Source organism: Janthinobacterium sp. FT14W (assembly GCF_009208755.1).
Lineage (GTDB): Bacteria > Pseudomonadota > Gammaproteobacteria > Burkholderiales > Burkholderiaceae_D > Janthinobacterium > Janthinobacterium violaceinigrum.
In genome coordinates, this window is record NZ_WFLL01000013.1 from 1 (window position 1) to 55,447 (window position 55,447).

Below are 55,447 nucleotides of genomic sequence, written 5' to 3' on the forward strand. Positions count from 1 at the left end.
CGTCGCTGGCAGGCGCCGTCCACTGGGGCGTCTCGCTCGACGCCAGTTCCGTCGGCGGCGGCGGGGGCGGCGGCCTGGGCACGGGCCGCAGTTCGGGCGGCGGTGGCGGCGGTGGCGGCACCACGGGCAGGGGCTTGGGCGGCTCGGCGATCAGGGCCATGCTGACCACCTGCGCATGCTCCGGCTTCAGCGGCACCACGCTCGCATGCGAAGTCAGCCATTCCAGCGCCACGTAATGCAGTGCGCCGATGACCGCGACAAAGATGACGGTACGGCGGCGCGGTGGCGAAAAGAATGGGTCAGGCATCATAGGCTGTAGTGTAACGCTTTCGCCCCGTTTCCTGCTTCTTGCCCGTGCTCAACTCTTGATGTTTTATGTAAGAAAATGTTGGCGACTTTGCGTCAGTTGCCAACGGATATCTGCTACGCTAAGCCTATCCATCTACCAGGAGATTTCGCATGGCAAACCCGCATATGCCCCAAATACCGGGCGCAGCAGTTGTGACCGATACGCTCGACTTCGTCAAAAACCTGTGGGGCAGCATGAGCGTGCCCGGCATGGGCATGCCCGGCATCACGGCGCCCACCATGTCGGTGGAAGAACTGGACAAGAAAATCAACGACCTGAAGGCCGTCGAAGCGTGGCTGAACCTCAATACCAGCATGCTGCGCGGCAGTATCCAGGCGCTGGAAGTGCAGCGCGGCACCATCGCCACCCTGAAATCGATGGGCGCCTCGCTGGCGGCAGCCATCACCCAGCCGGGCGCCAGCGACTCGTCGCTGTTCGAATCCGTGCCCTACGCTTCCGCGTTTTTCCAGCAAGCGGCACCTGCGCCGGAAGCAAAACCGGCCCCCGCACCTGCGCCAACGCCCGCGCCCACGCCAGCTCCCGCTGCGGCGGCGCCCGGCGATGCCGGCAGCCAGGCGGCAGCCCAGCTGGCCAACCCAAGTGCCTGGTGGAATTTGTTACAAGATCAGTTCAAGCAAGCCGTCTCGACGGCGATGTCGCCCGACGCTGCCAGTGCGGCAGCGGCCAGTTTTGGCCAGGACAGCAAGGCCAAGCCGGCCGCTGGCAAGCCTGCGGACGCAGGCAAGGCAGCCAAGGCCAAGGCCCCGCTGCGCAAGGCGCCCGCGAAACGCGCAGCGCCCAAGGCCAGGACGGCAGGCAAGGCCTGACGTCCTCGTGGCGGCGATATGATCAGGCGATACGATGAATGCGGATTGCCTCGATCATGTTGTCGGCCTGGCGTTTTACGTCACCGATCGTGATCAGGCCTTCGTCGGCCAGCGCCTTGGCGTGCTCGTACGAAGACTGGAATGTTTCCAGCGTGTCTCCCTTGGCGGTGACCGGGCGTACCCAGGCAACGGCGCCGACTTTCATTTTTTTGTATACTTCATTGACCACATCACGCATAGTTTCTTCCTTATTGTTGTAAAGCAACTCAAGCACGGGCGAACCCACGCTGGCCCCTAGTTTATCATCCGGCACGCTCACGCACGGCTTTTCCCCCTTTTTCCGGTGCCGGCGGCGCATTTTCCGGCTCCGCGGCGGCCTCTTCCGGCCCCGGCGGCGGCGTCAGCTGCACCAGCTGCTCCATCAGTTGCGCGAAGCGCTGCTGCCCTGGTGCAATTTTGTCTACATACAACAACACTTCCATGGCTTCGGCCGCCAAGTCCGCCTGGTAGCCCCGCTGCTGCAGGAACGAGACGATGATTTGCGCCGAGTTGAACAGGATGCGCAGGTTGTTCGGCAGCTTTTCGCGCGCCGCGCGCATCCAGGCGACCGCTTCGTTGAGCTTGTCCGTCTTCCACAGCAGCACGCCCTTGTTCATCAAGTCCGACGCTTCCTTGCGCGAGGCGATGATCAGGCTGGTGCCCTCGTCGCCCATCTTGGCCTTGTCGAAGATCTTTTGCACCTCGTCCTGCACCACCTGGTTGTCGTGGTTGTTCTTCACCACGTAGCACAGCAGGCCGGCCGGCGCATCCTTGACGCCGACGGCAAACAGCAGGGTCGCCAGCTCCATGCAGATGTTTTTCTCGGGCCGCACCGGGTCCTCGGCCAGCATGGCTTCGAGCTCGTCGCCGCACTTGCGCGCGCGCCGGTAGTCGCCCGTTTCGTGGTGCACCATGCCTTCCGTGATCTTCGCGCGCAAGCCGATCTGCTCGGGCGCGAATTCGCGCTGCGCCAGCAGCAGCCACTGCAGCGCTTCCTTGGCATCCTTCTTCAGGCCGCACACGCGCGCCAGGCCCAGGTAGGCGTCGGGCGTTTTCATGACGGAAAACTCGCCGATGGAAATACACTTGCGGAAGGCCTTTTCCGCCATGCTGACATTGCCGATTTTCAAAGCCGCCAGCCCCAGGTTGCGCTGGCGCGGCACGGAATTGGGCGACAGGCGCGCCGCCTTTTCCAGCACGCCGCACGCTTCCTCGTGCTGGCCCATCAGCTGGTAGGCAACGGCCATCTGGTCGTAGGCGTCGATGTAATACTTGTTTTCCACGATCACGCCCTGGAAGATCTGCCGCGCCGCCTCGTGCTCGCCGTTGTTCATGCGGATCTTGCCCAGGCCCGCCCTGGCCCAGCTGTAATCGCGGTCGGCCAGCACTTTTTCATACACGGCGCGGGCCTTTTCCGGCTCGCCGCTCTTCAGCAGCAAGGATGCCTTCATGCGCAGCAGTTCCAGCTCGTGCAGCTTGTTGAGCTCGATCTGCGCGTCGCACAGTTTGGCCGCGCGCAGATAATCCTTTTCCATGCAGGCCTGGTCGATTTCGCGGAATACCTGCTTCTTGTGCCACACGCGGTTCAGGCGCGTCAGCAGCACGCCTTCCGTGATGGGCTTGATCAGGTAGGCGTCGGGCTGGTGCTCGGCCGCGCCCATCACCGATTCCACGCTTTTCTCGGCCGACACCATCAGCCACACGCTCGACGGCGCCGTCAGGTTGCGCACGCGCGTCTCTTCCAGCACTTGCTGGCCATTCTTGCCTTCGCCCAGGTTGTAGTCGCACAGCACCACGTCGTAGCGCGTCTTGGCCAGCAGCTTCATGGCTTCGCCGCCGCTGGCCGCCTGGTCGATATGGCGCGCGCCCAGGTTGCGCAGGGATTCGCGCAGCAGGATGCGGATGCCGATGAAATCGTCGACCAGCAGATAATGTTTGTCGGCCCAGTCGGTGCTGCCCGCTTCGGCGGCCGTGGCGTGGCTGTCTGTCGTCATGGATTCCTCGTTCAGGGCAGGCGCAGGATGAAACAGCCGCCGCCCAGGGCGCCGCCGTTTTCCAGGGCGATGCTGCCGCTGCTGCCCCGGTGCTTGTGCATCTTCGCCACTTCGCTGGAAAAATACAGGCCCAGTCCCGTGCTGTTGGTGGAAAAATTCACGCCGGCCGCCATGCCATCCATGGCCGCGCTGCCCGCGTCGAGCAAGGCCTGCGTATAGCCGTCGCCATTGTCTTCCACGCGCAGCTCCAGCACCTCGCCCGCCTGGCGCACCGACAGGCGGATCGTGTCGCGCGTGTAGCGGATGGCGTTGTTGATGGCATGCGCGAGCACGCCGATGACCAGGTCTTCATCCAGGGTCCAGATCAGTTCCGGCGGGCAGGCCGTCTCCAGGCGGATGCCTTTCGAGGCCAGCAGGATCTTTTCCTGGTCCACCACCTGGTCGATCACCTGGCCCACCAGCTGCGGCTGCACGTCGAACGGATAGCCGGGCTTGCCCACTTCCTTGTACAGGGCCAGCAGCTGGATCAGGTTATCGTTGAGACGCTTGGTCTGGTACAGCATCTGCGCCATCTGCAGGTAGGCCGGGTCCGCCTGCGGGACGTCTTTTGCCTGCTCGGCCGCCAGCAGGGATTCCAGCGTACCGCTGAGTACGCTGATCGAATTTTTCATGTCGTGCACGGTCGACGCCAGGAACAGGAAAAGCTCGGGCGAGCTGTGTTGATCTTCCACCGGATATCTCCTTGGGCCGCAGCTTGAATATTGCCAAGGATAAATTATACCGCCAGCATGCGGGCGCCAGCCAGCCGCGCGCAAAGTCCGTGACATGACGCAACAATGCCGCCCCCGCTGGCACAGGGGCGGCATTGGACGGCCAGGCCGGCAGGGTCAGCGCCGCGCGCCCGCCAGGCGGCGCACCACCGCGACCAGGCGGTCGATCTCCTCATACGTGTTGTAGAACGCGAACGAGGGCCGCACGGTCGCTTCCACGCCGAAGCGGCGCAGGATCGGCTGGGCACAGTGGTGGCCCGAGCGCACGGCGATGCCTTCGTCGTTCAGGGCCCGCCCCACTTCCGCCGGCTCGTAGCCGGCCAGCACGAACGACGCCACGCTGGCCTTTTCGAACGCCGTGCCGATCAGGCGCACGCCAGCGATGCCCTGCAACTGGTGCGTCGCGTATTCCAGCAGCGCGTGCTCGTAGGCGGCGATGTTTTCCAGGCCGATGCGCTGCACATAGTCGATGGCCGCGCCCAGGCCCACGGCATCGGCGATATTGCCCGTGCCCGCCTCGAAACGGTTCGGCACGCCCTGGTAGACGGTGCGCTCGAACGTGACGTCGGCGATCATGTTGCCGCCGCCCTGCCAGGGCGGCATCTGCTCCAGCAAGTCCGCCTTGCCATACACGGCGCCGATGCCCGTCGGACCGAACACCTTGTGCCCCGAGAACACGTAGAAATCCGCATCCAGCGCCTGCACGTCCACGCGCAGGTGCGACACGGCCTGCGCGCCGTCGACCAGCACGCGCACGCCGGCCGCATGCGCCAGCGCGATGATCTGCGCCACGGGCGTCACCGTTCCCAGCGCATTCGACACCTGCGTCACGGACACCAGCCTGGTGCGCCCGTTGAGCAGCTTGCGGAATTCATCGAGGAGGATCTGCCCGCTGTCGTCGACGGGAATCACGCGCAGGGTCGCGCCCTTTTCCGCCGCCAGTTGCTGCCACGGCACGATATTGGCGTGGTGCTCGAGCTGCGAGACGATGATTTCGTCGCCGCTGCCGATGTATTTCCGGCCGAAGGTATTGGCGATCAGGTTGATGCCTTCCGTGGCGCCCCGCACGAAGATGATTTCATTGGCCGAGGCGGCGCCCAGGAAACTCGCCACCTTGGCGCGCGCGGCTTCGTACGCATCGCTGGCGCGCGCCGCCAGCGCATGGGCCGCGCGGTGGATGTTCGAATTTTCGTGCGCATAGAAATACGACACGCGGTCGATCACCGACTGCGGCTTGTGCGTGGTGGCCGCATTGTCGAACCAGGCCAGCGGCTTGCCGTTGACCCGCTCGGCCAGCACGGGAAAGTCGCGCCGCACGGCATGCACGTCGAACGGTGCGGGCGCCTGGCGCGGGCCAGGCGCCGCCGCCGAGGGCAGCTCGGTCTGGAAATAGAACGCGGGCTGGCCGTGTGACGGCGCCACCGGCAGCTGGCGCGCGGGCGCGCGCTGCGGCGCGGCAAACAGGCCCCGCAGATCATCGGGCGCCGCCTGTCCCAGCCCCTGCCGCGCCAGGCCATCGAGCTTGCCGTGCGAGACGGGATAGCCATGCGCGCCGCCGACAAAATAATACGGCGACGGCGCACCGATGCCCGACGCGCGCGGCGTGGGGATCGAGGCCGGCGACGGCGCCAGCGGCGACTCCGGCGGCGCCGTCACGGGCGGCACCTGCGCCGTCGCCACGCCGGGAACGATGGCGGCAAACGATGGACCGGGCTGCGGCGGCGGACGGTTGGCATAGCGGGGCGCCGCATCGAGCACGCTGCCGGAACCACCGAGGCTGGGAGATTTATCCAAGCCCGGCAGACGCGCAAAGAATTCACCGGCCAGGCGGTTCAGGGTCGCCTCGTCGGGCAGGAGGGACGACGGCGCCAGGGCCGCCGCACCATCACTTGTAGGTGTCTGGGTAGTCATGGTATTTACCGATCTCCACGTCTTCCAGTACGGCCAGCGCATCGTCCGTCAGCACGGCCAGCGAGCAATACAGCGAAATCAGGTAGGACGAAATCGCGTGGCGGTTGATGCCCATGAAGCGCACGGACAGGCCCGGGCTCTGCTCGCCCGCCAGGCCAGGCTGGAACAGGCCGATCACGCCCTGGCGCTGCTCGCCCGCGCGCAGCAGGATGATCTTCGTCTTGCCGTCTTCGATGGGCAGCTTGTCGGACGGTACCAGCGGCACGCCGCGCCACGTGAGGAACTGCGAGCCGAACAGGCTGACGGTGGGCGGCGGCACGCCGCGGCGCGTGCATTCGCGGCCAAAGGCGGCAATGGCCAGCGGGTGGGCGAGGAAGAAGCCCGGCTCCTTCCACACTTTGGTCAGCAGTTCGTCGAGGTCGTCCGGCGTGGGCGCGCCCGTCAGGGTAAAGATGCGCTGGTCGTCGTGCACGCTGGCCAGCAGGCCGTAGTCGGGATTGTTGATCAATTCGCTTTCCTGGCGCTCCTTGATCGTCTCGATGGTCAGGCGCAGCTGCTCCTTGATCTGGTCGTGCGGGCTGCTGTACAGGTCCGACACGCGCGTGTGCACGTCGAGCACCGTGCTGACGGCATTGAGGAAATATTCGCGCGGCTGGTCGTCGTAGTCGACAAAGGTTTGCGGCAGTTCCGATTCGTCGCGCTGCGAACAGGCCACGCGCACGTCCTTCGGATTCTTCACGCGGTTCAGGCGGTAGATACCCGCTTCCACGGGCAGCCATTGCAGCAGGTGCACGAGCCAGCGCGGCGTGATCGTGGACAGCTGGGGGACGCTCTTGCTTGCATTGGCCAGCTGGCGCGCGGCGTTATCGCCCAGCGCGAACTGGCTATCGGGGGTTGCTTCGGCCATCAACGACTCCTCATGAGAAAAGTGAATATGCTTATCTGAAAAACAAATAAAGTATCGATTACCCCTCTCACTTCCTCAACATGCTATCGCCACCAATGCAGCGTTTAATCCACCCGCTTTAATCGACCCGCTTTAATCGACCAATTCCGGCTCGCAGCGCGCCATCAGGCCCGCCAGGCCGACGCCCAGCGCGACGGCCAGTTTTTCCACCGTCAGCAGCGACGGCGTGGCGGCGCCCCGTTCGATCTCGCCGATGAACGAGCGGTTCAAGTCGGCCGCTTCGGCCAGGCGCTCCTGCGACCAGCCGTGCCCTTCGCGCAACTGGCGCACGGCCAGTCCAAACTGTTTGATCAACATGCTGTCCTCATGGGTGATGGGCAATGGCGGAATGCGGTGCAACGGTAGCGGCGAGGGCCGGCAATTCGGCTGCCTCCTGCTGGCTGTGCGCTTGCGTGACATGGCTGCCTGGCGCCACGCTGCGGGTCAGCCAGACATTGCCGCCGATGACGGAGCCCTGGCCGATGGTCACCCGTCCCAGGATCGTCGCGCCCGCATAGATGACCACGTCGTCCTGCACGATGGGATGGCGCGCCAGCCCTTTTTTCAACACGCCGTCGGCGCCGGCGGGAAAGCGCTTGGCGCCCAGGGTGACGGCCTGATAAATGCGCACCCGTTCGCCGATGATGGCCGTCTCGCCGATCACCACGCCCGTGCCATGATCGATGAAAAAGCTGCTGCCGATGATGGCGCCCGGGTGGATGTCGATGCCCGTCTGCGAATGGGCCACTTCGGCGATGATGCGCGCCACCAGCGGCGCGCCCAGCGCATACAAGGCATGCGCGAGGCGGTAATGGATGATGGCCAGGATGCCCGGATAGCACAGCAGCACCTCATCGACGCTGTGCGCGGCCGGGTCGCCATGGAAGGCGGCCGCCACGTCCGTGTCGAGCTGGGCGCGGATGCGCGGCAGCGCGCGGGCGAAGCGCTGCACGATGGCCAGCGCCTGCTGCTCGATGGAGACCGTCTGCTGCAGGCCGTGCTGGCGCGCGTGATAACTGAGTTCGCGCCGCACCTGTTCGTGCAAGCCCGTCAGGGTCGTGTCGAGCGTGTGGCCGACAAAGAAATCCTCGCTCTCCTGCTGCAGGTCGAGGGGCCCCAGGCGCATGGGGAACAGGGCCGCGCACAGGGCGCCCACGATATCGCGCAAATGCTGGCGCGACGGGAATTCGCGCGCGCCGCACTCCTGGCTGCTGGCCAGTCCTTCGCGCCACTGCTCGCGCACGGCGCGCAATTCATCGACGATCTGGCGCAGTTCCCATTGCGGCTGCGCGGCAAGGGAAGCAGGGGGAGTGGCTCGCTGGTTCATGGTGGTCCTGAAGGGAGATTTAATCTTGCAGCCAAGGCAAACTGTGCCAGCGCCAGCCGCCGCTGTGGCCCCGCTGCTGCTGTTCATCGAGGTCGCCCTCGAAGCCTTGCGCGATATTGAAGACGTGCGTAAAACCAGCCTTGGCCGCCGCTTCGGCCGCCAGCGCCGAGCGCTTGCCGCTGCGGCACAGCAGCACCACGACGGCCTCCTTGCCGCCCGCCTTGGCTTCCAGTTCGCGCGTAAAGCGGGGATTGCGGTTCATGGACGTGCCGGTAGCCCAGGCCACGTGCAGCGAGGCGGGCACATAGCCGACGAACGTGCGCTCCTCGTTCGTGCGCACGTCGACCAGCACGGCTTTGCCGGCCTGCACCAGCTGCCACGCATCCTGCGCGCTGACGATGCCCGCATACGGCAAGCCCTGCGCCTGCGCCTGGGCGCGCGCATGCTTGAGCACTTCCTCGAACGCCCCTGCGCCATGCGCGGCGCGGGGATCGAACACCAGTTCTGCAGCAGCCATCTTTCCACCTCTTCATTCCGTCGTCAAAAACATGCACAAGCCCACTGTAGCGAACTTATGTTGTTCGGAAAACAAATTAAAAAGAGTTTGGAAAGCTGAAAAACGTATATGGAGCCGTGGAGGGGGGCGGACCCGCACACGCGTTGGCGCCAGGCTTGGCGTCAGCGGTGTCGGGGGTCCGCCCCCAGCCCTCGCCTGCTCTGCGCCAACGCTCAACCAGCCCGGCGGCGCTCGCGCAGTAAAAATCGCGCGGGATCGAGCGCCTCCGCCAGCTGGCGCTCCAGCGGCAGCGGCTCGCCCTCGAGCTGGCAGGCCAGCAGTTCGGCCGCCAGCGGCGCCCAGATCAGGCCGCGCGACGCGTAGCCGAGCAAGCCAAACAGGCCGGGCCAGCGGGGCACGTCGCGCAGGCGCTCGCAGCGGCCCGGCACGCCGGGATCGGGCAAGGCGCCCGCCAGCGGCAGGCGGTCCGGCGCCACGCAGCGAAAACCCGTGCGTCCGGCCAGCGGCGCATCGAACACGGGAACGTCGAGGATATCGGCGATCTTGCGGATATTCTCGTGCTGGCTGGTCGCGCGCACCGTGGCATCCGCCTCGGCGTCGTAGGTGGCGCCGACGCACACAAGGCCCTCATGCGCCGGCGTCATGTAGGCTTCGCGGCAGGCGACAAACGGCAGCGATGGCAGGCTGCCTGCGGCCAGGTGCGTGACCTGGCCGCGCACGGCGTCCAGCGGCAGGTCCGCCGCCTGCGCAAAATCGACCGCCCCCGTGCCGGCCGCCAGGATGACGGTGGGCGCCGCTGCGATCAGGCCGCCGTCGGCATCGCGCACCAGCCATTCCTCGTCGCCGCGCTCCAGGCGCAAGGCGCTGCTGGAAAAGCGCCGCGTCAGCAAGGCGCCGCAGGCATCCAGCATGGCCGCGCAGACGGAAGACGGGCGCGCCCAGCCGCCCTGTTCGAACCACCAGGCGCCATCGGGTGCCGGCGCGCCCAGCATGGCGCTCGCCTCGGACGCGTCCAGCCAGCGGGCGAACTGGCGCGGATACAGGCCGCTGGCGGCGATCTGCCGCTGCACCTGCGCATGCGCGCCGTCGCGCGCCAGCTGCAGCACGCCGCATTGCGCGCCATCGAAGGCGGCGCCGATGCCGCCCAGGTCTTTCCAGTAGCGCAGCGAGTACAGGTAGGCGGCGCGCACCAGGCGGGTGGCGATATTGTCGTCCTTCGACAGCTGCGGCATGAAGATGCCCGCCAGGTTGCCCGACGCTTCGCTGGCCGGCTGCGCGTGGCGCTCGACCAGGGTCACTTTCCAGCCCCGGGCGGCCAGCCGTTCGCAGGCGGCCGCGCCGGCCACGCCCGCGCCGATGACGATGGCGCGCCGCTCGGGCGCCACGGCAGCCACGTGCTCGCCACGCCGCGCATAAAACACGGCGCGCAAACGGCTCTCGTCGAAGACAAAACCGTTCTTTTGCAGCGCCGCGCGCTGCGCCTCGTCGAGATGCACGGCCTGCAGGCGGGCGCCGTCCACCAGCAGGCGCGCCAGCAGCGTCACAGCGGCAGGCACCCACGCCAGCAGCACTTCGTCGATGCGCGCCGCTACCTGCGCCAGGCATACCTCCGGCTCGCCGATCAGCACGTCGAGGGTCAGCAAGCCATCGCGCGAAACCATGCGGTGCAGGCCAGGCACGCAGGGCGGCCATTGCATGCGCCATTCCTCTGGCAGGTGGCTGGCGTCGACGGGACGCGGCGCCAGCGCGATGTAATGCAGGCGGCGCCCGCCATGCGCGGCACAGGCGGCGCGCAGGCGCGCACCGTCAAAATCCGTGTCGAGCAGGACCAGCGCGCGGCGCATCAACGGCCCGCGCGGCAAAAACAGGCAGGCGCATGGTCGTCGACCATGCCGATACCCTGCATGTAGGCGTAGACGATGGTCGAGCCGACAAACTTGAAGCCCCGCTTGAGCAAGTCTTTCGACAATTTGTCGGACAAATCCGTCCTGGCGGGACGCTCGCCGGGCTGCCAGCTGTTGACGATGGGCTGGCCATCGACATACGCCCACAGGAAGCCGTCCAGGGTCTGCCCTTGCGCGCGCAGGCGCAGATAGGCTTGCGCATTCGTGATGGCCGCCGCCACCTTCAAGCGGTTGCGCACGATGCCGGGGTCCGCCAGCAGCTGCGCCACCTTGTCCGGGCCATACGCGGCGATTTTTTCCGCATCCCAGCCGTCGAAGGCCGCACGGTAGGTGTCGCGCTTGTTGAGGATGGTTTCCCAGCTCAGGCCCGCCTGCGCGCCTTCCAGGTTCAGCATTTCGAACAGCCGGCGCTCGTCGTGGCAGGGCACGCCCCACTCCGTGTCGTGATACGCAAGGTAGCGGGGATTGGCCGGATTGGCCCAGGAGCAGCGGGTCGTATTCATGGTCATGGTGTCTTCGTGTGCAGGCAAGTGCCAGTATAGTTTATCGGCCGCGCAGGATGCGCCCCAGTTCCTGCAGGCCGTGCGCCATCTCGGCAGGGGGAATCGCGGCAAAGCCCAGCAGCAGCCCTGGCGGCGTGGCGCAGGCGGGGCCGGCGTCGGGGTCCGCATAATGGCCCAGCGGGCGCAGTTCGATGCCCCGTTCCAGTCCCGCGCGCGACACCGTTTCTTCGTCGTGCCCGCCGCGAAAATACGCGCACAGTTCCAGGCCGCTGTCGGCCGGACCGCACATGAGCTGGTCGTCCAGTTCGCGCGCAATGCCGCGCACCAGCTGGTCGCGCCGTTCGGCATTGCTGTCGCGCGTGCGGCGGATGTGCCGGCCGAAGTGGCCTTCGGCGATGAAGTCGGCCAGCGCCATCTGCGGCACGATGGCCGTGTGCCGGTCCATCACGGCCTTGGCCTGCACCAGCGCCTCGGCCAGCGCGGGCGGCGCCACCATATAGCCCAGGCGCAGCCCGGGAAACAACACCTTCGAGAGGGTGCCCACGTACACCACGCAGCCGGCCCGGTCCAGGCTTTGCAGGGAGGCCAGCGGCGCGCCCGTGTAGCGGTATTCGCTGTCGTAATCGTCTTCCACCACCCACGCCTTGTGCTGCGCCGCCCAGGCCAGCAGGGCCAGGCGGCGAGGCAAGCTCATGCTCACGCCCAGCGGCAGCTGGTGCGATGGCGTCACGTAGGCCAGCTTGGCCTGCGGACAGTGCGCCACGCCATACGCCACGTCCAGCCCCTGCGCATCGACGGGGACGGGAAACACGCGGGCGCCGGCCGCGCGCAGCGGGCCGCTGGCGCCACGGTAACCTGGCGACTCCATCCAGGCCGCGTCGCCGGGCGCCAGCAGGATGGTCGACAGCATGAACAGCGCCTGCTGCGAACCCGAGGTGATGACGATCTGCTGCGGCGTGCACTGGACCCCGCGCGACGCCTTCAGGTACACGCACAGCAGTTCGCGCAGCGGCAGGTAGCCGGCCGGATCGCTGTAGCCGAACTGGTGGTCGGGGCGGCGCCAGCGCCGCGCCTCCAGGCGGTTCCACACGTCGAACGGGAAATGGTCGATGCGCGGCATGCCGACGCGAAAAGCCCGCAGCGGGCCACGGTGTATCGCCACCTGGCGCATGGCTGCCACCACGCCCTGTCCGCGCACCGACAGGGGCCGCAGCAGGCCGGGCGCGTCCATCTTGCCGGCCGGCGCGGCCATGGACACGGGCAGCGGAACGTCGCGGCTGACAAAGGTGCCGCGCCCCACGGCGCCATCGAGATAGCCTTCCGCCACCAGCAGCGCATACGCATTGAGCACGGTCTGGCGCGACACGGCCAGCAGGCGGCAAAAGTCGCGCGTGGGCGGCAGCTGCATGCCGGGACTCATGCGGCCATCGAGGATGGCGGCCTTGATGGCCGCATACAGCTGGCGAAACAGGGGCTCGATGGCGCCGCGCCGCAGCGGCAAGGAGGCGATGATCTGGTTCAGGTGCGTGGCGGGCATGGAGATCCTCAAATTGGTAGCTTCAAGATAGCACTTATTGGCTGTTTTAAATAGCCAAGACTGGCGCTAAGATGGCGTATCCCCCTGACTCCCGTGGAGCATCCATGCATCAGTTTTTCGCCACCGTGGCCTGGCAGCGCGACGGCCAGGATTTCGCCGGCCAGCGCTACAGCCGCGGCCATGAATGGCAGTTCGACGGCGGCCTGACGGTCCCCGCCTCGTCCTCGCCCCTGTCCGTGCCGCTGCCCATGTCGGTGGCGGAAAATATCGATCCGGAAGAAGCGCTGGTGGCCGCCACGTCGAGCTGCCACATGCTGTTCTTCCTGTCGCTGGCGGCGCAGCGCGGCTACGTCATCGACGACTACCGCGACGATGCCGTCGGCGAGCTGGGAAAAAATGCCGCCGGGCGCCTGGCCATGACGCGCATCGTGCTGCGTCCGCGTATCGTCTTCGCGGGTGAGGCGCCTTCGCCCGAGGCGCTGGCCGCCCTGCACCACGACGCGCACGAGCGCTGCTACATCGCCAATTCGCTGACGGCCGAGGTGGTGGTGGAAGGAGTCCACTAGATGTACACGCCCGCCAGCTTCCGCGAAGAGCGCCTCGACGTGCTGCATGGCCTGATGGCCGCCCATCCCCTGGGCGCGCTGGTGCGCCACGGCGAAGACGGTTTATGCGCCGACCACCTGCCGTTCGAGATCGCCGCGCCCACGCGCGAGGCCCCGTTCGGCATCCTGCGCGCCCACGTGGCGCGCGCCAACCCGCTGTGGCGCGCCGCCGGCGGCAGCGCTGACTGCATGGTGATCTTCCAGGGGCCGCACGCCTACATCACGCCCGCCTGGTATGCGGAAAAGCAGCGCAGCGGCAAGGAAGTCCCCACGTACAACTACGCAGTCGTGCATGCCCACGGTCCCCTGCGCGCCATCGATGACGCGGCGTGGCTGCTGGGATTGGTGGAACGGCTGACGGCGCGCCACGAGGCAGCTCAAGCCGCGCCGTGGCAAGTGGGCGATGCGCCGGCCGGCTATATCGACAAGCTGCTGAAGGCCATCGTCGGCATCGAAATCCCCCTCGCGCGCCTGGAGGGGAAATGGAAGCTGGGGCAGAACCGCAGCATGCAGGACCAGGCCAGCATGGCGCACGGCCTGGCGCAGGACCCCGAGCCGGGAGCGGCGCAGGCCCTGGGCGCGCTGATCGCCGCCAACGTCAAGTCAGCCAGCTGACGGCCGCCGAAAACGTCAGGAACGACAGCGCCGTCGATACCAGAATGATGCGGGCGATGCGCGCCGTGTTCGCCCCAAAGCGTTCCGACAGCAGCGCGACATTGCTGGCGCTGGGCAGGCACGCCACCAGCACCATGCAGGTGAGCGCAAACGGATCGAGCGGCGCGCCCAGCGCGATGGCCGCATGGCCGGCGCCCCACACCAGCAGCGGATGCAGCAGCAGTTTTTTCAGCGCCACCGGCACGTACTCTTTCATCGGCGCCGGGTCGGCCGTGCTCATCTGCGAACGGGCCAGCACGGCGCCGATGGTAAACAGGGCCACCGGCGAGGCGGCATCGGCCAGCAAGCCCACCGTCTGCATCAACGGCTTGGGCATGGCCAGTTCCAGCCACGACGACAAGGCGCCCAGCACGATGGCCCACGGCATGGGATTGCCCGCCATGCCCTTCAAGGCATTCATGACGGCCGCGCGGCTGCCGTGCGCGCCGCCGCTGCCGATGCGCGACAGGGCGATGCACAGCGAGCTGGTGATGAGCATGTCGACCACGATGGTGACGATGACGGGGCCCGAGGAACGGGGGCCGAGCAGGGTCAATAGCAGGGGCACGCCCATGAAACCCGTGTTCGGGAACGCCGCCACCAGCGCGCCGAAGGCGGCATTGTTCCAGTCGATGCGGTGGCTCAGGGTCATGGCCGCGGTGACACCCACCATGATCAGGGCGCACAGCAGATAGACGCCGAAGACGCTGGCGTCGAGCAGCTGGGCGATGGGCGTGGCGGCGCCGAAGCGGTACAGCATGCACGGCAGCGCGAAGTACAGCACAAAACTGTTCAAGCCGCCGATGGCGGCCAGCGGCAGCAAGGCGCGCCGCACGGCCAGGTAGCCGCACAGCACCAGCGCGAAGAAGGGAAAGGTGATGGCAAGGATGGTCAGCATGGAGCGCCATTGTAGCGCGCCCCCGCGCGGCATCCGCTGGCGCAAAAAAAGGCCGCTCGCGCGGCCCAAGGAGGTTTTCGGAAAAACGCGGGCGGCCCGCTAGGGCTTGAGCTGGGCGCGGATCTCGCCGGCCGGGTAGGCGGCGCTATGCACGTTCACGTACAGGTTGCCGGCCTGGTAGCTCGCATACTGGGGCGGCGTGAGCATGCTGCCGGCCGGCACGGCAAACATGCCGGCGCCAGTCTGCACCAGGGGCACGATGACGGGGCCGTTGGCGCCGACGGGCGCTTCATGGATGTGCGCGACGGTGGCCACCATGCCCGTGTAGCGCACGCCGCCGCTGACGCTGCGGTCGTGGGCGACGCGGATATTGCTGCTGCCGCTGGCCGTGCTGGTATTGGCCGGCACTTCCTGCGCGCCCGTCAAGGTAACGTCATGGCCGCCCGGCTGGTGCGGGCCATGGGAACAGGCGCCCAGCAGGGTTGCCAGCGCCAGCACGGTGGCGGCGCGGCGCGCGTGTTGTTGCAATGTGCTCATCGCAGTACTCCTTCAACGGACATCGGCTCACGGATGGCGCCCTGCCCCGCACAGCCGGGCCTACGCCGCACTTGCACTACCTGGTGCGAGAGTACTCCCAGGCCGCGCCGCCCGCTTTGCTTTTCGCCAAACTTGCCGCGCGTGCCGGCCAATTCCCGGCAACATCGCGCGGCGATCAGGCCAGATGCCCTTCCGCCACCCAGCCCCGGTTGGCGGCGGGCGCCTTCGGCTTGGGTGCGATGCCGCTGCTTTTTTCCGCGTCGAGGATGATGCTGCGCATGCTGTCGCTGGCCGCCGGTCCTGGCGCGAACGCATAGTACTCGTCATTGATGGGCAGGCCCGTCATGGCGTCGACCAGCACCGGATCGGCGGCCAGGCCCGTGTCGCGGCTGGCGATGACGAGGCTGGCGCCTTCGGGTGCGAAGTTCTCGTTACCCCAGGCAATAAACGCCAGCAGGACGGGCTTGAAGGCGCGCCCGGACTTGGTCAGCACATAGTCGTAGCGGGGCGGCTTGGCGCAGTACAGGCGGCGCGTCATCAAGCCCCCTTCGACCAGGTCGGCCAGGCGGCGCGTCAGGATGGTGGGCGCAATCTTGAGGCTTTTTTCAAATTCGTCGAAACGCGTCTTGCCGTAAAACGCTTCGCGCAGGATGAGGATGCTCCACCATTCGCCCACCTTGCCCAGGCTGCGTGCGATCGGGCAGGGCAAATTATTAAAGTTGGTATGTTTCATGACCATCTCCTCACGTTGATTCAACACAACAATCAAAAAAGTATTTCAGTTGCAGTACAGAAACTTAGTTACTATCATCTTGAAAGCTTCGTTCACCCCATGATGGCGGCCTGAAAATACGCACAAACTCACACTTTTCTTGTTCCAGTACAATCATGGCTCGTTCTGCTCCCCTCAACCCGGTACGAAAAATGGTGTCGGCCTCGCCATGCGGCGTCGCTGACCACGCCCGTTTTTCGCCAGATGCATCCAAGATGACTCCTTTGAAGCTTGCCGTACTGCCAGCCCTGTTCGCCCTTGCCGTTTGCCAGACCACCACCGCAGGTACCGTCTCCTCCGCATCGTTCCAGGCCAGCCTCGTCATCCACGAGGTCTGCACCGTCAGCACCCAGCGCGCACCGGCGCAGGTGCACTGCCGCCACAACACGCCCTACCAGCTGCACCGGCAAGCCGCGCCGTCGGGCGGCGGCCTCATCACCGTCACGTTCTAGAAATAAATCGTCGCCGTCACCGTGTCCTTGTAGTCGCCGGGACGCGGCGATACCTGCGCCGGCACGCGGCCGTAAATCGTCAGCGGCACGCTGGCGCCCGTCCCCGTGCCCGTCACCATGCTGGTGCCAGCCGTGCCATCGCCCCATGGCGCGCCATCGAGGGTGGCGGACAGCAGGTAGCTGATCTTGTCTGTCGTTAAGAGATTCTTCATCTGGCGGTTGGCCACGTTGCCGGCCACGCTGCCGCCGTTCAGGGCAATCTGGTACGCATTGTTATTCACGCAACGCACCGACAAGGTGCTGGTACTGCGCAAATTGCCCGTCAGAATGGAGGCATTGGCAAACGCCATCGGCGTGGCCGTGATCGTGCAATCATTGACGGCCGTGGCATTCACCGTGAAGCCGAAGCTGCCGCTGTTGACCGTGCAGCCAGACAGGTTGACGAGGCCATACGTGGTGTAGGTGTAGGTGCCCTGGCCGGCAAAGCTCGACGTATAGACGGTATTTGCGTTGGCGACCGTCGGCACGGCGGCCAGGGCCGCCCCGGCAGGGATCTTCGCATACACCGTGAACGTCATGGAATAGGTGCCGGGCGGGGCCAGCAAGCCGGCCGACAGGATCATGCCGAAGGTCGACGGCGCGCCTGCCACGCCGGCGCCGCCCCAGATCTTCGCCGTGGCATATGAACTGTCCACGTACACGTTGTATTCCATGCGGTTGCTGCCATTGCCCAGCTTGCGCGGCAGGGCCGAGGTGGAGTTCGTGCCCAGCCCCAGCGAGATGCACACTTGTGCATTGGGCGTGAGCAACTGCCCCAGGTTCAGCGACGAAAATACGCAGCTGAAGGTCCCTGTTGCCTGCGCCACGTAATCGGTGCCGGAAATCGGGCTGACGCTGCCGAAATCGATATTCGTCATGCTCACTGTGCAGCTATCGGCCTGCGCCGCGCCGCCCCAGGCACAGCCCAGCAGCAAAGTCAGCCATAGCAGCAGGCGGCGCATCAGCGGTCTGCCCCGGCGCTGGCGGCAGCGCAACGCAGCGGCCCGATCACGGGCAAGCCGCCCGCTGCCGGACGCACATAGGAAAAACCTACCGTGCAAGCGCCGTCTCCCTCGCCCACTTGCAGCTGATTTTGCTCGAGCAGATCGTCGACGAAAATGATGCCGTCAAATCCCACGACCGTCTGTTTGCCGCTTTGCACATGCAGCACGGGCAAGCCCGTGGCCAGCGGCTTGCCATCGGCGCCCTGGACGACGACGGTTGCCGCGCTGTAGCGCTCGATGGGAAAGGCTGCCAGCACGCCGGCCAGATGTTGCGGCACGACATTGATGTTGGTCACGGGGACGCGCGCATCAGCGTCGAGCTCATCCGTGGCGATGCTGATCTGGTTATTGCCATAGGGATTCAAATTCGGCACCAGCAGATAGCCGTCCTGCCCCGTCACGCCGATCTGGCGGTTTTCATGCAACACAGGAATATCTGCCACGCCCCCCGTGGACACCAGCGCAAAACCATTGCCTACCTGGCGCGCCGCCTCGACATGGCGATCCATCAGCACCAGCGCGCCGGCCGCGCCCAGCGAGGAAGCAGTGCCCATGCTGCTGCTTTGCGTGCGCGCGCTCACGCGGCCATAGTTGCCCAGGTATTCCAGTTGCGCCTGCCGGTAGACATTGCTGCCCGCGGTACCAGCCTGCACCCCCCAGCCAAAACCGCCGCCAAAGTCCGCTGCGCGCTGCGCGCTGACGTTACGGCCGCTCTCGCCATTTTGCCGGCTGCTGCTCGTGCTGATGGCCAGATTGTTGTCAAACGCCATGCTCAGGCCAAAATAGAAGCCCCGCTTCTCGCGTTGCCGCAAGTCCTGAAACAGGCTGACATTCAAGAACAGGCCGTGGAACAGGGTGGCCGAATAGCCCATGGTGGCAAGCTTCGATGGCGGTGCGCCAGGCGTGCGGTAACTGATATAGCTGCTGCTGATGCTACTTCCTGCCGGCAAGGGCAGACTGACGGTAAGACGGTCTGCCGCGCGCACCACGGGACTGCCGTCGCGCGAGGCCAGGTCGCCAAAGCCGGTGCTGGCGCGCACGCCCTGCACGTCGACGCTGAAGCGCGGCCCCATGTACTGGTAACCGGCGCCCAGCTGCGCGCCGCGGTACCGGCCGGCGCTGGCCGACAGCGAGCCATTGAGGACACCCGCCTGCCCCAGCCGCACCAGCGCGCCCGCCCCCGCCTGATACAGGCCGGCGGCCAGTTCCGCATGGCCTTCGATGGTGAAGCTGTCATTGACGCCATGGCGGCCGGACGCGCTGGCAACCAGTTGCCGCTCGTAGCCGAACAGGCGGCGGCCGTAATCGCGCCGCACGGCGCCCGCCTCGACCGAATAATCGCTCAAGCCGCTGGCCAGCATGCGCGTATCGACATACAGGGGCAGCACGGTCGTCACGCTGCGCCCCAGCGCATCGCGCGTGACGATGGTGGCTTGCCCGGCGCCGTTGATGCCGGCTACCTGGTTCAGCACGAATGGACCGCTGGGTACGCTGGCAGCATATTGCTGCACGCCATTGACGTACAGGCTCAGCGACGAAGGCACGAGCGCCGAGCCATCGACGGAAGCGACGGGGAACGTCAGCAGGTCGGGGCGCAGCTGGAAATTCTTGCGCCACTGCACACCGCCCACGCGCACGGCGCGGCTCCAGCTGAGCGAAGAGGAAATCAGGTCGCCCACCTGCCACGTTTGCAGGGTCTCGGGGTCGGCATGGCTCCAGAAGGTGTCGAAGCGCATGTACTTGCGCTGGTCCGCCCCCAGATTCAAGGTGCCGGTATTGCTGAAAACGCCGTTATCATTGAAATAGCGCAAATCGTTGAAGATGGCGACACGCCGCGTCTGGCCCAGTTCCCCATAGGCTTCGTAATTGAGCACGGCGCCGGGCGTGACGCGCGACGGCGGCGGCGCCGCCGCCAGGCGCGCGTTGATGCGGTACGGCGAGCGCAAGTCGTCCGCCACCTGCAGCGACACGCTTTGGCGCGCCGCATCATAGTCATAGCCGAGTCCGGGAATCGCATCGAGCGCCACTTCGGTCTGCGCGGGCACGCCCAGCCGCGCCGGGTCCAGCCCAAGCTGCTGCAAGTTGGCCACACTGCTGCGCAAGGTTTTGCCCACTTGGGTAAAACGCAAGATCAGCCCGGTTGATACAGCATTCACACTCACCTCCAGATACAGTTCATTCGGTGCCATCGGATCGCTGGGCAGGCTGGCCGGTCCGGGATCGGCGCCCGTCACGACGGCCGAGCCATCGGCCCTGGCCAATGACGCCATGGCCAGCAGCAGCAAGGTCCAGCAGGTCCGCCAGGTCGGTGCGCGTCTCATGGTTTAAGCCGCTTGCGCCCGTGCCGAAGGCGTGCGGCAAGCTCGCCCGCCATGGCGGCCATGTTCAAGGTGTCGAATTCGTGGCAACGAGCGCCTTTGCATTCACATTCACCGCAATACTCAACGGTCCATCCAGTTCAGCTTCCCTGGCGACGGGCAGGCGCCATACGCGCATGCGTGCCGCCAGAACATAACCAAACAGCCCCTTGCTGATGACAAACTCCTTGCCCCCCTGGTTCGTGAACGTCATCGCCCCAATCTGCGCATGGACATTGCCACTGTTCTTGATACGCAACATCCACTCGCCCTGCTCGCGGAAAACTTGCCAGTCGAGCATTTCCCGGCCCGGCGCACCGGCCGGCAGCACAAACACGGGCACCGAATAGCGCAGGCGAATATCGACGCCGCTGCGGCCAGAGTCATCGTCGCGGCTGACTTCGTCGATGAGCACGCGATATGTCTGCTCCTGCGCGACGGCGCCGGCCTGGGCACGCACGAGGCGGATGGTCTGCCGGCTGTTGGCGGCGATTTCAACGATCGGTGGACTGGCCACCAGTTCCTGCGTGGGCGCCAGCACTTCCTCGCCATCGCGCTGGTCCCAGGCGAACACGCGCACTTGCCCATAGATGGGCTGGTCGCCCAGATTTTGCAGGTTGATGCCAGCGGCACTCTGTGCGGCGCGCAGATTGAGCGTCACCGGCGAAATCTGCAGATTGGCGCCGTGCACGCCCGCGGCACAGCAGGCCAGCAGCGCCAGCACGCTTTTCATCAGGAAAATCAAACCGCCCTTCACGCAGCGCCTGGCTTAAAAGTAAACGGTGGCCGTGATGGTCGACTTGTAGGTATCGGGGGCCGGTGTCGCCTGCGGCGGAATATTGCCGTACACCGTGATCGGCTGCGATGAGCCGTTGCCGGTGCCGCCGACGGTATTCGTACCCTGCGTATCGCCCCACAAGGTGCTGCCGGCCGTCTGGTACAAATTGAATTGCACCGTCCCCAGGTTGCCGCCGGTACCGCTCAGGTAGCGCGTAGTGCCGGTCGAACCGGTCCCCGTGCCCGCCGTCAGACCCACGTTATACGGCGTGGTATTGGTGCAGGTGACATTCACGGTCGTATTGACGTTAACGGCAGTAGCCAGTACACCCTGACTTTGTCCGAAGTCGAGATTAGCCGCCGCAATGGTGCAATTGGCGATGATTTTCAGAGTCACGTCAAAAGTCGCGGTGTTGCTGCCGTTCAAATAAACGGCGGCAGCGGCCTGGCCAGGCACGAATGCCGTGCTGGCAATGGCGACACTGGCGGCAGCGATCAAACGGGGATAAATAACTCGCAACATGATACCTCCTGATGATGGAACATCATTAATGGGCCCGTCGAGACGACGGGCTTCGAGGATAGTCACGGTATAGGCGGCGTTTTCTTGGCACGCAAACCAGGACGACACAATACTTGTGCCGAGAGTCAGGAATCCGGGGACTCCGGCATTTTTTGCAGCATTTGCAAAACAGATTTTTTGGCAAGCGACATTGCTTTTAATCAATGTACGACTGGATTATTAGCGATCTAAAAAATCGCCGCTTCTTCTTGCGGAGAAACATCTTTTGAAACACGAGAAAAGCAGAAAAAAAAGAAAAAGCAGGGCATAATAAACCACAACTTGCTTTTTGGTTAAGTCATCCATGCCATGCCATTGACCAGCGAAACCATCAAAAAGAACATCTTGATCGTGGACGATTCCGCGTTCGAGCAGCGCATGCTGATGGAACTGCTCAGCGAGCAGCCCTACCGTTTCAGCATCGCGTTCAACGGCTACCAGGGCTACCAGCTGGCGCTGGCCACGCATCCCGACCTGATCCTGCTCGACGTGCGCATGCCCGAAATGGATGGCTACACGGCATGCCGTTTGCTCAAGGCGAATCCCGAAACGGAACAGATCCCCGTGATCTTTCTCAGCGGCGCCGATGCGGCCAAAGAGCGCATCATGGGCTTGCAGGTGGGCGGCGTCGACTACATTTCCAAGCCGTTCACGCCGGAAGAGCTGGCCGTGCGCATCCATATCCACCTGGGTTTGATGCGTAAAAGCAACAGTGACTTGCCGGCAACGACGCCGGTCAGCGACAAGCTCCAGCATCCCGACCTGGTGTTCGTCAATGCCGTCAAACAACTCATTCTCGACAACCTGGGCAGCCTGCCCAACCTGTCCGAAATCGCCCGCAGCGTGGGCACGTACCGCGAAAAACTGACCCTGATGTTCCGCGAGCAGACGGGCATGACCGTGTTTGCCTTCATCCGCGAAGCGCGCATTGCGCGCGGCGTGGAATTGCTGCAGCAGACGGACATCGACGTGCAGGATATCGCCCTGCTGATCGGTTTTCACAACGCGGGCAACTTCGCCACCGCCTTTCGCGAACGCATGGGCGTCACGCCCAGCGCCTACCGCCAGCGCCTGCAGGAGCAGACGGGACAGCGGCAGGCGGCAGGCGGCGGGCGGACGCTAGCGCCGCCTGTGCGGCGCGCTCAGAACTTGTAGTTCAGCTTGAGGGACGCAAAGCGGCCACGGGGATCGGCCTGCGTATAGTCGAAGCCCGACGCCGAGTAATCCCACGGCGCGCGCTTGTTGGCCAGGTTCTGCACGATGAAGGTGACGTTCGCCGCAGGCGTCACCTGCCAGCTGGTGGTCACGTCGAACGTGCTGAAGGCGGCCACCGATTCATCGAGATGCGTGTTTTGCGCATAGCTGCCCACGTAATTCCAGGTCAGGGTCGACGCCCATTTGCCCTGCTCCCAGGTGGCCGAGGTGACGCCGCGCCATTTCGGGATGGAACCGAAGTAATTGGTGCCGGCACCATCGGTGAGCGGCGCGCCATCGGACAGCGGCTCGGCAAAGCGCAGCACGCGGCTCAGCTGGCCGGCCAGGGTCAGCTTGCCCCAGTCCTTGTCGACGAAGCGCTGGCGCAGGTCCAGGTCGATGCCGGACACTTCGCGCTGGCCCTGGTTGCGGTACTGGCGGTACAGGGTGGTGATGCGGCCATCGGCATCGCGCGTGATCTTTTGCGGCGCCGACGCTTCATTGGCGATGGTGGTGGTGGCGCTTTCCGTGCCGATCACGCCATCCTGCCTGATGCGGTAGTAATCGAGGCCGATGCTCGAACTGCTGGTGGGCGAGACCACCACGCCCAGGTTCAGGTTGTTCGAACGCTCGGGACGCAGCGCCGTATTGGCGATGGTAATGGCCGTCACGCCGCGCGTCTGCGTGGGCGTGACCGGGTCGCGCGGATCGAGCACGCTGACATAGCTGACGGCCGTGCTTTGCGTGATTTCCGGCAAGGATGGCGCGCGGAAGCCGCGCGACACGGTGCCGCGCACCAGCAGCCACGGCGCCGCCTGGTAGCGGGCGCTGGCTTTCGGCGAAAACGCATTGCCGAAGTCGCTGTAATGGTCGGCGCGGCCCGCCAGGTTGACGGACAGGTCTTTGACGACGGGCACGTTGAATTCGGCAAACAGGGCCGACACGCTGCGCGAACCGTTGATGATGTTGATGGCCGGACGCAGCTCGGTGCCCGACAGCACGGCCGTCGAGGTTTGCGAATCCATCTTTTCGCGGCGCCACTGGGCACCGGCGGCAAAGCCCAGCGGACCGGCCGGCAAGTTCCAGATGTCCTTGGCCGCCGAGAAATCGACGGTATCGAGCGTCGATTCGGCCGGACGCAGGGTCGACAGGCGCAGGCGGTTGCGCACGGCTTCGCTGTTTTGCGACTGGTCGAAGAAATTGTAGCTGCCGTCGGCCAGCACCTTCTGGAATTCATAGCGGTTGACGAAGTTCTGCACCGTTTCTTCCAGCTTGCTGCTGGAGTGGCCCACGGCCGCATCCCAGTCCCAGCCTGCCAGAGTGCCTTTGAGGCCCGCCAGCGCGCGGTAGAACGTGACCCGGTCCTGTTTCAGGCGCGGCCCCAGGTCGAACAGGGTGGCCGTAAACGGCAGGGGCGTCGCGCCCGGGTTGTTCGGATGGCCCACGGGCAGCACCACGGGGATGGTGTCGAGCGCCTGCGTGGCATTGTTCCACACGCGCGTGGCGTTGTTCACCGTCAACGGCGCGCTGAACGTCTGGTCGGCACGCGAATAGCTGTGCAGCAAGTCGACATACGCTTCCGTATCCGCGTTCAGCTTGAAGGTGGCGCGCGCAGCCGTATGCACGCGCTGGATGCCGGGGATCAGGGTTTTATACGGCGACGGATTGTAGGCCAGCACTTGTCCCGTCTTGCCGGACGTGATGTCGCCATAATTGACCAGCTGCAATGGTCCCCGCACGCCGCCCAGGGTCTTGGTGGGATCGGTGCCCGCGTAGTTGGTGATGGCCCAGCCCAGGCTGCCCCGCTGCTGGTTGCGGAAATCCGCGTCGCGCATCCAGTCCACGTCGCTCTGCTGCAGCTTGTCGCGCTGCTGCGCGTCGATCGAGAAGACCAGGCTGTAGCCGTCTTCCTCGAGCTTGCCGAAGCCCGTCTGCAGGGCCGCGCTCTTTTCGTGCTGGCCCGTGCCTTCCGTCGAGCCGCCCCATTGCGCCGTGACGTCCGTGCCCGTGAATTCCTTGTACAGGATGATGTTGACCACGCCGGCCACGGCGTCGGAACCGTAGACGGACGAAGCGCCATCCTTGAGCACCTCGATGCGCTGCACGGCCGCCATCGGCAGGCTGTTCAGGTCGACAAAGGTTTCCTGCAGGTTTTGCGCCGTGGCATAGCTGGCCACGCGCTTGCCGTTGACGAGGATCAAGGTATTTTTCTGGCCGATGCCGCGCAGCGACAGGCCCGAGGTGCCGGCCGAAAAGCTGCCCGTGTATTGTTCGTTGTAGCTGTTGCCGCTGTTGGCGGAGATGGCGCGCAGCACATCCGAGACGCTGGTCTTGCCGCTGGCTTTCAATTCCTTGGCGGTGATGACCTGCACGGCGCTGGCGCCCTCCTTTTCGCTGACGCGGATATTCGAACCGGTGACGTTGACGCGCAGCATCTCCTCCTGGGCATGGACGAAGGCGGGAAAGGCGGCGGCGATGGCAAGACTGATGGCGAGTGGTTTGAACATGGTTTCCTCTTATTGGGATTGCAGCCTTTTTCCGATAAAAAAGGCCGAGCAGGGGCACGCGGACCGGGTGGACCAGCGGGCAAACGACAACGAAACGGATGGGAGTGACTTACGGGATGCGTGGACGGCCACGCATCGGCATCCACTGCGCCATGCATTGCATGGTCAGCTGATGACGAGTGGCGTAAAAACTGGCAGAAGGGGGAGAACGCAACATAAAAGACACCGGTAAGCGGGGAATGGCCACTATATCGCGGCGCCTTTATGGCGTGAACGAATTAAAAATTGAATGTATATACGATTTGGATCTAAGCACTTGTCGTTTGACAACATTCAGGCATCGGCGATGGCCGCGGACGGGCCAGCGGGCGCCTGCGCCGCGCGGCGCGCCTGCACGCGCCACCAGTACCAGGAAATCAGGGCATTGACCCAATAGGCCGCATACAGCACGGCCGTCAGGTGCAGGCCGCGGCTGTAGTAGAGCGGCACGGCCACGGTGTTGACCAGCAGCCAGAAACCCCAGGTTTCGATGCGCCGGCTCATCAGCAAGAATTGCGCGACGATGCTAAATACCAACACTGCCGAATCGATGAAGGGCGCGTAGGCATTCGTGAAGCGGTGCAGCAGCAGGCCGTAGATCACCACGGAAGCGATGCCGGCCGGCACCACCCAGGCCAGGCTGCGCCAGCCCGTGCGCGTGATCGGCAAGGGCTGGCCGCCGGCGCCGCGCCGCCATTGCAGCCAGCCGATGATGCAGGTGACGATGAAAAACAGTTGCAGCATCACGTCGGCGTACAGGTTGACCTGGAAAAACAGGACGGCAAACAGCACGCAGCCGACAATGCCGATCCACCAGGAATGAATATTGTTGCGTCCGGCCAGAACGATGGAAGCAGTCATCAGTACATTGGCGGCGATCTCGAGCGGGGCAGTCAAGCGGTCTTCCTTTGCGGGGCAGTGGTGGCACCGCGTCACTATAGCCGATTACACTGCACGGTGTTCGCCGTCCCCGAGGCGAAAACGGCGGGGCCGGGAAGAAAAAACGCGCAAAAATCCAGGAAATGCGCTCCGGAGGGGCATTCAGCCGCCGCAGCCCTTGACTTCCATGGCCATTCTGGCAAATTGAATATCAAGTTGAAACTCTAGGGAAGCTCCGTATGCGCATGCGCCATCTCCTGTTTGCGGCAGTGCTGGGCGTATCTGCCCTGCCCGCCGTGGCCTGCCGCATGACGATGGCGCTGGAGCAATGGCCGCCGTATGTCTACCGCGATGCCCAGGGCCGCTACACGGGCCTGGACCTGGAGTTGCTGCAAGCCATTTTCAAGGAAGCCCGGTGCACCCTGGTCACCTTGCCGGAACTGCCCACCGCGCGGCGCCAGCTGCTGTTTCAGAAAGGGGGACTGGACCTGATGCTGGCCGCGTCCGAGACGCCGGAACGCCAGTCCTATGCCCGCTTTTCCATCTCGTACCGCGACGAGACCGTGGGGCTGTTCAGCAAGGCCGGCGCGCCCGGCGGCCAGCGCCAGATCGCCAGCTTCGCGCAGCTCGCGGGCGGCAAGTCGACCTTGCTGGCGCCCAAAGTGGGCTGGTATGGCGCACAGTACGCGGCGGCCCGGCCGGTGCTGGAAAAGGCCGGCCGCCTGAATGCGTTCGGCAGCTTCCAGCAAGGCGTGCGCATGCTCGATGCGGGCCGCGCCGACCTGCTGCTGGGCGACGTGCTGGCCGTGCGCCACGAGGCGCGCCAGCAGGGCGTGGCCCTGGACGCCCTGCCCTTCCTGGCCCTGCGCGCGCCCGTGCACCTGATGCTCAATGCACGCAATACCAGCGCCGCCGACCTGGCGCGCCTGAACGCCGCCATCACGCGCCTGGAACAGCGCGGCACGCTGCCGGCGATCCGCGCCCGCTATGAAGCGCCGTAGCGGCGCTCAGCCCCTGGCAGCCGCTTCCAGGATCTCCAGCCGGGTTTCCCGGCCATTCTTTTGCACGCCCTGCGCCTTGTCGTAGCTTTCGATCAGCGCGCGATACGGCGGCACGATATGGTCGGTCATGATGGCGGCAAACTCCATCGCATCGGCGCGGTTCCAGGTGCTCATCACTTCGGCCAGCACGGCATACGTGTCGATCGGCACGGCGCCGGCCTGCGTCACGCGCGCCATGGTGATGTCGGTGGCCATCTTCGACCAGTTGCCCGAGGCGTCGATGATGGCAAACACCTTGTAGCCGGCCGCCAGCGCGCTGATGGCGGGAAAAGCCATGCACACGCTGGTGAGCGTGCCGGCGATCAGCAGCGTCTTGCGGCCCGTCTTTTCGATGGCCTCGACCCAGGCCGGATTGTCCCAGGCATTGATCTGGCCCGTGCGCGGGATGTAGACGGCTTCCGGGTTGAAATGGTGGATTTACGGGATCAGGGGACCGTTCGGGCCATCAGGCACGGAAGCGGTGGTGAAGGTCGGCATGTTGGCCAGGCGCGACAGCTTGGCCAGCGCCGTGACGTGGCCGCGCAGCACGTGCTGTTCGATGTCGCGCACCAGCTGGAACAAGCCGCTCTGGTGGTCAATCAGCAGCATGACGGCGTCGTCGGGGTCTATCATCGGCGGCAAGCCCTGGAAGTTGGCGGGGGTGCTCATGGTGGTCTCCTGGAAAACCATGCCGCGGGATGCGGCATGGGTACTGCTCAAAGTGATTTACTTCTCGATGCGGGCGAAGCGGCCGCTGTTGAAATCCTCGAACGCCTGCACGATTTCCGCCTCGGTATTCATGACGAACGGGCCGTGGCCGACGATGGGTTCGTCGATCGGCTCGCCGCTCAGCAGCAGTACCACGGCATCGTTGTTCGCCTCGATGGTGATGCTGTCGCCATCGCGCTCGAACAAGGCCATCTGCGCTTCGCGCACCACGCTCTCGCCGTTGACCAGCACCGTGCCGTGCAGGACGATCAGCGCCGTGCTCCAGCCTTTGTTCACGGGCAGTTCCGCCAGCTTGCCCTGGGCCAGGCGCATGTCCCACACCTGCATCGGCGAGAACGTGCGGGCCGGGCCATGCTGGCCACCGAAGTCGCCGGCGATCACGCGCACCGCGCCGGCGCCATCGGGCAGCGCCACGGTGGGAATGGTGTCGCTGGTGATGGCCTGGTAGCCGGGCGCCGTCATCTTGTTTTTGGCCGGCAGGTTGACCCACAGCTGCACCATTTCCAGCGTGCCGCCCGACTGCGTGAAGGCGGGCGAGTGAAACTCTTCATGCAGGATGCCGGCGCCGGCCGTCATCCACTGCACGTCGCCGGGACCGATCACGCCGCCCTGCCCCGTCGAGTCGCGGTGCGCCACTTCGCCCTTGTAGACGATGGTCACCGTTTCAAAGCCCCGGTGCGGGTGCGAGCCGACGCCGGGAGGACGGGTGCCGGGTGCAAACTCGGCGGGGCCTGCATAGTCGAGCAGCAGGAAGGGGCTCAGCTGCTTGCCATGGCCGTTGTACGAAAACATCGAGCGCACGGGAAAACCGTCGCCTACCCAGTGCTGGCGCGGTGCGCTGTAGATACCGGTAATTTTGTTCATTTCGCTCTCCTGTTCGGGTATGCATTACGATGGAGACAGAATACGCTTGCAACGATAAGCGCGGTAGACGGTAAAATTCGCCATCAGCGTTCCAAGAATAGAACGATCAAGGAGGCGGCATGCAGGATCTGAACGACTTGTATTACTTTGTGCAGGTGGTCGACCATGGCGGCTTCGCCCCGGCCGGACGCGCGCTGGGCATGCCGAAATCCAGGCTGAGCCGGCGCATCGCGCTGCTGGAAGAACGCCTGGGCGTGCGCCTGCTGCAGCGCACGACGCGCCACTTTTCCGTCACCGACGTGGGGCTGTCGTTTTACGAGCATTGCAAGGCCATGCTGGTGGAAGCGGAAGCGGCGCAGGAAGCGATCGAACTGACGCGCGCTGCGCCGCGCGGCACGGTGCGCCTGTCCTGTCCCGTCGCCCTGCTGCACACGCTGGTGGGCCCCATGCTGGCCCGCTTCATGCGCGACCATCCGCAAGTGACCTTGCTGCTGGAAGCGACCAACCGCCGCGTCGACCTGGTGGCCGAAGGCATCGACGTGGCCATCCGCGTGCGCCCGCCGCCGCTGCCCGACAGCGACCTGGTGCTGCGCGTGCTGGCCGAGCGCAGCCAGTGCATGGTGGGCAGCCCGCTGCTGTTCGCCGGCGCGCCCGCGCCGAAGGCGCCGGCCGACCTGGCCGACTGGCCCAGCCTGGCCCTGGGCACGCCGCAACAGCACTATCAGTGGGATTTGCACGGCCCGGACGGCGCACGCGCCCAGCTGCGCCACGTGCCGCGCTTCGTCACGGGCGACATGCTGACCTTGCGCGACGCGGCCGTGGCTGGCGTGGGCGTGGTGCAGCTGCCAGCCATGATGATAGCCGAGCAGATCGCCGATGGCAGCCTGCTGCCGCTGATGGAGCAATGGCGACCGCAGCGCGAAATCATCCATGCCGTATTCCCTTCGCGGCGCGGCCTGCTGCCGGCCGTGCGCGCGCTGATCGACTACCTGGCGCACGGCTTCGCCGCGCTGGAGGAAGAATGAGGGTTTTCAGGTACGATGGCATCCTCTCCCAACGCCTGGACGCCGCATGCGTTTATTGATTCTGTCGGACCTGCACCGTGAGCTATGGCGCGACGAAGCGCCGCAAGGCGACCTTGCGCTCAGCTATCCCGACGTCGTGATCCTGGCCGGCGACATCGACACGGGCGCCCGCGCCGTCGCCTGGGCGGCCAGCGCGTTTGCGGGACTGCCCGTGCTGTACGTGCACGGCAACCACGAAGGCTATGGCCACCACCTGGACAAGGTGTGCCAGGAGCTGCGTACCGCCTGCGCCGCCACGCCGAACGTGCATTTTCTCGACGCGGCTACGCACATCATGGATGACCCGGCGGGCAACAAGGTGCGCTTCCTGGGCGCCACCCTGTGGACGGATTTCCGCCTGCTGGGCGACGACACGCGGCAGGCGGCCATGCGCGACGCGGAGGCCGTCATGAACGACTACAAGCGCATCCGCCTGGCCAACATGGGCTTTCGCAAGCTGCGCGCGGCCGACACGGCCATGTTCCACGCGCAGCAAAAAGCATGGCTGGCGCGCGAGCTGGCGCAGCCCTTCGATGGGCGCACCGTGGTCGTCAGCCACATGGCGCCGTCGCTGCAATCGGTGGACGACGCGTATGGCAGCGAAGCGTGTTCGCCCGCCTACGCTTCGCGCCTGGACGAGCTGGCCGCGCAGGCCGACCTCTGGGTGCATGGCCACATCCACGCCTCGCGCGACTACCGGATCGGCCCGTGCCGCGTGGTCAGCAACCCGTGCGGCTACAAGACGCGCAGCGGCGCGCCGCAAAATCCCGCTTTCGATCCGAACTACATCGTCGAGCTGCCAGCCCTTAATCGTCAGGCTTGAGACGGCCCGCCAGCCATTGCTGCAGGCGGTGCTTGCCGGCCCGGCGCGCCGCGCGCGGCGACGCCTCCGACTGGTGCGCGCCGGCGCCGCCGCGCAATCTGGCGGCCGCCACCAGCGGGTTGCGCGGCTTGGGCGTGGCTTTCAGTTTGATTTTCATATTGCCTCCTTTCAGCCCTTGATGCAGACGACCTGGCGCAAGCTATGCACCACCTCCACCAGGTCGCTCTGGTGCGCCATGACGGCGTCGATATTCTTATAGGCAGCCGGAATTTCGTCGACCACGCCGCCATCCTTGCGGCACTCGATGCCGGCCGTCTGCTCGGCCAGGTCGAAGCGGTTGAAGCGGCGCTTCGCCTCGCTGCGGCTCATGCTGCGCCCCGCCCCGTGCGAACAGGAACAGAACGATTCCGGCTTGCCCTTGCCGCGCACGATGAAGCTGCGCGCGCCCATGCTGCCGGGGATGATGCCCAGCTCGCCCTGCCGCGCCGAAATGGCGCCCTTGCGCGTCACATATAGATCTGCATTGCCGTGCGTTTCGCGCGCGATGTAGTTGTGGTGGCAGTTGATGGCCTCGCCATCGAGCTGGAACGGCGGCGCAAACTTCGCCAGTACATCGAGCACGCGGCGCATCATTTCGCTGCGGTTGAGCAGCGCATAGTCCTGCGCCCAGTCCACCGCTTCCACGTAGTCGTCGAACACCGTGGAACCTTCGCTCAGGTACGCCAGATCCGCATCCGGCAATTGCAGCTGGTGGCGCCGCATGTCCTTCTGCGCGGCGGCGATGAAATAGCGGCCGATGGCATTGCCGATGCCGCGCGACCCCGAATGCAGCATGACCCACACGCGCTGTTCCTCGTCGAGGCAGATTTCAATGAAATGGTTGCCGCCGCCCAGGGTGCCCGCCTGGCAGATCCACGTGCGCTCGAACTGGCGCAGCATCTTGGCAATGCCGCGGTGCCGGTCGACGATGCGCTCCAGGCGGCCGCCGAGAGGACGCGCGGCGCGCGCATGGCGCGAGCCCTGCACGCGGCTCCAGTCGTGCTGCTCGAAGCCGACGGGCACGTCCGCTTCGATGGCGCTGCGCAGGCGCGCCAGGTTGTCGGGCAGCTGGCTGGCCGTCAGGGTCGTGCGCACGGCGTTCATGCCGCAACCGATGTCGACGCCGACGGCGGCCGGAATGATGGCGCCGCGCGTGGGAATCACGCTGCCGACGGTGGCGCCGATGCCGGCATGCACGTCGGGCATGGCCGCCACATGCGGATGGACGATGGACAGGCTGGCGATATTGTGCAGCTGGCGCAGCGCCTGCGCATCGATATCGTCGGTAAAAATATGCACGGGCACATGGGCGCCGCGCAATGTCTGGTGGATGGGCATAACGTATTCCTTGGTCTTGTCGTTATGCCGGGGCCCCTATGAAACAAAAAACCCCGGCGAGTTTCCTCACCGGGGTTTTGAAGGACACCGGCTCGGGATCGGCAACGTGCCGATGGCCCCGAGCGTCATGCACGGGGCTAGTGGTAGTACTTGCTGCCAGCCTGCTCGAACATGGGTATCCTTTCCTTTGTCTGGTTAATCTGAACTGCGGACAGTGATTCTGCACCGTATGCTGCAGTGCGTCAACCGCTTTTCATGGTGCATGCGCCAACGTTGTTATTTTGTCGCAGCCGCTTTCTCCTTTGCGATGCGCGCATCGAGCTTCGCTTCATTCCTGGCAGCGTAGTTGCTGCACGCCTGCGTATCGATGAAGGGATTCGGCGTGACGCCTTCCAGCAGTTGCGTAAGTTTCAGGTCGCCGCCGGAATGGTCCGGGTGGGCCGAGATCAGGATATCGCAGGGCAGCCTGGCGAAGTCCTGCATGACGCGGCGAAAGGCCGGTGTCAGATCCCCATGGCGCTCATCGCCCAGGTAATGAAAATCGTCGGCTGCCACCGGCGTGAGGCTGGCGCCGAACACCACGCTCAGGCAGTCTTCGCGCTGCGCATCTTCGCACGAGACCCAGGTCCAGCTGGTGCTGCCCGGCGTATGGCCGGGCGTGTAGCGCGCCGTGATGGTCACGCCGCCCAGCTGCAGGGTTTCGCCATCGGCGATCTCGCGCACGTTCTCCACGGCCGGCATGGGATCGATTTCGCCCGCTTGCGGGTCCTGGGCGAGCACCGCTCCCGCGCGCAGCGCCTGCGCGCCCAGCGGGCTGGCGACCACTTGCGCGCCGCTGTCGCGGGCCAGGGCGGCGATGCCGCCCGAATGGTCGAAATGCGCTTCCGTATTCAGGATGAATTTGATGTCTTGCAGGCGAAAGCCCAGCTCGAGGATATGCTCCTTGATGGCGGCCACCGATTGCGGCAACGCGCCATCGATCAGGATCAAGCCTTCGCGCGTGTCGATCAGCACCACGCTCAGGCCGCCCACGCCCACGTAATACGTGTCGCCGTGGATGCGCGCCGGCTGCTGCGGGCGGTTCCACTGCGCCGCGTAGGGCGAGGCGATCGGCTGCGTCAGTGGATCGATGGCGGGCGTGGCGGCATGCGCCGTCAACGGCAGCGCCATGGCTGCCAGCGCGACGCTCAGCAAGGTCTTGGAAAAGAAGAAAGGCGGCATGCGGCTCCCGGAGTGTATGCTCGATGATTGATGCCATAGGGTAACGTCGCCAGCCTCGCGCGGTCAAGCAGACGGGTACGCTTGCCGTCCATCCCGCCAATTGCGCTACGATAGAGGCCCGTTGACTGCCGTGCGCCTTGCCGCGCCCACTGCCATGCGTTTGCTGATCCTGTCCGACCTGCACCTGGAAGTCTGGGGTGAAGAATCCCCCGCCATCGACCTTGCCTCCTGCCGCCCCGACGTGGCGATCCTGGCCGGCGACATCGCCACGGGCAGCCAGGCCATCGCCTGGGCCGCGCGCACCTTTGGCGCCCTGCCCGTGCTGTATGTGCACGGCAATCACGAAGGTTATGGATATCAGCTGGAACACATGCAGGACGCCGTGCGCGACGCCTGCGCCAGCGCCAATGCGCAAGGCGCCAGCATCCGCCTGCTCGACGGCGATGCCGTGACGCTCGGCGGCGTGCGCTTCCTCGGCATCACCCTGTGGACGGATTTCCTGCTGTTCGGCGCCGAGCGCCAGCAAGAGGCCCTGCAGGCGGCGCAAGCCTACATGCCCGACTACAAGCGCATCAGCACGGGCGGCGACACGCCGCGCCTGCTGTGCGCCACCGACACGGCGCAGCTGCACGCACAGCACCGCGCCTGGCTGGCGCGGCAGCTGGCGCAACCGTTCGATGGCAAGACCGTCGTCATCACGCACATGGCGCCCTCGATGCTGTCGGTGGAAGCGCAGTACGCGACGAACCTGGGCTCGCCCGCGTTCGCCTCGCAGCTGGACGAGCTCGTGGCGCAGGCGGACCTGTGGGTGCATGGCCACATGCACGCCTCGCTCGACTATCGCATAGGCGGCTGCCGCGTCGTGTGCAACCCCTGCGGCTACAGGCGGCCGGACGGCACACCGGAAAACGAGCGTTTTGACGCCGGCTTCATCGTCGACCTGGCCAGCACCGTTTAACGTTTTTCATAGCGCAGCTGCACCACGCCGCTGGGCAGCTGGCGCGTGCCATTGAGCCGCCAGTCGCTGCGCGGCAAGCCATCCTCGAACAGGCGGACACCCTTGCCCAGCACCACGGGCAGCACGGACAAGGTGAGACTGTCGATGACGCCTTCGCGCAAGGCCGCGCGGATGACGGCGCCGCCGTCGATGTACACATGGCGGCAGCCTGCTTCGGCCAGCCGCGCCAACACTTCCCGCACGCTGCCTTCGCAGCGCTCTTCCCCATGCCGCGGCGCGAAGTCGCGGTGGCTCAATACCGCCACGCGCTTGCCCGCATACGGCCATGGCTCGAAGCCCAGCACGGCGTCGTAGGTGGTGCGGCCGATCAGCAAGGTATCGACCTGCTCCATCAATTGCGTGTAGCCGGTAGCCTCGGGCGTATCGGGGGCCAGTTCGGCCAGCCAGGACAGGTCGCCGTTTTCTCCCGCGATGCAGCCATCGAGACTGATGCCGAGAAAGACGCTGACGAAAGGTTGTTGCATGATGTGTCCTCCAATTAATTCTACAGTGTAGAATTATGCCCATGAACTCCACAAAACTTCAAGCCATTGCAAATCCCGTGCGGCGCGCGGGTCGTCCCCGCCGCGTCGCGCCCGCGCTCGACAACGCCGCCATCCTGCAGGCCGCCCTGGCCCTGCTGGAAGAAAAAGGCGAAGCGTTTTCCATGCGCGCGCTGGCGCACAGCCTGGGCGTCGACGCCATGGCGCTGTATCACTATTACGCGGGGAAAGAGGAACTGCTGCTGGCCTTGATGGCGCAGCGTTTTATCACGCTCGACCCGCGGCAGCCGCCGTTTACGTCCCGCCAGGCACCCCGGCGGCGTTTGCTGGCGCTATGCGCGCTGTACCTGGAACTGGTCAGCGCCACGCCGTATTTCGTGCGCCTGATGGCGCGCGGCCTGGTCACGCAAGCGGACGTGGCCGAACGGTTTGCGGCGCTGTTCGACCTGGCCGTCGATGGCCTGGCGCTGGACAGAAAAACCCGCTTGCGCGGGCGCGATGCGCTCGTCGATTTCCTGCACGGCTACGCGCTGGCGGGCCGGCCAGCCAGCGAGACCGGCTGGCATGCCTCGGTCGGCCTGATCCTGGCGGGCATGCGCGCCGCCGTTCAGGCAGGCGCTTAATTGAACTGCTTGAAGTTTGGCTTGCGCTTTTCAAAGAAAGCCGTAAACGCTTCCTTCGCTTCCGCGCCGCCCAGCATGGCGCTGAACAGTTTGTTTTCCTCGGCGATGGCGGCCTTCATCGGCTCCATGCGGCTTTGCTTCATCAGGCGCTTGGTGGCGCGGATCGAGGCGGCCGGCAGGGCTACCAGCTTGGCGGCCTGGCCTTGGGCGAACGTCATCAGCTCGTACAGGGGCACGACTTTCGACACGAGGCCCATTTCCAGCGCTTCCTGCGCGGGGAAGGATTCGCCCAGCATCAGTTTTTCCGCCGCGCGCGGGTAGCCGGCCAATTGCGCGAACAGCAGGCTGGAACCGAATTCCGGGCACAGGCCCAGTTGCGTGAACGGCATCGAGAAGCTGGCGTTATCGGCCGCATACACCAGGTCGCAATGCATGAGCAAGGTAGTGCCGATGCCGATGGCGGGGCCGGAGACGGCGGCCACCACGGGCTTGCTGCTGCCGTACAGGGCGCGCATGAACTGGAACACGGGACGGTCATGGTCGAGCGAGCCATCCTTCGGGCGCGCCGTCTTCATGAAATCATCGAGGTCGTTGCCGGCCGTGAAAATCTCGCGCTTGCCGCAGATCAGGATGGCGCGCACGGCGTCGTCGCTCTCCGCCGCCACCAGCGCATCGGCCAGGGTCTGGTACATGGCGCCCGTGATCGCATTCTTGCGTTCCAGGCGGTTGAATTCCAGGGTCAGAATACCCTCGCTCGTGCTGCACAAAATATCCATGTCGTCTCCAAATGATAAAGGGCGCCGGAGTCATCCCACAGCGCCCTGTTTTATTGCTTTAGCCCGTCAAACTCAGACGCGTTCGAAAATTCCGGCGGCGCCCATGCCGGCGCCCACGCACATGGTGACCATGCCGTACTTCTGCTTGGTGCGCTGCAACGCGTGGATCACGGTGGCGGCGCGGATGGCACCGGTGGCGCCCAGCGGGTGGCCCAGGGCGATCGCGCCGCCCATCGGGTTCACTTTGGCCGGGTCCAGGCCCAGGTCGCCGATGACGGCCAGTGCCTGTGCGGCAAACGCTTCGTTCAGCTCGATCCAGTCCAGCTGGTCTTGCGTGATGCCGGCGGCGGCGCACGCTGCCGGAATGGCAAATTTCGGACCGATGCCCATGATTTCCGGCGGCACGCCGCGCACGGCGAACGAGGAGAATTTCGCCAGCGGGGTCAGGTTATGCTCGCGCAGAATTTTTTCGCTGACGATCAGCAGCGCACCGGCGCCGTCGGACATCTGCGAGCTGTTGGCGGCCGTGACGCTACCCTTGGCGGCAAACACCGGCTTGAGCTTGGCCAGCGACTCCATCGACGAATCGGCGCGCGCGCCTTCGTCCGTGTCGACCGTGCGGCGCGTCACGTCCACCTGGCCGGTGGCCAGGTTCGGCGTGCGCGTGATGATTTCCACGGGCGTCGTTTCCGCCTTGAAGAAACCGGCTTGCTGCGCGGCGATGGCGCGGCGATGCGATTCGACGGAGAACGCGTCCTGCTGTTCGCGCGACACTTTCCATTGCTGCGCCACTTTTTCGGCCGTCAGGCCCATGCCGTAAGCCATGCCGATGTTTTCATCGCTGAACATGTCCAGGTTCATCGATGGGTGATGGCCCATCATCGGCACCATCGACATCGATTCGATGCCGCCGGCGATCATCACGTCGGCTTCGCCCACGCGGATGCGGTCGGCCGCCATGGCAATGGCCGTGATGCCCGATGCGCAGTAGCGGTTGACGGTGACGCCGCCCACGGTCTTCGGCAAGCCGGCCAGCAGCACCGAGTTACGCGCGATATTGAAGCCCTGCTCCGCTTCCGGGAACGAGCAGCCGATGATGGCGTCGGTGATCAATGCCGGGTCCAGGCCAGGCGCCTGTGCCAGTGCCGATTGCAGCACGCGCACCAGCAGGTCGTCCGGACGGGTGTTCTTGAACATGCCGCGCGGCGCCTTGCCGATCGGGGTGCGGGTTGCAGAGACGATGTACGCGTCTTGAAGTTGTTTGCTCATTTTGTTCTTTCAAAGATGTTGAACGAAGTTCGTGTTCTGTCGAATGTCCGGGGTAGAGGCCTATCGCTTCTGCGACAAATACCAGTCCACCGTCACCTGTGCCGCCAGCGTGCCTTCAGAGTCGAAGATATCGACTTCCACGGGAAACGCCACCTTGCCATCCTGCGCCAGCTGCGCCTTCAGTGCAGCCAGGTCGCCCGGTACCCGGCCTTCGGCGCGCGTCGCGCCCTTGGCCACCTTCTGGTACTGGATGCGCGACTCCTTGGCCACCGGGCGCAAGCCCAGTATCAGCTCGGCGAAGCCGCCCGCCATGGCCGCGCCGGAAGCCGTTTCGGCCAGGGTAAACAAGGCGCCCGCATGCTGCGTGCCCAGGTGATTATTCAGTCTGGGATCTTCCGGCATCGACACCTTCGAGGTGCCGGCGCCGATTTCGTCGATGCTGATCCCCAGCAGCCGCACGAAGGGCAAGGTGTCCATCATCTGTTGTTTGATACGGTCATACACCATGCTTGGCCTCACGCGCAGTAATACTTGAAATACGAGGGACAGGATCGTCATCGACGCTGTGCTTAGTTGCGTACCGGTTTACCGGTCTGCATCATGCCCATGATCCGTTCCTGGGTTTTCGGATGGTTCAACAGCTCCAGGAATGCCTTGCGTTCCATATCCAGCAGCCACTGTTCGCTGACGAAACTGCCCTGGTCCACGTCGCCGCCCGATACGATCTCGGCGATCATCTCGCCCAGCTTGAAATCGTGCGCCGAAATGAAGCCGCCGTCGCGCATGTTGACCAGCTGCGCCTTGATCGTGCCCCAGCCGTAACGGCCCGTCACCTGGATCAGCGAAGGCAGTTGCGGACGGAAGCCCGCGTCGAACATGGCGCGCGCTTCGACCTTGGCCACGTGCAGCAGCTCGTAGGCGTTGAACACGATCACGTCGTCTTCCTTCAGGTAGCCCATTTTCTTCGCTTCCAGCGCCGATTTCGACACGTTGGCGGTGGCTGCATTGGTGAAGCCCGTTTTCAGGAATTGCAGGATGTCGTTGCCCTTGGCTTCCTTGTAGGCGCGCTGCGCCGCTTCCTTCAGGCCGCCGCCGGCTGGAATCAGGCCCACGCCCACTTCCACCAGGCCGATGTACGACTCGATCGAGGCCACGCGCTTCGACGCGTGCAGCGCCAGCTCGCAACCGCCGCCCAGTGCCAGGCCAGCGACCGCGGCGATCACCGGCACGTTCGCGTATTTCAGCGACATGAAGGTGTTCTGCAGTTCGGCGATGATCGGATCGACGGCTTTCACGCCGCCTTGCATGAACGCAGGCAGGGCCGATTGCAGGTCGGCGCCGGCCGAGAAGGCGCCGCCTTCGGCTGCGTCGGCGTGCCAGATCACCAGGCCCTTGAAGTTCTTCTCGGCTTCGGCCAGCGCGAGCTTGAGTCCGTTGATCACGCCTTCGCCGATCACGTGCATCTTGGTCTTGAACGAGATGATCAATACATCGTCGCCCGTATGCCAGACGCGCACGGATTCGTCTTCGAAGACGGTGGTGCCGGCGGTCTTGCCGTCGATGGCGCCGCTGCCCAGCACTGGCGCGCGGAATGGCTGGCGGTCGTACACGGACAGGGTCGAACGGGGCACGAAGCTGTTCGACACGGCGGAGTACGAACCTTCCGGCGTGTGCACGCCGCCTTTTTCAGCGACCGGGCCTTCGAAGACCCAGGCTGGCAGCGGTGCATTGCACAGCGCGTGGCCGGCGTCGATGTCTTCCTTGACCCAGTTGGCCACTTGCAGCCAGTTCGATGCCTGCCACGTTTCAAACGGGCCCACGTTCCAGCCGAAGCCCCAGCGCATGGCGAAGTCGATGTCGCGCGCATTGTCGGCCACGGTGTCCAGGTGGATGGCGATGTAGTGGAAAGCGTCGCGGAAGATCGCCCACAGGAACTGGCCTTGCGGGTTCGTCGATTCGCGCAGCGCCTTCATCTTCTTGACCGGGTCCTTTTCCTTCAGGATGCGGGCGATGATGTCGGCAGCCTTGGCGCCGCCGGCCACGTATTCACCGGTGGCGAAGTCCAGGCGTTGGATTTCCTTGCCGACCTTCTTGTAGAAGCCCGCGCCGCTCTTCTGGCCCAGCGCGCCTTTTTCCACCAGCGATGCCAGCACGGCCGGCGTCTTGTAGACGGCAGCGAACGGGTCGTTCGGCAGGTAGTCCTGCATGGTCTTGATCACATGGCCCATGGTGTCCAGGCCGACCACGTCCGCCGTGCGGAAGGTGCCCGACTTGGCGCGGCCCAGCTTGGAGCCGGTCAGGTCGTCGACGACGTCCACGGACAGGCCGAATTTTTCCGCTTCGTGCACGATGGCCAGGATGCCGAACACGCCAACGCGGTTGGCGATGAAGTTCGGCGTGTCCTTGGCGCGGACTACGCCCTTGCCCAGGGTGGTGGTCAGGAAGCCTTCCAGCTGGTCGGAAATCTCAGGCTTGGTGAACGCGGTCGGGATGATCTCGACCAGGTGCATATAGCGCGGCGGGTTGAAGAAGTGCACGCCGCAATAGCGCGATTTCAGGTCAGCGTCGAAGCCTTCGGCCAGCTTGGTGATCGACAGGCCCGAGGTGTTCGAGGCGAAGATCGCGTTCGGGCCGATGTGCGGGGCCACCTTCTGGTACAGGTCGTGTTTCCAGTCCATGCGCTCGGCGATGGCTTCGATAATCAGGTCGCAACCGGCCAGCAGGTCCAGGTTGTCTTCGTAGTTGGCCACCTGGATCAGCGCAGCGTCATCCTTGTTGCCCAGCGGCGCAGGCGACAGCTTTTTCAGGTTCTCGATGGCGCGCAGCACGATGCCATTCTTCGGACCTTCCTTCGCAGGCAGGTCGAACAGCACGACCGGCACTTTCGCGTTGATGCAGTGGGCGGCGATCTGCGCGCCCATCACGCCGGCGCCCAGGACGGCTACTTTTTTAACGATGAAATTGGTCATATTTTCCTCAAGTCTTAGAACAGGTCTGCGTCGAGTGCCATCAGGTTGGCCGAACCGGAACGCGCCTGACGGATCAGGGTTGCCGTTTCAGGCTGCAAGCGGGCGAAGTAGAAACGTGCGGTAGCCAGTTTGGCGGTGTAGAACTTGTCGCCGCTGGACTCTTTTTCGAGGGCGATCTTGGCCATCTGCGCGAACAGGTAGCTGTAGATCATGTGGCCGACGACGCGCAGGTAAGGCACGCATGCCGCGCCCACTTCGTCCGGATTCTGGAATGCCTTCATGCCGATTTCCATGGTCAGCTTGGTGACTTTGTCGCCCAGGTCGCCCAGTGGGGTGACGAATTCGCTCATCGCTTCATCGGTGCCGTTGTCTTCGACGAAAGCCTTGATCTTTTCGCCGAACTTGCGCAGCTTGGCGCCGTTGTCGCCCAGGATCTTGCGGCCCAGCAGGTCCAGCGACTGGATCGTGTTCGTGCCTTCGTAGATCATGTTGATGCGCGCGTCGCGCACATACTGTTCCATGCCCCATTCCGAGATGTAGCCGTGGCCGCCGAACACTTGCATCGCGTCCGAGGTGGCGATCCAGGCGTTGTCGGTGATGAACGCCTTGATCACGGGCGTCAGCAGCGCCACTTCGTCGGCCGCTTCCTTGCGCACGTCGGCGTCAGGGTGGTGCAGTTCGCGGTCGATCTGCAGCGCCACGTAGGAAGTGAAGGCGCGCGCGCCTTCGGCGTAGGCTTTGCCCGTCAACAGCATGCGGCGCACGTCAGGGTGCACGATGATGCGGTCGGCCGGCAGTTCCGGATTCTTGATGCCGGACAGCGAACGCATTTGCGTGCGGTCCTTGGCGTAGATCAGCGCGTTCTGGTAGGCGATTTCCGTCAGGCCCAGCGACTGCATGCCCACGCCCAGGCGGGCCGCGTTCATGAAGACGAACATGGCGTTCAAGCCCTTGTTCGGCTGGCCGATGATCCAGCCTTTCGCGCCGTCCAGGTTCATCTGGCAGGTCGAATTGCCGTGGATGCCCATTTTTTCTTCGATGGCGCCGCAGGTGATGGGGTTGCGCGCGCCCACCGTGCCGTCTGCGTTCGGCAGGAATTTCGGCACCAGGAACAGCGAGATGCCTTTCGAGCCTTCCGGCGCGTCCGGCACGCGGGCCAGCACCAGGTGCAGGATGTTTTCCGCCATGTCGTGCTCGCCGGCCGAGATGAAGATCTTGTTGCCGGTGATGGTCCAGGAACCGTCCGCCTCAGGCAGCGCTTTCGAGCGCAGCAGGCCCAGGTCGGTGCCGCAGTGCGGTTCGGTCAGGCACATGGTGCCCGTCCATTCGCCCGACACCAGCTTCGGCAGATACACTTCCTTCTGGTGGTCGGTGCCGTGCTCCTTCAGGCACTCGTAGGCGCCGTGCGACAGGCCCGGGTACATGGACCAGGCCTGGTTCGACGAGTTCAGCATTTCATAGAACGAGTTGTTCAGCACGACGGGCAAGCCCTGGCCGCCGTATTCCGGATCGCACGCCAGGGCCGCCCAGCCGCCTTCGACGTACTGCTTGTAGGCTTCCTTGAAACCTTTAGGCGTGGTCACGCTTTTCGTGACGGGATCGTGGTGACAGCCTTCGCGGTCGCCGGAGTGGTTCAGCGGGAACAATACTTCGGAGGTGAATTTGCCGCCCTCTTCCAGCACCTGGTTGATGATGTCGGCGTCGACGTCGGCGTACGACGGCATTTGCTTCAGTTCTTCTTCCACTTGCAGGAACTCATGCAGGACGAATTGCATATCCCGGATTGGCGCGACGTATTGACCCATAATTTTCTCCTGAAGGCGATTAGCTAAAGTGTTGTACTTGTGAACTGCGTGTGCGTTGCTGCGGATACTGCCTGACGGCTTATTTGCTTGTGACTGGATTCTGGTACGACGCCAGCAGGCGGACAAAGCCTGCCTGCGCCCGTTCGATGCTGCCCGGCACGCGCAGGAAGCGCGCATCGTGATGCAGGGCCAGGATCAGGCCATACATCTCGTACACCAGCTGCTGGGCGTCCGTGTCCGCTTTCAGGTCGCCCGTGGCGATCGATTGCTCGACACAGCGCAGCAGCGCGCCCTGCCAGGCCCGCACCATGGCCACCAGGGCTTCGCGGATGGGACCGGGACGGTCGTCATATTCGACGGCGCCGCTGATATAGATGCAGCCGGAAGCGATTTCCACGCTGACCCGCTTGACCCAGCGCGCAAACATCGATTGCAGGCGCTGGATGCCGCGTGGTTCTTTCATGCTGGGGAAAAAGACTTCTTGCTCGAAACGATAGTGGTAGAGCTTGAGCACTTCCATCTGCAAGTCTTCGCGCGAGCCAAAGTGGGCAAACACGCCCGACTTGCTCATGTTCATTTTGTCCGCAAGCAAGCCGATGGTCAGGCCTTCCAGGCCGTCGCGGCTGGACAAGTCCAGCGCCACGTCGAGGATGGCGGCACGGGTCAGTTCGCCCTTGCGCATGAATTTGACTGAAGTATTCAAGAGTACCGTTCTAAAAGTGATGTTGCCGATCTGGCGGACTGAAGCGAGGGTAAAAAAAGCACGCTTCGAAAAAATCCGAACGCTCGTACTATTATCCACTACCACGTAAAAGTCAAACGGGAACTTTAGAGCCGGCGTTCTATTGGTGCAGCGCAGCATTCTTCGGCCGCGCGATTGGTGCTGCTTTCGGGGCGGCAAACACGGGTTTTGCCCGGGATTGCCCCGGGTTTGCCCCGTCCATGCCGCTGCCGGCGTGCCTCAGTCGAGGCCGCCTGCCTTGCTCAGTTGACGGCGGTCGCGCTTGGTCGGCCGCCCCTTGATGGTGCTGCCGGGCTCGCGGAACAGCTTGCGCTCCTCGGCCAGCTGCTCGCGGCGGGCGATGCTGGCCGGCGTTTCCCCGTACAGCAGGCGCGCCACGGGCGCCGCGCCGCGCTTGTCGGACAAGCCCAGCACGGCCACTTCCCACGTCTCCGCGCCATTGTCGATGGCCAGCTCGTCGCCCACGCGCAGGCTGCGCGCCGGTTTCACGCGCTCGCCGCCCACTTTCACCTTGCCCGTGTCGACGGCCTCGCTGGCCAGGGAGCGCGTCTTGAAGAAGCGCGCGGCCCACAGCCATTTGTCCAGCCTTACCGTTGTCATATCGTTCATGCGTACTTGCCTACTGAAAAAATGCGCATCACCAGGCGGTACGCGAGAAACGCCGCTTCATAGCCAAGGCGGCGGAAACGGCCGATGTGCTTGAAATCGTCCTGGTGGATGACGATGCCGTCGGCCACGCCCTGCTCGATGTGCTGGCGCAGGCTTTGCGCAAACGCCACATCCTTGATGACCACGTTCGCTTCCTGGTTCAGGAACAGGCTCAGCGCATCGATATTGCTGGAGCCGACCGTCGCCCAGTCATCGTCGACGACGGCCACCTTGGCGTGCAGCTGCGTCTTGCGGTATTCGACGATCTTCACGCCGGCGGCCAGCAGCTTCGGATAAAACGAGTGCGCCACGGCATCCTGCATGCGGAATTCGCCCACGCCGATCAGCAGCACCACGTCGACGCCCCGCTGGGCCGCCTGGGCCAGCGCGCGGCGCAGCTTGTGGCCGGGCGCGAAATACGGGTTGGCCAGCATCACGCTTTTCCTCGCCTGGCCCAGCGCCTGCAGATAGGCGCGCTGGATGGTGCGGCGGTTGCGCAGGTTGTCGCGCACGACAAAGCCCGCCACCACGGGATTCTTCGCCAGTTCCTTGCTGACGACGCGCATCTTGCGGTACAGCTTGATGCGCCGCACCAGGTTCATCTTGCCCAATCGTGCCCATTGCGCCTGCACTTCCTCGTGGATGGCGTCCACCAGCGGACCCTTCACCTGCACGGCGAAATCCCAGCGCGGCGCTTCCAGGCTGATGTTGTGGTCGTAGTCGCAAAACATGTCGTCGTTGATATTGATGCCGCCCACCAGGGCAATCTCGCCATCGGCCACGCAGATCTTGCGGTGCGTGCGCGTGATGCCGCGCCGGAACCACGGGTTGAAGATGCGGTGGTGCACGCCGGCCGCTTCCAGCTCTGCATGCATGGCGTTGACCCGGCGGTTGCCCGTGCCGAACCAGTCCGTGATCATGCACACCAGCACGCCGCGCGCGGCCGCCCGCTTGAGCGCATCGAGCACCAGGGTGCCCGTGGCGTCGTCGGCAAAGATATAGGTTTCAAAATACACTTCCGAGCGCGCGCCGTCGATGGCGGCAATCAGCGCGGGGAAGTAATCGGTGCCGCAATACAGCAGCTGGATGTCGTTGTGGGCGATGAAATTGACTGTGCGCATGCCGGCAGTCTACGCGAGTTTCAAAGCAGCAACTATCGGCGCGTGGTCCGACAGTTTTGCCCACAAGGTGCCGTGCATCACTTGCGCGCCTTCCACGTGGAAACCGCGCACATAGATGCGGTCCAGGCGGAACCAGGGCAAGGCGGCGGGAAAGGTACGCGCAGGCACGGGCACGGGGGTTTTCGTCTGGCGCCGCGCCAAAGTGCGCACGAGGTCGCCCAGGGCCGAGTTCGACGCGCGCTGGTCGAATACTTCCACCACGCCCAGCGCATTGCGCAGCTTGTCGCTGAGCGTGTTGCGCCAGTCGTTGAAATCGCCCGCAATGATGACGGGCTCGCCATTCGGCGCCGATTCCATGACGGCATCGATCAGCGCCTGCGTCTGGCGGCCCCGTCCCGATTCGAACAGGCCCAGGTGGACGACATAACAATGCACGTCGGCCTGCGGCGTCTTGAGCACGCAGTGCAGGATGCCGCGCTGTTCGTAAGCGTGGTCGGAGACGTCGTGGTTGGTTTGCGAAGCGATGGGAAATTTGCTCAGCAAGGCGTTGCCATGGTGGCCATGGTCATACACGGCATTCATGCCGTACGCGGAATGGTGCTCGGCGCCGGCAAAAAACTCATGCTGCGACGCCTCGGGCCAATGTTTGTGGCCGTTTTTCTCGGCGCCATAGCGGGCTGCATTGCGGTCGTGCTTGCCCTGCACCTCTTGCAAAAAAACAACATCTGCATGGAACAGCGCGATCGCCTGCTTCAAGGCATGTACCCTGGGCAAGCCCCGCACGGAGGAGACACCCTTGTGTATATTATAAGTTGCTACGCGGATTTTCATGCATTGATTCTACTCCCAGACAGGCCCCGCGCGGCGCCCGCGTAGGTGCGCGTGCGCACCTAAACGAGCACAATCACGCACACCATCAGGCCAGCATGCGTCCCACGCCCGCCGTCACGCTGACGATCAGCGCCGTGATGCCGGCCGCCCAGACGATCTTGACGAGCAAGGGGGCGCCGCGCCAGGCCACCGTGCGCTTGCCCTTGGCAAACGCGCCCGGGTGCAGCAGCCAGCCGATGGCCATCAGCGGCATGCCGATGGGTGGCGTGCGGCCGGGCACGGTGGAGCTAAACAGCAGGAAGATAAAACACAGGCAGAAAACGATGCCCAGGGTGCCCAGCAGTTTTTGCTGCGCAGTCAAATGGAACCAGTTCAACATGGAATGCTTTCTAGGGAAATCAGGTGGGACGCGCCAGGCCCGTCATGGCCGGCAACTGCAAAATCGCTTCCGCGTTGGACGACGAGAAACAACGGTCGGCCGCCGCCAAGTACGGCAGCCACGCGTATTGCAAATGTTCGCGCGGACTCAGGGTGATGGCGATATCGCGCGGCACTTGCACGCTGAACACGTGCTCCGTGTTGCGCGTCACGCCAGGCGCATAACGGTGGCGCCAGATCGGGTAAATCTCGTACACGTTCGACAGCTGCCAGTCGCGCAGCACGATGTCGTTCCCATCGGCAACGATGCCGGTTTCTTCGCACAGTTCGCGCGCGGCCGTCTGCAGCAGCGGTTCATCGGCGGCATCGACGGAACCCGTCACGGATTGCCAGAAACCGGGCTGGCCCGCGCGTTCGATCAGCAAGACGTCCAGATCCGCCGTATGGATGACGACCAGCACGGAAACGGGAATTTTATGGCTCATATCAAGAATGAAAAAGGCGCCTCGCAGCGCCTTTTTTTGCCTCAGCAAGTAAAACGATAGCGGCTGCCTGGGCAGCCGCATGCTTCATTACACTACTTTTGGCTCGGCGCTGCGCAAACGGATGTGCAGTTCGCGCAGTTGCTTCTCGTCCACTTCCGACGGCGCATGGGTCAGCAAATCTTGCGCGCGCTGGGTTTTCGGGAAGGCGATCACGTCGCGGATCGATTCGGAACCCGTCATCATGGTCACGATACGGTCCAGGCCGAATGCCAGGCCGCCATGCGGTGGCGCGCCGTATTGCAGGGCGTCGAGCAGGAAGCCGAACTTCAGCTGCGCTTCTTCGGCATCGATCTTCAATGCACGGAAGACCTTGCTTTGCACTTCTTCGCGGTGGATACGGATGGAACCGCCACCCAGTTCCCAGCCGTTCAAGACCATGTCGTAGGCCTTGGCGATGCAGGCGCCCGGATTGGTTTCCAGCATGTCTTCATGGCCGTCTTTCGGCGCCGTGAACGGATGGTGGGTTGCCGTCCAGCGGTCCGCTTCTTCGTCGTGTTCGAACATCGGGAAGTCGACCACCCACAATGGCTTCCACACGTCTTCGAACAGGCCCGCCTTCTTGCCGAACTCGCTGTGACCGATTTTCACGCGCAGCGCGCCGATGGCGTCGTTGACGACCTTGGCCTTGTCCGCGCCGAAGAAGATCAGGTCGCCGTCCTGCGCGCCCGTCTGTTCGAGGATCGTGGCCAGCACGTCGGCAGGCAGGAACTTGACGATCGGCGACTGCAAGCCTTCAGGACCCTTGGCTTTCTCGTTGACCTTGATGTAAGCGAGGCCCTTGGCGCCGTAGATGGCGACGAACTGGGTGTAGGCATCGATTTCCGAACGGGGCATGCTGCCGCCTTGCGGTACGCGCAGGGCCACCACGCGGCCGTTCGGCATGTTGGCGGCGCCGTTGAAGACCTTGAATTCGACCGTCTTCATGACTTCGGTCAAGTCCGTGAAGGCCAGCTTGACGCGCATGTCCGGCTTGTCGGAACCGTACAGGCCCATCGCTTCGGCAAAGTCCATCACCGGGAACGGGTTCGGCAGGTCGATGTCCAGCGTGTTCTTGAAGACGACGCGGATCATGTCTTCGAACAGGTCGCGGATTTCCTGTTCCGTCAGGAACGAGGTTTCGCAGTCGATCTGCGTGAATTCCGGCTGGCGGTCAGCGCGCAAGTCTTCGTCGCGGAAGCACTTGGTGATCTGGTAGTAACGGTCGAAGTTGGCGACCATCAACAGTTGCTTGAACAACTGTGGCGATTGCGGCAAGGCGAAGAAGCTGCCTGCGTTCACGCGCGATGGTACCAGGTAGTCGCGTGCGCCTTCTGGCGTGGACTTGGTCAGCATCGGCGTTTCGATGTCGATGAAGCCCAGCGCGTCGAGGTACTTGCGCACTTCCATCGTCACCTTGTAGCGCAGGCGCAGGTTGTTTTGCATTTGCGGGCGGCGCAGGTCCAGCACGCGGTGCGTCAGGCGCGTCGTTTCCGACAGGTTGTCGTCGTCCAGCTGGAACGGCACGGGCACGGAAGGGTTCAGCACTTCCAGGTCCGAGCACACCACTTCGATCTTGCCCGATTTCAGGTTGTTGTTGATCGTGCCTTCGATACGGTTCGTCACCACGCCCGTCACGCGCAGGCAGAATTCGTTGCGCACGGCTTCGGCGACCTTGAACATCTCCGCTTGTTCCGGGTTGCAGACGATTTGCACCAGGCCTTCACGGTCGCGCAAGTCGATGAAAATCAGGCTGCCGTGGTCGCGGCGGCGATGTACCCAGCCGCACAGGCTGACGGTTTGTCCCAGCATGGCTTCGGTAACGAGGCCGCAATATTCAGTACGCATAGACATAAAATTCTCAGTTCAGGTTAGTGAGTGTTCAATCCGGCCACGTCCCGCACGGGACGCCTGCCTTTATTCTTTGGCTGCCGGGGCCGGTACAGCAACAACTTCCGCAGGCGCCACCACGCCCATCGAGACGATATATTTGAGCGCCGCATCGACGCTCATGTCGAGTTCGACGACATCGCTGCGCTTCATCATCAGGAAAAAGCCCGATGTCGGATTCGGCGTCGTCGGCACATACACGCTGACATAGTCGCCCACCAGGTGGTTCGCCGCATCGCCGCCCGGCACGCCGGTCAGGAATGCGATGGTCCAGGAATTCTGGTGCGGATACGGCACCAGCACGGCCTTGCGGAAAGCATTGCCCGACGAGGAAAACAAGGTATCCGAGACTTGCTTGACGCTCGAATACAGGGAATTGACGATGGGTATGCGATGCAGCAATTTTTCCCACAGTTTCACCACGTAATTGCCGACCAGGTTATTCGTCAGCAATCCCGTCAGGAAAACGATGAGTATCGTCAGTATCGTGCCCAGGCCAGGAATGTCAAAGCCGAACAGCGAGTTCGGGCGGAAACGTTCTGGCACCAGCAGCAGCGACTGGTCCAGGGTGCCGATCACCAGATTCAGTACCCAGACGGTGATGGCCAGCGGTACTAAAATCAGCAATCCGGTAATAAAGTATTTACGCATCGGTTTCTCGGTAAGGGATAGTATCGGCGCGGCGCGCGTTTCAGTCCGCTTTCGGCGCAGCGGCAGCCGGGGCGGGCGCAGGGGCCGCGGCAGGCGCGCTCTCGGCGGCCGGGGCAGGCTTGGCGCTATCGGCCGGGCCCGTCGGAATCGCCGTGGTGGGCGCCGTGCCGCCGCGGAAATCCGTCGCGTACCAGCCAGTGCCCTTCAATTGGAAACCGGCGGCCGTCAATTGTTTCTTGAAACTGGGCTTGCCGCATGACAGGCACACCGTCAGTACTGGATCGGAGATCTTTTGCAAGACATCCTTGGCAAAACCACACTCGTCACAACGGTAAGCGTAAATCGGCATCTCTACTCCGAGAAAATCATCAAAAACCCTGAATTATAAAGCTTTTCCGCCATTCCCAGCGGAAAATGCCCACCCACCGGGCCTGTCTGCCTCAGTCCGCCCGGCGGCGCCAGCTCATCCAGCGCTCCTTGCCGGCAAAGACGGCGATGGAATCGTCCACGGCTTCATCGGCCAGGCAGTCGAAATGCGGCGCCAGCAAGGCCTGTAGTTGCTCACGCGAAATACCAAACGGCGGCCCCTTGGCATGGTCGTCAAAGAAGAAGTAGCCGGCCAGCATGGCACCGGGCGCCAGCAGCTGCGCCCAGCGGGCCGCCACCTGCGGCCACATGGCGCGCGGCATGGCGCACAGGAAAGCCCGTTCATAGATCAGGTCCAGCGGCGCTGCCGGCTGCCAGGCAAAGAAATCCGCTTCCACCACCTGCCCTGCCCGCTCGCCGACGACGGCGCGCGCGGCGGCCACGGCGGCCGGCGCAAAGTCGATGGCCGTGGCATCCCAGCCGTGCTCCAGCATGTAGACCAGCTCGTACGCGGAGCCGCAGCCGGGAATCAGGCAGCGCAGCGGCGCCGGGCTGCCGGCAACGAAGCGGCGCAAGCGCGATGGCGCGCCGCCCTGGTCCCAGGGCGTGAATTGCTTCTCGAAGCGCTCGTCCCAGAAGGCGGGCGACAGCGGATCGCGGGTGTGAAAGTCAGCCATCACTTACGTCCTTGGCCCGTTAAAACGGCAGTTGGTGCCAGCGCATGAATACTTGCAGGCCCAGCGCGCCAAGCGCGAAAGCCCCCACGAAATACACGATAAAGCTCAGCAGGCGGTTCGTCTGGCGTTGCTCCGCCAGCAGGGTTTTCATCAGTTCCACCTCGTTTTCGCGCGGCTCGCCATGCACCATCAAGGCCTGGTGCAGCAAACGCGGCAGTTGCGGGAAGATGTGTGCATAACGGGGCGCCTCGGCGCGCAGGCGCTCCATGAAGCCTTGCGGTCCCACCTGGTTGCTCATCCATTTTTCCAGGTAGGGCTTGGCCGTTTGCCACAAGTCCAGTTCCGGGTCCAGCTGGCGGCCCAGGCCTTCGATATTGAGCAGGGTCTTTTGCAGCAGCACCAGCTGCGGCTGCACTTCCACGTTGAAGCGGCGCGACGTCTGGAACAAGCGCAGCAAAACTTGCCCAAAAGAAATATCTTTCAGCGGACGGTCGAAGATGGGCTCGCAACAGGCGCGCACGGCCGCTTCCAGCTCATCGACGCGCGTATCCTTCGGCGCCCAGCCCGATTCGATATGCGCCTCGGCCACGCGCTTGTAGTCGCGGCGGAAGAAGGCGAGGAAGTTTTGCGACAGGTAATCCTTGTCGTAATCGTTCAGGGTGCCCACGATGCCAAAGTCCAGGGCGATGTAGCGGCCGAACGATTCGGGCGCGATCGACACAAGGATATTGCCTGGATGCATGTCCGCATGGAAAAAGCCGTCGCGGAACACTTGCGTGAAGAAAATCTCCACACCGTCGCTGGACAGCTTGCGCAAATCCACGCCGGCCGCCAGCAGGCGGTCCGTCTGCGACACGGGGATGCCGTACATGCGTTCCATCACGATGACGCTGCTGGAGCAGTAATCCCAGTGCATTTCCGGCACCAGCAGCAAGTCCGAGTTGGCGAAGTTGCGGCGCAGCTGGCTGGCGTTGGCCGCTTCGCGCATCAGGTCCAGCTCGTCATGCAGGTATTTGTCGAACTCGCCCACCACCTCTTTCGGCTTCAAGCGCTTGCTGTCGGCCCACAGGCGGCTGATCCAGCCGGCGGCGATGTGCATCAGGGCCACGTCTTCGTCGATCAGCTTTTTCATGCCTGGACGCAAGACCTTCACGGCCACTTCGCGGCCATCCTTCAAGGTGGCGAAATGCACCTGGGCGATCGAGGCGGACGCCACCGGCTCGCGCTCGAAGCGGGCAAACAACTGATCCGGGTGCGCTCCCAGGGACTTGGTGATTTGCGCGACGGCCAGGTCGGAATCGAACGGCGGCACCCGGTCCTGCAGCCGCGCCAGTTCTTCGGCGATATCGGGCGGCATCAGGTCGCGCCGGGTCGACAGCACCTGGCCGAACTTGACGAAGATCGGACCCAGCTCTTCCAGCGCCAGACGCAGGCGCAAGCCCCGCGGCGACGACAGGTCGCGCCAGAAAATCAGGGTATCGATCAATTTGGCGGTGCGGGGAACTTGCAGACCAGAAATCGCTATCTCATCCAGACCGTACTTGATGGAAACACGGATGATTTTAGACAGGCGCAGGAATTTCAATATCATGTAGACAAATCCGGTGAGGAGGGCTGCGGCTGGAGGGCGGCGGCCGCCTTTTCCAGCCGGGCAAGGCGCTTGGCCAGGCGTTCGACGTCATCGCGCACGCGCGTCACGCCAGCGGAATATTCTTGCAAGGTCGCAGGACGGATCAGCATCGGCTGTTCGTCGAGAAAGTATTCAGCCACGTTTTCCGCCAGCTTTTGCTGGCCCGTGCGCACAAAGGCGGCCGCATCCCTGGCGCCGGACACGAGGCGCGTGGCCAGCACGGGGCCCAATACCTTTTCCAGGTCGTGCTCCGCTTCCCAGCGCAAGCCCTTGCTCAATTGCGAAATCGCATTGGCAAACTCGGCATCGCCTTCGATCTTGACGTAGGAAAACGCCCGTTCGCGGTTTTGCAGGATCAGCGGCACATCGGACAATTTCACGCGGATGGTGACGTTGGCCGGCATGTCGGCCGGCGCCGCTTCCAGCATGCCGGCACTGTCGACGCGCAGACGCAAGGCCACGGCGCCCGTGTCGATGCAGGCCAGCTTGCCGGCGTGTACGGCCAGCTGCTGGCGCGCCCACGGCTCCTGCGCCAGCAAATGGTTGATAGTGGCGATGACGGGCGTCATCAGGGAAAGATCGGAAAGTGGTGCCATCATGTTGCGCGCTTCGCGCCCCCAAAAAGAAAAAACCGCCCGTAAAACAACGTGGGCGGTTTCGATCTTACCAGTTCAGCAGGAAATATCTGTCAAGCATCATGCATTCCGCATGCACTTAAGCCATTATTCAGCAAGTTTTGACAATTAATTCAATTGCTGGATGCCTGCCAGGACCCAGCCGCTGTTGCCGCTGACGGGTTTCGACATATTCCACACTTCCGCGAACGGTTCCGCTGCGGCGCCCGGCGCCGAACGGATCATGCCCGTAAACTTCACGCTGGCCAGGTAATCGTTGACGCTCGTTTCGATCCCCAGCAATTCGGCATCGATGGTGACGACATCGGTAAAGTCCGGCTGCGCGCCCCGTTCCTGGATTTGCATGCGCAGTTCGGCATACACTTCCGGCGACGTGAATTCCCGGATATCGTTGACGTCCGCCTTGTCCCAGGCCGCTTGCAGGCGAATGAAATTGCTTTTCGCGTGGCGCAGGAACGCTTCCTTGTCGAAGTCGCTTGGCACGCCCCATGGCGCGGCAACCGGCGCCGGCTTGTCCAGGCCTACGCCGGACGAGACGGGCTGCAGCGGCGGCAGCGGCGGAATGCGCGAACCGATGTCGGGCACGTTGCCGGCCGGTGCCGGCTGGTTGCCGCCAAAACCGGCGAACGGCGCATTGCCGCCTGCGTTGCTGTCGCGCTTGCCGCGCACCATGCGGTAGATGAAGAAGGCCACGCCAGCCAGCAAGGCCACCATCAGCAAGGTGCTGATCATGCTGGCCAGGGCGCCGCCCAGGCCGAAATGCGACAGCAGCGCGCCCAGGCCCAGGCCCAGCAAGGCGCCGCCCAGCAAGCCCTTCCAGCGGCTGGGCGCCTTCGCGGCAGGCGCCGGTGCAGGGGCTGGCGCCGGCTGCGCCTGGCGTGGCGCGGCAGCCGGCGCTGGGGCCGGTGCCGGCGCGGGAGCCTGGCGGCCCACGTTCTGCGACTGGCGGCCAAACGAACGGCCACCGCCCATGGGACGGGCCAGCGCCTCGCCCAGCATGGATACCGTGGTCGCGGCCAGCATCATGCCGACCATAAATTTCTTCAGTTTCATTCCATCTCCTAAAATCACCGGCAAGGGTGAGTTACAGCTTGAATTACATCTTGATGCCGGTATGCAAAGCGGCAATGCCTGCCGTCAAATTGTAGTACTGCACGCGTTCCAGGCCCGCCGTTTCCATCATCGTCTTCAAGGTTTCCTGGTCCGGATGCATGCGGATCGATTCAGCCAGGTAGCGATAGCTTTCCGCGTCGCCGGCGATTTTCTGTCCGAACCATGGCAGGACCGAGAACGAATACAGGTCGTACGGTTTTTGCAGGGGCGCCGCCACCTTGGAAAACTCCAGCACCAGCAGCTTGCCGCCCGGTTTCAGCACGCGGCGCATTTCCGCCAGCGCCACATCCTTGTGCGTCATGTTGCGCAGGCCAAAAGCCACGCTGACACGGTCAAAATAATTATCGGGGAATGGCAGTTTTTCCGCGTCACACAACAAGGTGGGGGTGAGCAGGCCCCGATTCAAGAGGCGGTCGCGGCCCACGCGCAACATCGACTCATTGATATCGGTCAACCAGACTTCGCCGGTAGGGCCCGCCTGCTTGGCGAACGCCTTCGACAGGTCGCCCGTGCCGCCGGCAATGTCGAGCACCTTGAAACCGGGGCGCACGCCCGCGTTGGCAATCGTAAACGTCTTCCACAGACGGTGCAGCCCGCCCGACATCAAGTCGTTCATCACGTCGTATTTGGCAGCGACGGAATGGAACACCTTGGCGACTTCGCGCACTTTGTCGTCTTCTGCAACTGTTTTGTATCCGAAATGGGTCGTATTGGTCATGGTAGGCAGTCTGTTTGAACTTGCGTGCATTATACAAGCGGCAGGCGCATTTCCCCGTGACGCCGGAGAAGGTATTGCCTTTCCACTGTATTCGAAGCAAGCATTGCCGCCTGCGCATACGCCGCCAGCGCCCCCGCCCGGTCGCCCTGGCGGCGCAGCAAGTCGGCCCGGGCCGCGTGCAGATAATGCGAGTTGGCAAGGCTGGGCACGGTTTCCAGGCGGTCCAGCCACGCCAGGCCGTGCTCGGCGCCATGCGCCATCGCGCAGGCGATCACGGCATTGAGCAAGATCAGGGGTTCCGGCTTGTGCCGCAGCAAGGCGCCGTACAGGGCGCTGATCTGGCGCCAGTCCGTCTGGCTGGCCGTGGCGGCCCTGGCGTGCAGGGCGGCGATGGCGGCCTGCAACTGATATGGCCCCGGCGCGCGCGCCGGCAAGGCCTGCGCCAGCACGGACAGGCCTTCGGCAATCATGTCGCCGTGCCACAGGCGGCGGTCCTGCTCTTCCAGGGTCAGCAGATCGCCTTCGGGCGAGAGCCGGGCCGGCCCGCGCGACGCCTGCAGCAGCAGCAAGGCCAACAAGCCCTGCACTTCCGGCTGGCCGGGCTGCAAACTGTCGAGCAGGCGCGCCAGGCGCAGCGCTTCCGCGCACAGGTCCGCGCGCAAAAGGCTATCGCCTCCGCTGGCGCAATAGCCTTCGCTGAACACCAGATAGATGACCTGCTGCACTTGCGCCAGCCGTTGCGGCCAGTCTTGCGCTGGCGGCAACTCGAAGGGGATGCGCGCTTCGGCGATCTTGCGCTTGGCGCGCAATACGCGCTGCGACAGCGCCGCTTCCGCCAGGCCGAAGGCGCGCGCGATCTCGCCCGTGGACAAGCCACACAGGGTGCGCAGGGCCAGCGCCACCTGCGCCTCGGGCGCCAGCGCGGGATGGCAGCAGATGAACAGCAGGCGCAAGCGGTCGTCCTCGATCGCTTGCGTTTCATCAACCATGGCGGCCGGCAGGCAGGACAGCACGGCCTCGGCATCGGTGACGCTCTTGCCCGCGCGGCGCACGTGATCGAGGCCCGCGTTGCGCGCCACGGCACTGAGCCAGGCGGCGGGATTGGACGGAATGCCCGCCTGCGGCCACATTTCCAGCGCCTTGCGGCACGCTTCCTGCAGCACATCTTCCGCCAGGCCCAGGTCGCCAAAGCGCCGCATCAGGCCGGCCAGCACCCTGCCCCGTTCCTGGCGAAAGACGTGCTCGACGGCCGCAATGGCGTCGCCAGCCATGCTCAAGCCGTGACGGGCCGCACTTCGATGGTGCCCAGCGAGGCCACGGGGCAGCGCGCGGCCCAGGCCAGCGCCTCGTCCAGGTGGGCGCAGTCCAGCAGGTAATAGCCGCCCAGCTGCTCCTTGGTTTCCGCAAACGGCCCATCCGTGATGACGGGCTTGCCATTTTGCACGCGCACGCTGGTGGCGCTGTGCACGGGCGCCAGTTCCGCGCCGCCGCGCAGCACGCCCGCGGCTTCCAGCGCCTGCGTATAGCTGGCAAAGTCGGCCATCAGGCTGGCCATCTGCCCCTCTT

At 64.4% G+C, this 55,447-nt stretch carries 57 protein-coding genes and 1 pseudogene (1 of these 58 cut by a window edge); 10 read left to right on the forward strand and 48 right to left on the reverse strand.

Going from position 1 to position 55,447, the window contains the following annotated elements:
* On the reverse strand, positions 1-310 hold a 310-nt coding region (locus GCN74_RS11105; RefSeq protein ID WP_193317044.1), incomplete at its 3' end, for a hypothetical protein.
* Positions 311-459: 149 nt separating this feature from the next.
* Here GCN74_RS11105 and GCN74_RS11110 point away from each other — a divergent pair.
* Positions 460-1,176 carry a PhaM family polyhydroxyalkanoate granule multifunctional regulatory protein gene (locus tag GCN74_RS11110; protein WP_152256748.1) on the forward strand — a complete coding sequence of 239 codons (717 nt, stop codon included), beginning with the start codon at positions 460-462 and terminating at the stop codon, positions 1,174-1,176.
* A gap of 22 nt (positions 1,177-1,198) precedes the next feature.
* Here the strand turns inward: GCN74_RS11110 and GCN74_RS11115 are convergent, their stop codons facing one another.
* From GCN74_RS11115 to GCN74_RS11165, 11 genes are all read right to left on the reverse strand, one after another.
* A complete protein-coding gene (locus GCN74_RS11115; protein ID WP_226938991.1) occupies positions 1,199-1,495 on the reverse strand; it encodes a hypothetical protein in 297 nt (98 codons plus the stop codon).
* On the reverse strand, positions 1,479-3,209 hold the full coding sequence (locus GCN74_RS11120; RefSeq protein WP_152256749.1) for a tetratricopeptide repeat-containing response regulator: 1,731 nt from the start codon (positions 3,207-3,209) through the stop codon (positions 1,479-1,481). The genes GCN74_RS11115 and GCN74_RS11120 overlap by 17 nt, the downstream gene beginning before the upstream one ends.
* An 11-nt stretch (positions 3,210-3,220) precedes the next feature.
* Positions 3,221-3,940: a sensor histidine kinase gene (locus tag GCN74_RS11125; protein ID WP_152256750.1), complete on the reverse strand. Its 720-nt coding sequence runs from the start codon at positions 3,938-3,940 to the stop codon at positions 3,221-3,223.
* Between the two features lie 156 nt (positions 3,941-4,096).
* Positions 4,097-5,890 (reverse strand): family 2A encapsulin nanocompartment cargo protein cysteine desulfurase, encoded by a 1,794-nt coding sequence (locus GCN74_RS11130; protein ID WP_152256751.1) that lies wholly within the window; start codon positions 5,888-5,890, stop codon positions 4,097-4,099.
* Positions 5,865-6,797 (reverse strand): family 2A encapsulin nanocompartment shell protein, encoded by a 933-nt coding sequence (locus GCN74_RS11135; RefSeq protein WP_071325557.1) that lies wholly within the window; start codon positions 6,795-6,797, stop codon positions 5,865-5,867. The genes GCN74_RS11130 and GCN74_RS11135 overlap by 26 nt, the downstream gene beginning before the upstream one ends.
* Before the next feature lie 132 nt (positions 6,798-6,929).
* Positions 6,930-7,154, reverse strand: a complete 225-nt coding sequence (locus GCN74_RS11140) for a helix-turn-helix domain-containing protein (RefSeq protein WP_070305409.1) — start codon at positions 7,152-7,154, stop codon at positions 6,930-6,932.
* A 7-nt stretch (positions 7,155-7,161) separates the two neighbouring features.
* Positions 7,162-8,163, reverse strand: a complete 1,002-nt coding sequence (gene epsC / locus GCN74_RS11145) for a serine O-acetyltransferase EpsC (protein ID WP_152256752.1) — start codon at positions 8,161-8,163, stop codon at positions 7,162-7,164.
* A gap of 19 nt (positions 8,164-8,182) precedes the next feature.
* A complete protein-coding gene (locus GCN74_RS11150; RefSeq protein ID WP_152256753.1) occupies positions 8,183-8,680 on the reverse strand; it encodes a rhodanese-like domain-containing protein in 498 nt (165 codons plus the stop codon).
* Positions 8,681-8,892: 212 nt separating this feature from the next.
* On the reverse strand, positions 8,893-10,524 hold the full coding sequence (mnmC, locus tag GCN74_RS11155; RefSeq protein ID WP_152256754.1) for an FAD-dependent 5-carboxymethylaminomethyl-2-thiouridine(34) oxidoreductase MnmC: 1,632 nt from the start codon (positions 10,522-10,524) through the stop codon (positions 8,893-8,895).
* Positions 10,524-11,087: a DNA-3-methyladenine glycosylase I gene (locus tag GCN74_RS11160; RefSeq protein WP_152256851.1), complete on the reverse strand. Its 564-nt coding sequence runs from the start codon at positions 11,085-11,087 to the stop codon at positions 10,524-10,526. Before GCN74_RS11160 ends, mnmC begins: the two co-directional genes overlap by 1 nt.
* 40 nt (positions 11,088-11,127) lie before the next feature.
* A complete protein-coding gene (locus GCN74_RS11165; protein WP_152256755.1) occupies positions 11,128-12,624 on the reverse strand; it encodes a PLP-dependent aminotransferase family protein in 1,497 nt (498 codons plus the stop codon).
* 104 nt (positions 12,625-12,728) lie between these two features.
* On the opposite strand from GCN74_RS11165, the gene GCN74_RS11170 reads away from it, so the two are divergent.
* Positions 12,729-13,190 carry an OsmC family protein gene (locus GCN74_RS11170; RefSeq protein WP_152256756.1) on the forward strand — a complete coding sequence of 154 codons (462 nt, stop codon included), beginning with the start codon at positions 12,729-12,731 and terminating at the stop codon, positions 13,188-13,190.
* Complete coding sequence (locus GCN74_RS11175) at positions 13,191-13,844, forward strand: FMN-binding negative transcriptional regulator (RefSeq protein ID WP_152256757.1); 654 nt, start codon at positions 13,191-13,193, stop codon at positions 13,842-13,844.
* Here the strand turns inward: GCN74_RS11175 and GCN74_RS11180 are convergent.
* The 3 genes from GCN74_RS11180 to GCN74_RS11190 all read right to left on the reverse strand — a co-directional run bounded on the left by GCN74_RS11180 (position 13,828) and on the right by GCN74_RS11190 (position 16,051).
* The gene (locus tag GCN74_RS11180) at positions 13,828-14,781 is read right to left on the reverse strand and encodes an AEC family transporter (RefSeq protein WP_152256758.1); all 954 of its coding nucleotides are present in this window, start codon (positions 14,779-14,781) and stop codon (positions 13,828-13,830) included. The genes GCN74_RS11175 and GCN74_RS11180 overlap by 17 nt on opposite strands.
* 99 nt (positions 14,782-14,880) lie before the next feature.
* Positions 14,881-15,318 (reverse strand): CHRD domain-containing protein, encoded by a 438-nt coding sequence (locus GCN74_RS11185; protein WP_152256759.1) that lies wholly within the window; start codon positions 15,316-15,318, stop codon positions 14,881-14,883.
* 175 nt (positions 15,319-15,493) lie between these two features.
* Positions 15,494-16,051, reverse strand: coding sequence for a winged helix-turn-helix transcriptional regulator (locus GCN74_RS11190; protein ID WP_071326735.1), 558 nt, complete (start codon positions 16,049-16,051; stop codon positions 15,494-15,496).
* 254 nt (positions 16,052-16,305) lie between these two features.
* Between GCN74_RS11190 and GCN74_RS11195 the strand changes: the two genes are divergently transcribed.
* Positions 16,306-16,542 carry a hypothetical protein gene (locus tag GCN74_RS11195; RefSeq protein WP_152256760.1) on the forward strand — a complete coding sequence of 79 codons (237 nt, stop codon included), beginning with the start codon at positions 16,306-16,308 and terminating at the stop codon, positions 16,540-16,542.
* On the opposite strand, the gene GCN74_RS11200 is transcribed toward GCN74_RS11195, so the two are convergent.
* The 4 genes from GCN74_RS11200 to GCN74_RS11215 all read right to left on the reverse strand — a co-directional run bounded on the left by GCN74_RS11200 (position 16,539) and on the right by GCN74_RS11215 (position 21,242).
* The gene (locus GCN74_RS11200) at positions 16,539-17,543 is read right to left on the reverse strand and encodes a spore coat protein U domain-containing protein (RefSeq protein ID WP_152256761.1); all 1,005 of its coding nucleotides are present in this window, start codon (positions 17,541-17,543) and stop codon (positions 16,539-16,541) included. The genes GCN74_RS11195 and GCN74_RS11200 overlap by 4 nt on opposite strands.
* Positions 17,543-19,906, reverse strand: a complete 2,364-nt coding sequence (locus GCN74_RS11205; RefSeq protein ID WP_152256762.1) for a fimbria/pilus outer membrane usher protein — start codon at positions 19,904-19,906, stop codon at positions 17,543-17,545. The genes GCN74_RS11200 and GCN74_RS11205 overlap by 1 nt, the downstream gene beginning before the upstream one ends.
* 64 nt (positions 19,907-19,970) lie before the next feature.
* Positions 19,971-20,666: a molecular chaperone gene (locus tag GCN74_RS11210; RefSeq protein WP_226938992.1), complete on the reverse strand. Its 696-nt coding sequence runs from the start codon at positions 20,664-20,666 to the stop codon at positions 19,971-19,973.
* 45 nt (positions 20,667-20,711) lie between these two features.
* Complete coding sequence (locus tag GCN74_RS11215; protein WP_152256763.1) at positions 20,712-21,242, reverse strand: spore coat U domain-containing protein; 531 nt, start codon at positions 21,240-21,242, stop codon at positions 20,712-20,714.
* Between the two features lie 348 nt (positions 21,243-21,590).
* Here GCN74_RS11215 and GCN74_RS11220 point away from each other — a divergent pair, with 348 nt between their 5' ends.
* Positions 21,591-22,436: a response regulator gene (locus GCN74_RS11220; RefSeq protein ID WP_152256764.1), complete on the forward strand. Its 846-nt coding sequence runs from the start codon at positions 21,591-21,593 to the stop codon at positions 22,434-22,436.
* Here GCN74_RS11220 and GCN74_RS11225 read toward each other — a convergent pair.
* Both GCN74_RS11225 and pnuC read right to left on the reverse strand, forming a co-directional pair.
* Positions 22,424-24,982 carry a TonB-dependent receptor gene (locus tag GCN74_RS11225; RefSeq protein WP_152256765.1) on the reverse strand — a complete coding sequence of 853 codons (2,559 nt, stop codon included), beginning with the start codon at positions 24,980-24,982 and terminating at the stop codon, positions 22,424-22,426. The genes GCN74_RS11220 and GCN74_RS11225 overlap by 13 nt on opposite strands.
* Positions 24,983-25,315: 333 nt before the next feature.
* A complete protein-coding gene (pnuC, locus tag GCN74_RS11230; protein ID WP_152256766.1) occupies positions 25,316-25,918 on the reverse strand; it encodes a nicotinamide riboside transporter PnuC in 603 nt (200 codons plus the stop codon).
* Positions 25,919-26,145: 227 nt separating this feature from the next.
* On the opposite strand from pnuC, the gene GCN74_RS11235 reads away from it, so the two are divergent.
* A complete protein-coding gene (locus GCN74_RS11235; protein WP_226938993.1) occupies positions 26,146-26,901 on the forward strand; it encodes a substrate-binding periplasmic protein in 756 nt (251 codons plus the stop codon).
* 6 nt (positions 26,902-26,907) lie between these two features.
* Here GCN74_RS11235 and GCN74_RS11240 read toward each other — a convergent pair.
* Positions 26,908-27,609, reverse strand: a pseudogene (locus tag GCN74_RS11240) (isochorismatase family protein).
* A 57-nt stretch (positions 27,610-27,666) separates the two neighbouring features.
* On the reverse strand, positions 27,667-28,533 hold the full coding sequence (locus GCN74_RS11245; RefSeq protein WP_152256768.1) for a pirin family protein: 867 nt from the start codon (positions 28,531-28,533) through the stop codon (positions 27,667-27,669).
* A gap of 119 nt (positions 28,534-28,652) precedes the next feature.
* Between GCN74_RS11245 and GCN74_RS11250 the strand changes: the two genes are divergently transcribed.
* Positions 28,653-29,558 (forward strand): LysR family transcriptional regulator, encoded by a 906-nt coding sequence (locus tag GCN74_RS11250; RefSeq protein WP_152256769.1) that lies wholly within the window; start codon positions 28,653-28,655, stop codon positions 29,556-29,558.
* A 46-nt stretch (positions 29,559-29,604) separates the two neighbouring features.
* Positions 29,605-30,420 carry a metallophosphoesterase family protein gene (locus tag GCN74_RS11255; protein ID WP_152256770.1) on the forward strand — a complete coding sequence of 272 codons (816 nt, stop codon included), beginning with the start codon at positions 29,605-29,607 and terminating at the stop codon, positions 30,418-30,420.
* Here the strand turns inward: GCN74_RS11255 and GCN74_RS28720 are convergent.
* The 3 genes from GCN74_RS28720 to bla form a co-directional block, all read right to left on the reverse strand.
* Positions 30,404-30,577, reverse strand: a complete 174-nt coding sequence (locus GCN74_RS28720) for a hypothetical protein (RefSeq protein WP_193317045.1) — start codon at positions 30,575-30,577, stop codon at positions 30,404-30,406. The two genes, GCN74_RS11255 and GCN74_RS28720, sit on opposite strands and share 17 nt — an antisense overlap.
* An 11-nt stretch (positions 30,578-30,588) precedes the next feature.
* Positions 30,589-31,797: an RtcB family protein gene (locus GCN74_RS11260; RefSeq protein WP_152256771.1), complete on the reverse strand. Its 1,209-nt coding sequence runs from the start codon at positions 31,795-31,797 to the stop codon at positions 30,589-30,591.
* A 276-nt stretch (positions 31,798-32,073) separates the two neighbouring features.
* Positions 32,074-33,018, reverse strand: a complete 945-nt coding sequence (gene bla / locus GCN74_RS11265) for a subclass B3 metallo-beta-lactamase (RefSeq protein ID WP_152256772.1) — start codon at positions 33,016-33,018, stop codon at positions 32,074-32,076.
* A 154-nt stretch (positions 33,019-33,172) separates the two neighbouring features.
* Between bla and GCN74_RS11270 the strand changes: the two genes are divergently transcribed.
* Positions 33,173-33,976 carry a metallophosphoesterase family protein gene (locus tag GCN74_RS11270; RefSeq protein WP_152256773.1) on the forward strand — a complete coding sequence of 268 codons (804 nt, stop codon included), beginning with the start codon at positions 33,173-33,175 and terminating at the stop codon, positions 33,974-33,976.
* Here the strand turns inward: GCN74_RS11270 and GCN74_RS11275 are convergent.
* The gene (locus GCN74_RS11275; protein ID WP_152256774.1) at positions 33,973-34,500 is read right to left on the reverse strand and encodes a dihydrofolate reductase family protein; all 528 of its coding nucleotides are present in this window, start codon (positions 34,498-34,500) and stop codon (positions 33,973-33,975) included. The genes GCN74_RS11270 and GCN74_RS11275 overlap by 4 nt on opposite strands.
* Before the next feature lie 41 nt (positions 34,501-34,541).
* Between GCN74_RS11275 and GCN74_RS11280 the strand changes: the two genes are divergently transcribed.
* Entirely contained in the window at positions 34,542-35,141 is a 600-nt protein-coding gene (locus GCN74_RS11280; RefSeq protein ID WP_193317046.1) for a TetR/AcrR family transcriptional regulator, read from the forward strand.
* Here GCN74_RS11280 and GCN74_RS11285 read toward each other — a convergent pair.
* The 21 genes from GCN74_RS11285 to GCN74_RS11385 all read right to left on the reverse strand — a co-directional run.
* Positions 35,138-35,917 (reverse strand): enoyl-CoA hydratase, encoded by a 780-nt coding sequence (locus tag GCN74_RS11285; RefSeq protein WP_152256776.1) that lies wholly within the window; start codon positions 35,915-35,917, stop codon positions 35,138-35,140. The genes GCN74_RS11280 and GCN74_RS11285 overlap by 4 nt on opposite strands.
* 72 nt (positions 35,918-35,989) lie before the next feature.
* A complete protein-coding gene (locus tag GCN74_RS11290) occupies positions 35,990-37,186 on the reverse strand; it encodes an acetyl-CoA C-acyltransferase (RefSeq protein WP_046682137.1) in 1,197 nt (398 codons plus the stop codon).
* Positions 37,187-37,246: 60 nt separating this feature from the next.
* A complete protein-coding gene (locus GCN74_RS11295) occupies positions 37,247-37,693 on the reverse strand; it encodes a PaaI family thioesterase (RefSeq protein WP_152256777.1) in 447 nt (148 codons plus the stop codon).
* A 62-nt stretch (positions 37,694-37,755) separates the two neighbouring features.
* The gene (locus GCN74_RS11300; RefSeq protein WP_152256778.1) at positions 37,756-40,155 is read right to left on the reverse strand and encodes a 3-hydroxyacyl-CoA dehydrogenase/enoyl-CoA hydratase family protein; all 2,400 of its coding nucleotides are present in this window, start codon (positions 40,153-40,155) and stop codon (positions 37,756-37,758) included.
* Between the two features lie 14 nt (positions 40,156-40,169).
* The gene (locus GCN74_RS11305; RefSeq protein WP_152256779.1) at positions 40,170-41,960 is read right to left on the reverse strand and encodes an acyl-CoA dehydrogenase C-terminal domain-containing protein; all 1,791 of its coding nucleotides are present in this window, start codon (positions 41,958-41,960) and stop codon (positions 40,170-40,172) included.
* Positions 41,961-42,039: 79 nt separating this feature from the next.
* Positions 42,040-42,642 carry a TetR/AcrR family transcriptional regulator gene (locus GCN74_RS11310; protein WP_152256853.1) on the reverse strand — a complete coding sequence of 201 codons (603 nt, stop codon included), beginning with the start codon at positions 42,640-42,642 and terminating at the stop codon, positions 42,040-42,042.
* Positions 42,643-42,921: 279 nt separating this feature from the next.
* Positions 42,922-43,311, reverse strand: coding sequence for an RNA-binding S4 domain-containing protein (locus GCN74_RS11315; protein ID WP_152256780.1), 390 nt, complete (start codon positions 43,309-43,311; stop codon positions 42,922-42,924).
* Positions 43,308-44,471 carry a cardiolipin synthase ClsB gene (gene clsB / locus GCN74_RS11320; RefSeq protein ID WP_092718420.1) on the reverse strand — a complete coding sequence of 388 codons (1,164 nt, stop codon included), beginning with the start codon at positions 44,469-44,471 and terminating at the stop codon, positions 43,308-43,310. Before clsB ends, GCN74_RS11315 begins: the two co-directional genes overlap by 4 nt.
* Positions 44,472-44,480: 9 nt before the next feature.
* Entirely contained in the window at positions 44,481-45,302 is an 822-nt protein-coding gene (locus tag GCN74_RS11325; RefSeq protein WP_152256781.1) for an endonuclease/exonuclease/phosphatase family protein, read from the reverse strand.
* Between the two features lie 85 nt (positions 45,303-45,387).
* Positions 45,388-45,681, reverse strand: a complete 294-nt coding sequence (locus GCN74_RS11330; protein ID WP_152256782.1) for a hypothetical protein — start codon at positions 45,679-45,681, stop codon at positions 45,388-45,390.
* A gap of 19 nt (positions 45,682-45,700) precedes the next feature.
* Positions 45,701-46,165: a dihydroneopterin triphosphate diphosphatase gene (nudB, locus tag GCN74_RS11335; RefSeq protein ID WP_152256783.1), complete on the reverse strand. Its 465-nt coding sequence runs from the start codon at positions 46,163-46,165 to the stop codon at positions 45,701-45,703.
* An 87-nt stretch (positions 46,166-46,252) separates the two neighbouring features.
* A complete protein-coding gene (gene aspS / locus GCN74_RS11340; RefSeq protein WP_152256854.1) occupies positions 46,253-48,049 on the reverse strand; it encodes an aspartate--tRNA ligase in 1,797 nt (598 codons plus the stop codon).
* A gap of 69 nt (positions 48,050-48,118) precedes the next feature.
* Positions 48,119-48,742 carry a DUF502 domain-containing protein gene (locus GCN74_RS11345; RefSeq protein WP_152256784.1) on the reverse strand — a complete coding sequence of 208 codons (624 nt, stop codon included), beginning with the start codon at positions 48,740-48,742 and terminating at the stop codon, positions 48,119-48,121.
* A 40-nt stretch (positions 48,743-48,782) separates the two neighbouring features.
* The gene (locus GCN74_RS11350) at positions 48,783-49,091 is read right to left on the reverse strand and encodes an FmdB family zinc ribbon protein (protein ID WP_152256785.1); all 309 of its coding nucleotides are present in this window, start codon (positions 49,089-49,091) and stop codon (positions 48,783-48,785) included.
* A gap of 91 nt (positions 49,092-49,182) precedes the next feature.
* Positions 49,183-49,785, reverse strand: a complete 603-nt coding sequence (locus GCN74_RS11355) for a methyltransferase (RefSeq protein ID WP_152256786.1) — start codon at positions 49,783-49,785, stop codon at positions 49,183-49,185.
* 19 nt (positions 49,786-49,804) lie between these two features.
* Positions 49,805-51,376, reverse strand: coding sequence for a ubiquinone biosynthesis regulatory protein kinase UbiB (gene ubiB / locus GCN74_RS11360; protein ID WP_152256787.1), 1,572 nt, complete (start codon positions 51,374-51,376; stop codon positions 49,805-49,807).
* Complete coding sequence (locus GCN74_RS11365) at positions 51,373-52,011, reverse strand: SCP2 domain-containing protein (protein WP_226938999.1); 639 nt, start codon at positions 52,009-52,011, stop codon at positions 51,373-51,375. Before GCN74_RS11365 ends, ubiB begins: the two co-directional genes overlap by 4 nt.
* A gap of 147 nt (positions 52,012-52,158) precedes the next feature.
* Positions 52,159-53,103, reverse strand: coding sequence for a Tim44 domain-containing protein (locus GCN74_RS11370; protein ID WP_152256788.1), 945 nt, complete (start codon positions 53,101-53,103; stop codon positions 52,159-52,161).
* A gap of 43 nt (positions 53,104-53,146) precedes the next feature.
* Complete coding sequence (gene ubiE / locus GCN74_RS11375; RefSeq protein WP_034753359.1) at positions 53,147-53,881, reverse strand: bifunctional demethylmenaquinone methyltransferase/2-methoxy-6-polyprenyl-1,4-benzoquinol methylase UbiE; 735 nt, start codon at positions 53,879-53,881, stop codon at positions 53,147-53,149.
* 29 nt (positions 53,882-53,910) lie between these two features.
* Positions 53,911-55,152, reverse strand: coding sequence for an RNA polymerase sigma factor (locus tag GCN74_RS11380; protein WP_152256789.1), 1,242 nt, complete (start codon positions 55,150-55,152; stop codon positions 53,911-53,913).
* Between the two features lie 2 nt (positions 55,153-55,154).
* A protein-coding gene (locus GCN74_RS11385; protein ID WP_152256790.1) for a YciI family protein crosses the window boundary here: on the reverse strand, positions 55,155-55,447 show its 3' portion. Its footprint extends 52 nt past the window's final position; 293 of the gene's 345 nt are visible here — the last part of the coding sequence; its start codon lies off the right edge, out of view; its stop codon occupies positions 55,155-55,157.

Coding starts and splice junctions, on each gene's coding strand:
- GCN74_RS11120 (WP_152256749.1), bottom strand. CDS start 3,209: ATGACGACAGACAGCCACGCCACGGCCGCCGAAGCGGGCAGCACCGAC.
- GCN74_RS11255 (WP_152256770.1), top strand. CDS start 29,605: ATGCGTTTATTGATTCTGTCGGACCTGCACCGTGAGCTATGGCGCGAC.
- GCN74_RS11135 (WP_071325557.1), bottom strand. CDS start 6,797: ATGGCCGAAGCAACCCCCGATAGCCAGTTCGCGCTGGGCGATAACGCC.
- GCN74_RS11370 (WP_152256788.1), bottom strand. CDS start 53,103: ATGAAACTGAAGAAATTTATGGTCGGCATGATGCTGGCCGCGACCACG.
- aspS (WP_152256854.1), bottom strand. CDS start 48,049: ATGCGTACTGAATATTGCGGCCTCGTTACCGAAGCCATGCTGGGACAA.
- GCN74_RS11140 (WP_070305409.1), bottom strand. CDS start 7,154: ATGTTGATCAAACAGTTTGGACTGGCCGTGCGCCAGTTGCGCGAAGGG.
- GCN74_RS11260 (WP_152256771.1), bottom strand. CDS start 31,797: ATGCCCATCCACCAGACATTGCGCGGCGCCCATGTGCCCGTGCATATT.
- GCN74_RS11350 (WP_152256785.1), bottom strand. CDS start 49,091: ATGCCGATTTACGCTTACCGTTGTGACGAGTGTGGTTTTGCCAAGGAT.
- GCN74_RS11290 (WP_046682137.1), bottom strand. CDS start 37,186: ATGAGCAAACAACTTCAAGACGCGTACATCGTCTCTGCAACCCGCACC.
- GCN74_RS11300 (WP_152256778.1), bottom strand. CDS start 40,155: ATGACCAATTTCATCGTTAAAAAAGTAGCCGTCCTGGGCGCCGGCGTG.
- GCN74_RS11170 (WP_152256756.1), top strand. CDS start 12,729: ATGCATCAGTTTTTCGCCACCGTGGCCTGGCAGCGCGACGGCCAGGAT.
- GCN74_RS11215 (WP_152256763.1), bottom strand. CDS start 21,242: ATGTTGCGAGTTATTTATCCCCGTTTGATCGCTGCCGCCAGTGTCGCC.
- GCN74_RS11160 (WP_152256851.1), bottom strand. CDS start 11,087: ATGAATACGACCCGCTGCTCCTGGGCCAATCCGGCCAATCCCCGCTAC.
- GCN74_RS11195 (WP_152256760.1), top strand. CDS start 16,306: ATGACTCCTTTGAAGCTTGCCGTACTGCCAGCCCTGTTCGCCCTTGCC.
- GCN74_RS11225 (WP_152256765.1), bottom strand. CDS start 24,982: ATGTTCAAACCACTCGCCATCAGTCTTGCCATCGCCGCCGCCTTTCCC.
- GCN74_RS11270 (WP_152256773.1), top strand. CDS start 33,173: ATGCGTTTGCTGATCCTGTCCGACCTGCACCTGGAAGTCTGGGGTGAA.
- GCN74_RS11190 (WP_071326735.1), bottom strand. CDS start 16,051: ATGAAACATACCAACTTTAATAATTTGCCCTGCCCGATCGCACGCAGC.
- mnmC (WP_152256754.1), bottom strand. CDS start 10,524: ATGCGCCGCGCGCTGGTCCTGCTCGACACGGATTTTGACGGTGCGCGC.
- bla (WP_152256772.1), bottom strand. CDS start 33,018: ATGCCGCCTTTCTTCTTTTCCAAGACCTTGCTGAGCGTCGCGCTGGCA.
- ubiB (WP_152256787.1), bottom strand. CDS start 51,376: ATGATATTGAAATTCCTGCGCCTGTCTAAAATCATCCGTGTTTCCATC.
- GCN74_RS11245 (WP_152256768.1), bottom strand. CDS start 28,533: ATGAACAAAATTACCGGTATCTACAGCGCACCGCGCCAGCACTGGGTA.
- GCN74_RS11365 (WP_226938999.1), bottom strand. CDS start 52,011: ATGGCACCACTTTCCGATCTTTCCCTGATGACGCCCGTCATCGCCACT.
- GCN74_RS11330 (WP_152256782.1), bottom strand. CDS start 45,681: ATGTTGAACTGGTTCCATTTGACTGCGCAGCAAAAACTGCTGGGCACC.
- GCN74_RS11380 (WP_152256789.1), bottom strand. CDS start 55,152: ATGGCTGGCGACGCCATTGCGGCCGTCGAGCACGTCTTTCGCCAGGAA.
- GCN74_RS11310 (WP_152256853.1), bottom strand. CDS start 42,642: ATGCGCAAGGGCGAACTGACCCGTGCCGCCATCCTCGACGTGGCGCTG.
- GCN74_RS11305 (WP_152256779.1), bottom strand. CDS start 41,960: ATGGGTCAATACGTCGCGCCAATCCGGGATATGCAATTCGTCCTGCAT.
- ubiE (WP_034753359.1), bottom strand. CDS start 53,881: ATGACCAATACGACCCATTTCGGATACAAAACAGTTGCAGAAGACGAC.
- GCN74_RS11345 (WP_152256784.1), bottom strand. CDS start 48,742: ATGCGTAAATACTTTATTACCGGATTGCTGATTTTAGTACCGCTGGCC.
- GCN74_RS28720 (WP_193317045.1), bottom strand. CDS start 30,577: ATGAAAATCAAACTGAAAGCCACGCCCAAGCCGCGCAACCCGCTGGTG.
- GCN74_RS11175 (WP_152256757.1), top strand. CDS start 13,191: ATGTACACGCCCGCCAGCTTCCGCGAAGAGCGCCTCGACGTGCTGCAT.
- GCN74_RS11180 (WP_152256758.1), bottom strand. CDS start 14,781: ATGCTGACCATCCTTGCCATCACCTTTCCCTTCTTCGCGCTGGTGCTG.
- epsC (WP_152256752.1), bottom strand. CDS start 8,163: ATGAACCAGCGAGCCACTCCCCCTGCTTCCCTTGCCGCGCAGCCGCAA.
- GCN74_RS11355 (WP_152256786.1), bottom strand. CDS start 49,785: ATGGCTGACTTTCACACCCGCGATCCGCTGTCGCCCGCCTTCTGGGAC.
- GCN74_RS11205 (WP_152256762.1), bottom strand. CDS start 19,906: ATGAGACGCGCACCGACCTGGCGGACCTGCTGGACCTTGCTGCTGCTG.
- GCN74_RS11130 (WP_152256751.1), bottom strand. CDS start 5,890: ATGACTACCCAGACACCTACAAGTGATGGTGCGGCGGCCCTGGCGCCG.
- GCN74_RS11200 (WP_152256761.1), bottom strand. CDS start 17,543: ATGCGCCGCCTGCTGCTATGGCTGACTTTGCTGCTGGGCTGTGCCTGG.
- GCN74_RS11165 (WP_152256755.1), bottom strand. CDS start 12,624: ATGCCCGCCACGCACCTGAACCAGATCATCGCCTCCTTGCCGCTGCGG.
- GCN74_RS11295 (WP_152256777.1), bottom strand. CDS start 37,693: ATGGTGTATGACCGTATCAAACAACAGATGATGGACACCTTGCCCTTC.
- clsB (WP_092718420.1), bottom strand. CDS start 44,471: ATGCGCACAGTCAATTTCATCGCCCACAACGACATCCAGCTGCTGTAT.
- GCN74_RS11220 (WP_152256764.1), top strand. CDS start 21,591: ATGCCATTGACCAGCGAAACCATCAAAAAGAACATCTTGATCGTGGAC.
- GCN74_RS11150 (WP_152256753.1), bottom strand. CDS start 8,680: ATGGCTGCTGCAGAACTGGTGTTCGATCCCCGCGCCGCGCATGGCGCA.
- GCN74_RS11280 (WP_193317046.1), top strand. CDS start 34,542: ATGAACTCCACAAAACTTCAAGCCATTGCAAATCCCGTGCGGCGCGCG.
- GCN74_RS11110 (WP_152256748.1), top strand. CDS start 460: ATGGCAAACCCGCATATGCCCCAAATACCGGGCGCAGCAGTTGTGACC.
- nudB (WP_152256783.1), bottom strand. CDS start 46,165: ATGAGCCATAAAATTCCCGTTTCCGTGCTGGTCGTCATCCATACGGCG.
- GCN74_RS11250 (WP_152256769.1), top strand. CDS start 28,653: ATGCAGGATCTGAACGACTTGTATTACTTTGTGCAGGTGGTCGACCAT.
- GCN74_RS11285 (WP_152256776.1), bottom strand. CDS start 35,917: ATGGATATTTTGTGCAGCACGAGCGAGGGTATTCTGACCCTGGAATTC.
- GCN74_RS11315 (WP_152256780.1), bottom strand. CDS start 43,311: ATGAACGATATGACAACGGTAAGGCTGGACAAATGGCTGTGGGCCGCG.
- GCN74_RS11235 (WP_226938993.1), top strand. CDS start 26,146: ATGCGCCATCTCCTGTTTGCGGCAGTGCTGGGCGTATCTGCCCTGCCC.
- GCN74_RS11275 (WP_152256774.1), bottom strand. CDS start 34,500: ATGCAACAACCTTTCGTCAGCGTCTTTCTCGGCATCAGTCTCGATGGC.
- GCN74_RS11325 (WP_152256781.1), bottom strand. CDS start 45,302: ATGAAAATCCGCGTAGCAACTTATAATATACACAAGGGTGTCTCCTCC.
- GCN74_RS11185 (WP_152256759.1), bottom strand. CDS start 15,318: ATGAGCACATTGCAACAACACGCGCGCCGCGCCGCCACCGTGCTGGCG.